We start from the raw sequence: 41,941 nt of genomic DNA, 5'->3' as shown, positions 1-41,941 counted from the left end.
ACCACGCCCGCGGGCTTGACCGTGTTCGCCGTGGGCTCCCTCGCGGGGCTGCTGCTCATCCAGAGCATGCGCCTGTGGGAGCCGGCGATGCAGACCCTCGCCCTCGTGCTCGTGGCCACGGTGGTCGCGGTCATCCTGGGCATCCCGATCGGCATCGCGGCGGCGAAGAGTTCCCGGGTCAGCGCAGCGGTGCGCCCGGTGCTGGATCTCATGCAGACGATGCCCGCGTTCGTCTACCTGATCCCGGCCGTGACGTTCTTCAGCATCGGCCTGGTGCCCGGCGTCGTCACCACGATCATCTTCGCCCTGCCGCCCGGAGTCCGGCTCACCGAACTCGGCATCCGCCAGGTGGACCGCGAGACCGTGGAGGCGGGGCAGGCCTTCGGCAGCTCGCCGTGGCAGATCCTGCGCGGTATCGAGCTGCCGCTGGCCAGGCCGACGATCATGGCCGGTGTCAACCAGGTGATCATGCTGGCGCTGTCCATGATCGTCATCGCCGGCTTCATCGGCGCCCCCGGCCTGGGCCAGATCGTCGTCACCAGCATCTCCCGCCTGAACATCGGGCTGGGCTTCGAGGCCGGCATCTCGGTCGTGATCCTGGCGATCTTCCTCGACCGGCTGACCGCCTCCTTCGGCGAGCGCCGGAACGACGACGAGCGGCGATCCTGGCTGCTCCGCCGCCGGACGGCGCCCGCGCTGGGCACGCCGGTGACCGAGCCCGCGGAGCGCGCCGACGACGCCCCCGTGCCTGCCCGCGCCGGTTCGTGAGCCGGTCTCGGAACTGAACGGAGCCGACCGGGAGCCAGCACGGCACCCGGCGGCTGTACGCGAACGGCGGTCGGCAACGACGCTGACCGCCATCGATGAGAGGAGCACTACGTGACCCTGCACCGAAAGCGCCGCGGCATGCGGGCGGCAGCAGGACTGGCCGCGGTCGCTCTGGCGGCCACCGCCTGCGGCAGCGACGATGGAGGGGACGACAGCAACGCCTCCGGCAACGGCGGCAGCAGCAGCTGCGAGACGGTCAACCTGGGGTTCATCCCCTCCTGGACCGACGGCCTGAGCATGGCCTACCTGTGGGAGAACGTCCTCGAGGACAAGGGCTACGAGGTCGACTTCCAGGAGATCGCCGACGCGGCGCCGCTGTACGCGGGCCTGGCCGGGGGCGACGTCGACGTGTACCCGTCGGCTTGGTCGGAGGTCACGCACGCCGACTACATGGACGAGTACGGCGACGACATCGAGGACCTCGGCTCCTGGTACGAGGGCGCCGTCCTGACGCTGGCCGTGCCGGAGTACGTCGACATCGACTCGATCGCCGACCTCGCCGGTCAGGCCGACCGGTTCGACGGCCGCATCGTCGGCATCGAGCCCGGCGCCGGCCTCACCCGGACGACCAAGGAGGAGGTGATGCCGACCTACGGCCTCACCGACTACACGCTGGTCGAGTCCTCCACCACCGCGATGCTCGCTGAGCTCCAGGCGGCCGTGGACGCCGAGGAGGACATCGTCGTCACGCTGTGGCGTCCGTTCTGGGCCAACAGCCAGTTCCCGGTCAAGGACCTGGAGGACCCGGAGGGTGCGCTCGGCGAGTCCGAGGGCCTGCACAACCTGGCCCGCACCGGCTTCTCCGACGACTGCTCCGAGGTCGCCGACATGATGGGTGACTTCGAGCTGTCCGACGAGCAGTACGGCGCGCTGGAGAACCTGGTCGTCAACGAGTACGGCGAGGGCCAGTACCCCGAGGCGATCGAGGCGTTCTTCGAGGAGTACCCCGACGTCGAGGAGTCCCTCAAGGGCTGATCGACCTTCCCGCGTCCGGGCGCGGCATCCTCTGCTGAGGGTGCCGCGCCCGTGGCGTCTCCGGGTCAGTCCGCGGCGAGGTGCTCGGCGAGCAGGACCGCGAGCCGGGTGCGCCGGGGCCGGACGTCGACCTCCCGCACGGCGCGGACCAGCGCCGCTCCGCTCGCGTGCACGATCGACAGGTGCTGCTGCGCTCGGGTGAGCGCGGTGTAGACCAGCGGGCGGGACAGCATGCCGCCCGCCTCGGGCGGCAGCACGACGACGACGCCCGGCCACTCCGAGCCCTGCGCGCGGTGCACGGTGATCGCCCAGCCGTGCTTGAGGTCCGACATCGCCTTGCCCGAGACGGTCACCGGGCCCGACGCGAACGTGACGTCCAGCGTCCCGTCCCCGGTCTTGGTCACCGTGCCCACCTCGCCGTTGGCGAAGCCGATCGGCTCGAGCTCCAGGTGGTTGGCCGTGGCCACCACCCGGTCACCGGCGTCGAAGCCCCACACCGCGCCGTCCCCGGGGTTGAGCACCGCCTTGAGGGCCTTGTTCAGCTCGATCGTGCCGGCCGGTCCGCGGTGGACCGGCGTGACCACCTGGACCGCGCCGGGCTCGATGCCCAGCGCCCGCGGGATCGAGTCGGTGACCAGTTGCACCACCCGGCGGGCCGCCTCGGCAGAGCCGGTGGCCGGCACGACGACGACCTCGCGGTCGGGGGAGTCGACCACCGGCAACTCGCCGCCGCGCACCCCGGTCGCCAGCCGGGCGATCGCGCCGCCCTCGGCCTGCCGGTAGAGCGTGGTGAGCTCGGTGACCGGCACGACGCCGGAGTCGATCAGGTCGCCCAGCACGTGGCCCGGGCCGATCGAGGGCAGCTGTGCCGGGTCGCCGACCAGCAGCAGGTGGGTGCCGTCCGAGCACGCCTCGAGCAGGGCGGCGGTGAGCTCGACGTCGAGCATCGAGGCCTCGTCGACGACGACGACGTCGGCGTCCAGCGGCCACTCCTCGTTGCGGGCGAACCCCCCGGTCATGCCCTGCGCGCCGAGCAGCCGGTGCACCGTGACCGCCGGGTGGTCGGTGAGCTCCTCCAGCCGCTTGGCCGCGCGGCCGGTGGGGGCGGCCAGCGCCACTTCGGTGCCCTTGGCCCGCAGCAGCTTCACCACGGCGGCGACGGTGCGGCTCTTCCCGGTGCCGGGGCCTCCGGTCAGCAGGCTCACGCCGGCGCCGAGGACCTGGGCCACCGCTTGCTTCTGGGCGTCGTCGAGCCCCTTGGCGACGGTCCGCACGGAGGCGGGGTCGGCGATCCGCTCCGCGGTGGCCGTCAGCCGCGCGACGTTCTCGGCCACCGCCTCCTCGGCCATGCCGTAGCGGGCGAGCGACAGCGACCTCAGGGCCGGGTCGGGCTCCTGGTCGGGGTCCTCCGGCTCCGGGGGTTCGTGCTCCAGCACGTCACCGGACTCGACGGCGGCGACGATCGCGGCCGCAGGATCGGTGATGCCCTCCGCCTGGAGGGCGGAGACCACGAGGTCCGCCGGCAGGACCGTGTGGCCGTCCCGGGTGGCGGTGCGCAGGGTGAGCCCGACGATGGCGCGGCCCCGGCGGCCGTCCTGCCGGTCGGCGCCCTTCAGGACGGCGATGGCCAGCCGGTCGGCCTCCGCGAGCGCGACGCCCGGCAGCGCGAGCAGCGCCCACGGGTCGTCCCGCAGCCGGCGCGCGGCGTCGGGGCCCAGCGCGTCGGCCACCCCGGCGGCGAGCTTCGCCGGCAGCCCGGCGGTCACGAGCATCTCGACGACCTCGTACGTGGGCTGGGCGGCCAGGAAGCTGGAGAACAGCCGCTCGGCGCGCTGCCGTCCGACCCTCGGCAGCTTCAGCAGCCGGTCCGCGGTGACGTCGTCGGGGGTGGCGATGCCGACGGTGGGCAGCTCGGCCGCAGTGCGCCGTCCCAACCCCGGCCACAGGTTCGCCGCGCAGAAGGCGGCGAAGACCTGGTCACCCGACGCTGACCGGACCGCCGCCGTCACCGGTCCGCCCGACGCTCGGGGTAGCCCGACGGCGGGGCGGAGACGTCCTCCAGCGCCGTCCGGATCGCCGCGGGCAGCCGCACGCCGTCGGCGTCCAGCGAGGCCTGCAGCTGCTGGGCGGTCCGCGCGCCCACCACGGGGGCGACGACGCCGGGGCGGTCCCGCACCCAGGCCAGCGCCACGCCGAGCGGGCTGGTGCCCAGCCCCTCGGCGGCGGTGATGACCGCCTCGACGATCCGGTCGGACTTCGGGGAGCGCAGCCCGTCGATGAACGCCTGCCACTGCGGGGAGGCGCCCCGGGACTCCGACGGCGTGCTGTGCCGGTACTTGCCGGTGAGGATCCCGCGGCCGAGCGGCGACCAGGCCAGCACCCCGACCCCGAGCGCCTCGGCGGCGGGCACGACCTCCCGCTCGACGCCGCGCTGCAGCAGCGAGTACTCGACCTGGGTGCTGACGATCGGCGTGCGCCCCGGCCAGGCGCGCTGCCAGGTGGCGGCCTGGGCGGTCTGCCAGCCGGAGAAGTTGCTGATCCCGATGTATCGGGCCCGGCCGGAGGAGACGGCGAGGTCGCAGGCGGCGAGCGTCTCCTCGATCGGGGTCGCGTCGTCCCAGGCGTGCACCTGCCACAGGTCGACGTGGTCGAGCCCCAGCCGCTGCAGCGAGGCGTCCAGCGCGGTGAGCAGGTGCCCGCGCGAGGCGCCGCGGCCCATCGGACCCGTGCCGGTGCGGCCGGCCGCCTTGGTGGCGACGAGCACGTCGTCGCGGGGCACGACGTCGGCGAGCAGGTGGCCCAGGACGCGCTCGCTGTCGCCGTCGCCGTACACGTCCGCGGTGTCGACCAGCGTGCCGCCGGCGTCGAGGAACGCCGTCAGCTGCATGGCAGCCTCGTCGTCGTCGGTGTCCCGGCCCCAGGTCATCGTGCCCAGCGCCAGCCGGCTCACGACCAGACCGCTGCGCCCGAGTGCCCGTTGCTCCACGACCGGCCAACCTACCGGCGGGCGGGGACCGTCAGCGGCGACCGTCCACCACCTCGGAGCGGCGCGGCGCGGGTTCCCGGGAGGCGCCCCCTAGGGTGACCGCTCGTGGCCGCCTGCCGACTCCCGACCTCCGTCTCCTGATGGGCTGGTTCGAAGCCGTCGTCCTCGGTGTCGTCCAGGGGCTGACCGAGTTCCTCCCGATCTCCTCCAGCGCCCACCTGCGGGTCGTGGGGGAGGCGTTCGGCTGGGAGGACCCGGGCGCGGCCTTCACCGCCATCACCCAGATCGGGACCGAGGTCGCCGTCCTCCTGTACTTCCGGCACGACATCTGGCGGATCATCACCGCCTGGTTCGCCTCGCTCGGGAGGCGCCGCACGGGCGACCCCGACGCCCGCATGGGCTGGCTGATCATCGTCGGCAGCATCCCGATCGGGGTCCTCGGCTTGCTCTTCGAGGACGACATCGAGACGACGTTCCGCGACCTGCGCATCGTGGCGACGACGCTGATCGTCTTCGCGCTGATCCTCTTCGCGGCCGACCGGCTGGGGAGCAAGCGGCGCGAGCTCGACCAGCTGACCGTCCCCCACGGCATCGGGTACGGCTTCGCGCAGGCGCTGGCGCTCATCCCGGGCGTCTCCCGGTCGGGCGGGACGATCACCGCGGGCCTGTTCCTCGGCTACTCGCGTGCGGCGGCTGCCCGGTACTCGTTCCTGCTGGCGATCCCGGCGGTGCTGATCTCCGGCTTCTACCAGGCGTACGACGAGCTCAGCGGTGGCGACGGGGTCGGGGTCGGCGTCTCCTGGGGGCCGACGATCCTCGCGACGGTGCTGGCCTTCGGCGTGGGGCTGACGGTCATCGCCTGGCTGCTGCGCTACCTCGACCGCGGGTCGTTCACGCCGTTCGTCGTCTACCGGATCGCCCTCGGTGTGCTGATCCTGGTGCTCGTCTTCTCCGGCGTCCTCGACCCGAACGGGGCCGCATAGTCTCTGCCGTCGTGACCACGGTGATCCTGCTCCGGCACGGGCGGACGACGGCCAACGCGGGCGGGATCCTGGCCGGCTGGACCCCTGGTGTCCGGCTCGACGACGTCGGCGAACGGCAGGTCGCCGCGGTGGGGGAGCGGCTGGCGAAGGTGCCGCTGGCAGCCGTGGTCAGCAGCCCGCTGGAGCGCTGCGTGCAGACCGCGACCGCCGTGCTCGACGGGCGGGACCTGGACCTGCGCACCGACGACCGGCTCGGCGAGGCGCGGTACGGCGACTGGACCGGTCGCACGCTCAAGGAGCTGGTCAAGGAACCGCTGTGGAAGGTGGTGCAGCAGCACCCGTCCGCGGCGGTCTTCCCCGGCCCCGAGGGGGAGGGGCTGGCGCAGACGCAGGCACGCGCGGTGGCCGCCGTCCGCGCCTGGAACGCCGAGCTCGGGCCCGACGCCGTCTGGCTGGCCTGCAGCCACGGCGACGTGATCAAGGCGATCGTCGCCGACGCGCTGGGGCTGCACCTCGACCAGTTCCAGCGGATCGTCGTCGACCCGGCGTCGATCTCGGTGGTCACGTACACCGACACCCGTCCCTTCGTCGTCCGGGTCAACGACACCGGCGGCGACGTCTCCGCCCTGATCCCCCCGCCGCGGCGACGCCGGAAGCGGAAGGCGTCGTCGGACGCCGTGGTCGGCGGCGGAACCGGCGGCCCCGCGTAACCTGGGCCGCGTGCCCCGACAGGTCCATCTCTTCGACCGCCCGAGCCGGTTCGTCGCCGGGACAGTGGGCCAGCCGGGCGACCGCACCTTCTACCTGCAGGCGTCCGACGACGCCGGCCGCACCGTCAGCGTGGCGTTGGAGAAGACCCAGGTGCAGGTGCTCGCCGACCGCATGGCCGACCTGCTCGACGAGATCGCCGACCGCGCCGACGCGGTGATCCCGCCCGACGCCGCCGTCGACGACCTCGAACCGCTCACCCCGCCCGTGGACGAGGAGTTCCGGGTGGCCGCGATGGGCCTGGCCTGGGACGGCGCGGCCCAGGCCGTCGTCGTCGAGGCGGTCGCGGCCGGGGAGGAGCCGATCGAGGAGGACGCGATCCTCTCCGACAGCGAGGAGGGCCCCGACGCGCTGCGGGTGACGATCACCCCCATGGCGGCGCGGGCGTTCATCGCCCGTGCCCGCCGGGTCATCGCGGCCGGCCGCCCGTCCTGCCCGCTGTGCTCCATGCCCCTCGACGTCACCGGCCACGTGTGCCCGCGGCAGAACGGCTACCGCCGCTGACCGGCGGCGTGCGATGAGCGAACAGCCCGCCGAGCCCGTCCTCCGGGCCCCCGCCGACGACGCCGAGGCGCTGCACCTGCTGCGCACCGGCGAGATCGACCTCGAGGGCCGGATGCTCGACGCCTCCAACGTGACGCTGGTCGGGGCCATCCGGTCCGGGGACCTGGGCGCCGAGTGCGTCTACAAGCCGGTCGCGGGGGAGCGGCCGCTGTGGGACTTCCCCGACGGCACGCTCGCCGGCCGGGAGATCTCCGCGTTCCTCGTCTCGGAGGCCAGCGGCTGGCGGGTCGTCCCACCGACGGTGCTGCGCGACGGTCCGTTCGGCCCGGGCATGGTCCAGCTCTGGATCGACGGGAACGACGACGTCGACCTGGCCGCATTCGTACGCCGCGACGACCCCGCGCTGCGCCGGATGGCCGTGTTCGACGCGGTCGTGAACAACGCCGACCGCAAGGGCGGCCACATCATCCCCGTGCCGGACGGTCACGTGTACGGCGTCGACCACGGCGTCTGCTTCTCGGTCGAGCCCAAGCTGCGGACGCTGCTGTGGCGCTGGGCGGGGAAGTCACTGCCCGCCGAGGCCGTCGGGATGCTGGAGCGGCTGGCCGACGAGCTGCGCGGGGACCTCGGCGAGCAGCTGCAGGAGCACCTCACCCGCGGCGAGGTGCGGCGCACCCAGGAGCGGGTCGCCGACCTGCTGCGCACCGGCCGGCACCCCGAGCCCGGCGGCGAGTGGCCCGCGCTGCCCTGGCCCCCCTTCTGAGAAAGGACCCCCTGCCCCCACCGCTCGCCCGCTCGCGGCGGGCCCCTGCAGGGGGCCGAGATCGGCGCCATGCAAGATCGGCGGCATGGGTGATCTGGGCGAGGCCACGCGGGTGGAGCAGGTCGACGAGGGGCGCTTCACCGCGACGCCGTCGCCGGAGTGGGACATCTGGGGGCCGATGGGCGGCTACATCGCGTCCTTCGCCCTGCGCGCCGTGGGCGCCACCGCCGGGCACCTCGAGCCCGCCGCGTTCTCCTGCCACTACCTCGGGGTGGCCCGGCCCGAGCCGATCGACATCGAGGTGCAGCACGCCAAGCCGGGCCGCACGGCCAGCTCCTCGACGGTCGCGATCACGCAGGGCGGCAGGCCGATCCTCAACGCGATGGTGTGGGCGGTCGGCGGCAACGAGGGCCTGGAGCACGACGAGTCGGTGCCGCCGGACGTGCCGGGCCCGGACGAGCTGAAGTCGATGGACGAGCTCGCGCCGCCCGGCTCCGCGCCGCCGGTGAGATTCTGGAGCAACCTCGAGAGCAAGCCGGTCGTCTTCGAGGGCTTCGGCCCGCCGGACGGGCCGCGGTCCGCCGTCTGGCAGCAGTGGCTGCGGTTCCGCACGACACCGACGTTCGCGGACCCGTGGGTCGACGCCTGCCGTTCGGTGGTGCTGATCGACCTGCCGAGCTGGCCGTCGGCGGTCCGCCCGCACCAGTGGCAGCGCCCCCCGTTCACCGCGCCCACCCTCGATCTGAACGTCGCCTTCCACCGGCCCGCCGTCGACGAGCCGTGGCTGCTGTGCGACGGCGCCTCGCCGGTGTCCACCCGCGGGATGTTCGGCTGGCGCGCGAACGTGTGGTCGCCGAGCGGGAAGCTGCACGCCTCCGGCGGCGGCCAGTGCCTCTACCGACGCCGTCCGTCCTGAACAGAGGTTGACGGCAGGCGCCGTGGCAGGAGTGTCAGAGGGGCGCTCCACACTCCGGCGCATGCCGCATCGCAGCCGCCTGTCCATCCTCTTGCTCGACCTGCCGCCGGAGCACCACGCGGCTGGGACCGCCTTCTGGGCCGGGGCGACCGGCCGATCGGCGGAACCGGATCCGACCGACGAACAGTGGGCGTCGCTCGGCTCGTTCGCGGACGGCTGGCACGTCGAGCTCCAGCGGACCGGGGAGGGGACGGCCCCCCGCTGGCACGTCGACATCGAGACCGACGACATCCCCGCGGAGGTGGCTCGCCTCGAAGCGCTCGGCGCGGCCCGGCACCGGGACATGGGCAGGTTCTGGCAGATGCTCGATCCCGCAGGCCTGGTCTTCTGTGTCGTCGGCGTCCAGACCGGCGAGGAGTTCGAGCGCCACGCGGTGACCTGGCCATGAGTCCGAAGAAGCGAAGGACGCGCCGGCCGACACCACGGCGTCAGCACTCCTGCAGCCGACGGGAACCTCTATCCATCGTCTCCACGCGCGTCGTCGATCGATCGGAACCGCTGCGGCTCGTCGTGCACCAACGCGATGGCAGCTGGCAGTTCCTCGACGGCTTGCCGGTGGACGTGGACCACCTGATCACTACTCACGCACACCACCTGTTCGACGGCTGGCCGGACGACCTCGCGGCCCTGGCGCACCTGCCGGTCGGCCACCTCGCCGAGCGCTACGGGCCTGGATTTCCCTGGCGGATCAGCCGGGACGTCGAAGCGTGACGTCGGTTTGCGGACCGGCGGATCCCCACCACGGTGTGCTCGTGCTGGCCGGGGCTGCGTCAGAGCCACGATCTAGGCTCGGCTCGTGCTCTCCTGGCCCGCTCCGCTCCTGCCGACCCTGCCCGGGACCGGCCCCGCGCTCAAGGTGCACGACACCGCCCGGGGCGAGGTCGTGGCCACCGCGCCGGACCGGACGGCGCGCATGTACGTCTGCGGCATCACGCCCTACGACGCCACCCACCTCGGCCACGCCGCCACCTACCTGGCCTTCGACCTGATCAACCGGGTCTGGCGGGACGCCGGCCACGCCGTGCACTACGTGCAGAACGTCACCGACATCGACGATCCGCTGCTGGAGCGCGCCGAGCGCGACGGCGAGGACTGGATCGTCCTGGCCATGCGGGAGACGGCGCTGTTCCGCGAGGACATGACCGCGCTGCGGGTGCTGCCGCCCGAGGACTACATCGGCGCCGTCGAGGCGATCCCGCGGATCGTCGGCTACGTCGAGACCCTGCTCGACGAGGGCCTGGCCTACGTGCTGGACGACGGCACCGGCGACATCTACCACGACATCTCGCAGGCCCCCGGCTTCGGCGACCGGTCGCGGTACGACGAAGCCACGATGCTGGGCTTCTTCGGCGAGCGCGGCGGCGACCCGGAGCGGGCCGGCAAGCGGCAGCCGCTGGACCCGATGCTGTGGCGCGGCGCCCGGCCCGGCGAGCCGTCCTGGCCCGGGCCGAGGGGCACCGACGGCCGGCCGGGCTGGCACATCGAGTGCGCCGCGATCGCGCTGGACACCCTCGGCATGGGCTTCGACGTCCAGGGCGGCGGCAGCGACCTGATCTTCCCGCACCACGAGTACTCCGCCGTGCACGCCGAGGCGCTCACCGCGACCAAGCCGTTCGCCCGGGCCTACGTGCACGCGGCGATGATCGGCCTGGACGGCGAGAAGATGAGCAAGAGCCGCGGCAACCTCGTCTTCGTCTCGAAGCTGCGCGGCGAGGGCGTCGACCCGATGGCGATCCGGCTGGCGCTGCTGTCGGGGCACTACCGCACCGACCGTGTCTGGACGCCGGCCCTGCTGCGCGAGGCCGAGGAGCGGCTGGCCACCTGGCGGCGGGCGGTGACCCAGGACAGCGGAGCGCCGGCCGGGCCGGTGCTGCACGGCCTGCGCGAGCGGCTCGGCGACGATTTGGACAGCCCCGGCGCCATCGCCGTCGTCGACGCGTGGGCCGCGGCCACGCTCTCCGGAGCGGGGGAGCAGGAGGAGCACGCCCCGACGATGGTGTGCGACGCCGTGGACGCACTGCTCGGCGTCGCCCTGGCGGACTGCTGATGACTGCCGCCTTCCGGTTCACCGACCGGGCCGCGCGCGAACGGGACGAGGAGGCCCTCGCCCCGGCCGCCAGCCGGTCCGCCGCGAGCCGGGGGCGCGCCCGCCCGGAGCCCGAGGACCCGCTGCGGACGGCGTTCGAGCGCGACCGCGACCGCATCCTCCACGCGAAGGCCTTCCGCCGGCTGAAGCACAAGACGCAGGTCTTCCTGCACCCCGACGGCGACCACTTCGTCACCCGGCTCACCCACACGCTGCAGGTCACCCAGGTCGCGCGGTCGCTGGCCCGGGCGCTGGGGCTCAACGAGACCCTCGCCGAGGCGATCGCCCTGGCCCACGACGTCGGCCACTCACCGTTCGGCCACATCGGTGAGGAGGCGTTCGACCCGTACGTGCCCGAGGGCTGGCACCACGCGGCCCAGGGCGTCCGCATCGTGGAGGTGCTGGAGGACCTCAACCTCACCTGGGAGGTCCGCGACGGCGTCCGGGCGCACAGCTGGAAGATCGACCCGCCGCCGGCGACGCGCGAGGGCGAGTGCGTGCGCTACGCCGACCGCATCGGCTACCTCTCCCACGACGCGCTGGACGCCGTGCGCGCCGGCGTCCTGCGGCCCACCGACCTGCCGGCCCGCGCCCGCGCCGTCTTCGGCGAGCCGGGCAGCCAGATGGTCGGCGCGATGATCGACGCCGTCGTCGAGGGCTCGCTGGCCGGCGACGGGGCGGTGGTGATGGCCCCCGAACCGCTCGCGGCCATGCACGAGCTGCGCGACTTCATGTTCGAGCGGGTCTACAACTCCGAGACGGCGGCCGGGCAGAAGCAGGTCGCCATCGACGTCATCCGGCGGCTGGTCGACCACCACCTGGCCCACCCCGAGCAGATCCCCACCACCTACCGGGACCCCGACGCCGACGTCCTCACCCAGGTCGTGGACCACGTGTCCGGCATGACCGACAGGTTCGCCCTCACCCTGCACGACCGGCTCTTCGACGCCGACGCGGCCGCACGGATGGTTCCGCTGCTGCGTTGATCCGCCGTGCGGAGTGGAGGCCCGGAGGACCGCAGATCACCCAGGCTCAGCCGGTGCCGCCGCGGCGCTTGAGGTAGCGCTCGAACTCGCGGGCGATCTGGTCGCCGCTGGCCTGGGAGAGGTCGACCTCGGTCTGCCGCTCCTCGAGGGAGCGGACGTACTCGACGACCTCCTCGTCCTCGCTGGCCATCTCGTCGACGGTCGCGACCCAGTCCTCGGCCTGCTGCGGCAGCGCGCCCAGCGGCACGGGCAGCTCCAGGACCTCCTCGACCCGCTGGAGCAGCGCGACGGTGGCCCGCGGCGAGGGCGGCTGCGACACGTAGTGCGGCACCGCGGCCCAGAAGCTGATCGCCGGCAGCCCGGCCTGCACGCAGGCGTCCTGGAAGACGCCGAGGATGCCCGTGGGCCCCTCGTACCGCGAGGTCTCCAGGCCGTAGGCCGTCGCCGACTCCTCGTCATAGGCCGATCCGGTGACCGGCGTGGGCCGGGTGTGCGGGGTGTCGGCGAGCAGGGCGCCGAGGGAGACCACCGTCTGCGCGTCCAGCTCGTGCAGCAGCCCGATGAGCTCCTCGCAGAAGGAGCGCCAGCGCATGTTCGGCTCGATGCCGCGGATGAGGACGATGTCGCGCTCGCTGCCCGGCGGGCGGGCCACCGACACGCGCGTGGTGGGCCACTCCACCCGGCGGCTCACCCCGTCGATCAGCGAGACAGTCGGCCGGTTGACCTGGAAGTCGTAGTAGTCCTCGGGATCCAGCGCGGCCAGCGGCTTGGCGTCCCAGATCAGCTCGAGGTGCTCGACCGCACCGGTGGCGGCGTCCCCGGCGTCGTTCCAGCCCTCGAAGGCCGCCACCACCACCGGGTCGGTGAGATCCGGCAGGTCATCGGAGGTGGACTTCGGGTCGATCACCCCTCCGAGCCTACGTCGCCGGACCACTGGGGCGGGCGCGACTGCTGCGGCGGGTGAACCGCATCACCCGGTCGGATTCCGGCCGTGGAAGTGAGACGATGACGGGCGACATCGGGACCGCCCAAGCCTGGGCCCACCCGCCGGCGTGCCGGAGCCCGCACCGCAGACGAGCCCGCACACCACTGCCGAGCACCACTGGGGAAACACCTGTGTCCGAGTCACCCACCGTCCGCCCCGACGCCACGGCCGAGCTGACCGCGCTGATCGAGCAGCGCATCTTGGTCCTCGACGGCGCCATGGGCACCGCCATCCAGCGCGACCGCCCCGACGAGGCCGGCTACCGCGGCGAGCGCTTCGCCGACTGGCCCAGCGACGTCCAGGGCAACAACGACCTGCTCAGCATCACGCAGCCCGGCATCATCTCCGCCATCCACCGCGAGTACCTCGAGGCGGGCGCGGACCTCATCGAGACGAACACCTTCAACGCCAACCGGATCTCGCTGTCCGACTACGGCATGGAGGAGCTCGCCTACGAGCTCAACGTCGCCTCCGCCCGGCTGGCCCGGGAGGCCGCCGACGCCCAGACCGCGCAGACGCCGGACCGGCCCCGCTACGTGGCCGGAGCACTCGGCCCCACCACCCGGACGGCGTCCATCTCGCCGGACGTCAACGACCCGGGCGCGCGCAACGTGAGCTGGGACCAGCTGGTCGAGGCCTACCTGGAGCAGGCCAACGGGCTGGTCGACGGCGGCGCCGACGTGCTGCTCGTCGAGACGATCTTCGACACGCTCAACGCCAAGGCGGCGATCTTCGCCGTGGAGACGCTGTTCGAGGAGCGCGGGCGCCGCTGGCCGGTGATGATCTCCGGCACGATCACCGACGCCTCCGGGCGCACGCTGTCCGGTCAGGTGACCGAGGCGTTCTGGCACTCCGTGCGCCACGTGCAGCCGCTGCTCGTGGGGCTGAACTGCGCCCTGGGTGCGAAGGAGATGCGCCCCTACATCGCCGAGCTGGCGCGCATCGCCGACACATTCGTGTCGGCCTATCCGAACGCGGGGCTGCCCAACGCGTTCGGGGAGTACGACGAGTCGCCCGACGAGACCGCGGCGATCGTGGGGGAGTTCGCCCAGGCCGGGTTCGTCAACCTCGTCGGCGGGTGCTGCGGCACCACGCCGGCGCACATCGCCGCCATCGCCCGGGCGGTCGAGGGCGCGACCCCGCGCACCCCGGTGGAGGTCCGGCCCGCGCTGCGCCTGTCCGGGCTCGAGGCCGTCGTCGTCGACGAGGACTCGCTGTTCGTCAACGTCGGCGAGCGGACCAACATCACCGGCTCGGCCCGCTTCCGCAACCTCATCAAGGCCAACGACTACCCGGCCGCGCTCGCCGTCGCCCGCCAGCAGGTCGAGGCCGGCGCCCAGGTCATCGACATCAACATGGACGAGGGGATGATCGACGGCGTCCAGGCGATGGACCGCTTCACCAAGCTGATCGCCGCCGAGCCCGACATCTGCCGCGTGCCGACGATGATCGACTCCTCGAAGTGGGAGGTCATCGAGGCCGGCCTGAAGAACGTCCAGGGCAAGTCGATCGTCAACTCGATCTCCCTCAAGGAGGGCGAGGAGAAGTTCGTCCGCGAGGCCCGCCTGTGCCGCAAGTACGGCGCCGCGGTCGTGGTGATGGCGTTCGACGAGGACGGGCAGGCGGACAACCTCGAACGGCGCAAGCAGATCTGCCGGCGCGCCTACGACGTCCTCACCGAACAGGTCGGCTTCCCGGCCGAGGACATCATCTTCGACCCGAACGTCTTCGCCGTCGCCACGGGCATCGAGGAGCACGCCAACTACGGCCTGGACTTCATCGAGGCCACCCGCTGGATCAAGCAGAACCTGCCCGGCGCGCTGGTGTCCGGCGGCGTCTCGAACGTCTCGTTCTCCTTCCGCGGGAACAACCCCGTGCGCGAGGCCATCCACGCCGTCTTCCTGTACCACGCCATCGCCGCCGGCATGGACATGGGCATCGTGAACGCCGGCGCCCTCGAGGTCTACGAGGAGGTGCCGCGCGAGCTGCGCGACCGGATCGAGGACGTGATCCTCAACCGCCGCGCCGACAGCACCGAGCGGCTGCTGGAGATCGCGGGTGACTACGCGGGCGACGGGGCGGCCAAGGAGGTCGCCACCGAGGAGTGGCGTTCGCTGCCGGTGGGGGAGCGGATCACCCACGCGCTGGTCAAGGGCATCGACGCGTTCGCCGAGAGCGACACCGAGGAGCTGCGCCAGGAGATCGCGGCGCGCGGCGGCCGGCCGATCGAGGTGATCGAGGGTCCGCTGATGGACGGCATGAACGTCGTCGGCGACCTGTTCGGGGCCGGGAAGATGTTCCTGCCGCAGGTGGTGAAGTCCGCGCGGGTGATGAAGAAGGCCGTGGCCTACCTGATCCCGTACATCGAGGCGGAGAAGCAGCCCGGCGACGCCGAGCGCAGCAACGGCAAGGTCGTGATGGCCACCGTGAAGGGCGACGTCCACGACATCGGCAAGAACATCGTCGGCGTCGTCCTGCAGTGCAACAACTACGACGTCGTCGACCTCGGCGTGATGGTGCCGGCGCAGAAGATCCTCGACACCGCCAAGGAGGAGGGCGCCGACGCGATCGGGCTGTCGGGGCTCATCACGCCGTCGCTGGACGAGATGGTGAACCTGGCCTCGGAGATGGAGCGGCAGGGCTTCGAGATCCCGCTGCTCATCGGCGGGGCGACGACGTCACGTGCGCACACCGCGGTGAAGGTGGCGCAGAAGTACCACGGCCCGGTCATCTGGGTGAAGGACGCCTCGCGCTCCGTGCCGGTGGTGGCCGCGCTGCTGTCGGACGAGCAGCGGCCCACGCTGCTCGCCGAGACCGAGGCGGAGTACGAGACGCTGCGCGAGCGGCATGCGGCGCGCCAGGACACCCGGCCGCTGCTGTCGCTGGCCGCCGCGCGGGAGTCGGCGCCGCAGCTCGACTGGACGGGGTACACGCCGCCGCGCCCGCGCATGCTGCTGCAGCAGGCCAGGGACGTCTGCGCCGGCGATGCCTGCGACCACGTGCAGCACGTCGCCACCCAGTTCGTGAAGACGTTCACCGACTATCCGCTCGACGAGCTGCGCCGGTACATCGACTGGCAGCCGTTCTTCAACGCGTGGGAGATGCGCGGGCGGTTCCCGGACATCCTCAACAACCCGTCGACCGGCGAGGCCGCGCGCCGCCTGTACGACGAGGCCCAGGCGATGCTCGACCAGATCGTCGAGGAGCGCTGGCTGCAGGCCAACGGGGTGATCGGGCTCTTCCCGGCCAACCGGGTGGACGGCGAGGACATCGAGGTCTACACCGACGAGACGCGGAGCACCGTGCTCACGACCCTGCACCAGCTGCGCCAGCAGGGCGAGGGCCGGGACGGCGCCGCGCGCAAGTCGCTGGCCGACTTCGTCGCGCCGAAGGAGACCGGGCTGGACGACTACGTCGGAGCGTTCGCCGTCACCGCGGGGCTCGGCTCGCAGGAGCGGGTCATGGCGTTCAAGAAGGCGAACGACGACTACAACGCGATCATGCTCGAGGCGCTGGCCGACCGGCTGGCGGAGGCGTTCGCCGAGCGGCTGCACGAGCGGGTGCGCAAGGAGTTCTGGGGCTACGCGCCCGACGAGCACCTCGACAACGACGAGCTGATCGGCGAGAAGTACCACGGCATCCGCCCGGCGCCCGGCTACCCGGCCTGCCCGGAGCACACCGAGAAGGCGACGATCTGGTCGTTGCTCGACGTCGAGAACACCACCGGCATCCAGTTGACCGACAGCATGGCCATGTGGCCGGGCGCAGCGGTCAGCGGGCTGTACTTCTCGCACCCGGAGTCGCGCTACTTCGTGCTCGGCCGGATCGGGCGCGACCAGGTCGAGGACTACGCCCGCCGCAAGGGCTGGACGGTCGACGAGGCCGAGAAGTGGCTCTCGCCCAACCTCGGCTACCGCACCGAGGACGAGTGAAGGACCCCGCTGCCCCCCACCCCTCGCAGGCTCGGGGCGGGTCCCTGCACCGGGGCCGTTCCAGTCGGCTGCGGAGTGTCCTCTTCGACATGGACGGGACGCTGGTCCAGACCGAGGAGTACTGGAGCGAGGCGCTGTTCGAGCTGGCCGCCGCGCTCGGTGGGCGGATGTCCGCCGAGGCGCGGGCGTCCACGGTGGGCACGAGCATGCAGCGGGCCATCGGCGTGCTGCACGCCGACCTCGGCGTGGTCCGCAGCGAGCAGCAGGCGCTGGCCGACGCTCGCTGGGTGGAGGAGCGGGTGGCCGAGCTGATGGGCGGCGGCATCCCGTGGCGGCCGGGCGCCCGCGAGCTCGTGGCGGCGGTCCGCGCGGCGGGCCTGCGCAGCGCCCTGGTGACGACGACGCCGCGCCGGCTCACCGACATCGTGCTGGCACGGATGATCGCGGACCTCGGCGACGACCCGTTCGACACCACCGTCTGCGGTGACGAGGTGCCGGCGCGCAAGCCCGACCCGGCGCCCTATCTCCAGGCGATGGCCGCGCTCGGCGTCCGGCCGGAGGACAGCGTGGTGATCGAGGACTCGCTGGTCGGCGTCACGGCCGGCCTGGCCGCGGGGGCGGCGGTGCTGGGCGTCGCCGGCCTCCAGCCGGTCCCGCCCGCGAACGGGCTCACGCATGTGGACACCCTGGCCGGGATAGGCGTGCCCGAGCTCGCCGACGTGCTGGCCGCCCGCCACGTGGAGTACTCCGCTCCCTGACGGCCGCGGCCGGACGGCCCGGTGCGCGCACACTGGCGGTCCTAGACGGCTGTTGCGACGACGGCGGCGGAGGACCGGCTCTCGCCTGCCCGTGCGCGCTGCAGGCGCTCGGTCACGACGAAGCCGGCCAGCACGAGCCGCCGCGCCATCTCGTCGATCGGCCACCGGTGCGCCGTGATCACCTTGTGGGCGAACGGCTCGACGGCGGCCCCGTCGAAGAAGCCCGCCACGAGAACGCCGCCCGGCCTCATCACCCGACGGATGGTGGCCAGTACGTCGTCCACCAGGGCGGGCTCGAGGTGGATGAGGGAGAACCAGGCCAGGATCCCGGCGATCGAGCCCGCCGGCCGGTCCAGCTCCAACATCGAGCCCACCTCGAAGCGGGCACCGGGGTGGGTGGCCCGCGCGTGCTCGATGAACTCGGGCACCGGATCGATCCCGGTGACCTCCACCCCCAGGGAGTGCAGGTACCCGGTCAGCTGGCCCGGCCCGCACCCCAGGTCGAGGACCGGCCCCGGCAGGGGCGCGAGGTGCCGCTCGATCAGCTCGCGGTCGTCCGTGTGGACGTGTTCGATCGCGCCGAAGAGCCCGATGTACTCCTCGGCGCTGAGCTGGAGCTTGTAGCACCCGTTCTCCCGGCCGTGCCGGCGTGCGGCGTCGAGGAGCAGCGCCCCCACTCCCGAACGCCGGTGCCACTCGTCGACGACGACGTTCTCGACGAGCAGGTACGGGTCACCGCCGCGGGCGACGTTGCTCAGGACGGTCAGGTCGACGGTGCCGATAAGGCGGGCGGACGTCTCGGCGACCAGCACCAGACGTCCCGGCGTCGTGAGCGTCGCGGCCCACGCCGCCCGCACCCGGCTCGTCTCCGCGAGCTCGCGCTCGGTGTAGAGCTGCCGGTACAGGCACAGCACCGCGGCGAGATCCGCGGCGACCGCCGCGCGTACCGACGGAGCCACGGCGCCGCTCAGTCGCGCTCGACGAGCGGGAGCGTCTGCCAGCCCGCCGCCGCGGCGGCCTCGGCCGGGAACGGCGGGGGAGTGCCCCCGAACTCCGGGCAGACCGCCTGGTGGTCGCACCAGCCGCACAGTCGCGTCTTGTTCGGGCGGAAGTCCCCGGTGCTGACCGCGCGCTCGATGGCCGCCCAGATGGCGAGCAGGGTGCGCTCGAAGCGGACGAGCTCCTGCTCGTCGGGGGCGTAGGTCAGCACGTCGCCGTCGCCCAGGTAGATCAGCTTGAGCTGCGCGGCGACGACGCCGCGGGTGCGCCAGAGCACGAGCGCGTAGAACTTCATCTGGAACAGCGCCTTGGCCTCGAACGCCTCGCGGGGCATCGAGCCGGTCTTGTAGTCGACGACGCGGATGGCGCCCGTGGGCGCGACGTCGACCCGGTCGACGAACCCGCGCAGCAGCAACCCGTCGGGCAGCGTCACCTCGACCAGCTGCTCGCGACCCTCGGGCTCGATCCGGGTCGGGTCCTCCAGCGTGAAGTACTTCTCGACCAGCTTCCCTGCCGAGGCCAGCCACGCCTCCAGCGACTCGGGGGCGTTGGCGTCGGACTCGGCGCCGTCCTCCTGGGCCACCTCGAACAGCTCGGCGATGCCCGGCTCGTCGCGCAGCTCGGCCCAGGCCGGCTCGATGAGCTCCTGGGCGGCGGCGACCGTGCGGCCGGCCGCCGGGAGGTCGTACAGCTTCTCGAGCACCGAGTGCACGAGGGTGCCCCGCACGGCGGCCAGGCTCTTGCGCTCGGGCAGCCGGTCGATCGTGCGGAACCGGTAGAGCAGCGGGCAGGTCTTGAAATCGGCCGCGCGGCTAGGGGAGAGCGAGGGCCGCCGCGGTGCCTGGGCGGCCTCGGCCGCGGCGTCCGCCACCGGCTCGGAGGCCTGCGCGGGCGTCGGGTTCGTCTCGACCGTCACCGTCATGGGTCCGAGGCTAGGTCGGGGCACCGACACTTCCGAGTGCCCGCGCCGCACTGGGGACACGGGTCACACCGGCACCGTCCGTAGTCTCGTCGCCCGTGGAGACCCAGCCCGAGACCGAACGCAACGCGCCCGCCGAGCCGAGCGCCGAGCCGGCGCATGCGGAGGGTGCCTTCGTCGCCGGTGACCGGGTGCAGCTGACCGATCCCAAGGGCCGGATGCACACCGTCGTCCTGGAGCCGGGCAAGCAGTTCCACACCCACCGCGGCGCGATCGAGCACGACCACCTCATCGGCGCCCCGGAGGGATCGGTCGTCCACTCGACGGCGAACACCGGCTACCTGGCGTTCCGCCCGCTGCTGGCCGACTTCGTGCTCTCCATGCCGCGCGGCGCGCAGGTCATCTACCCCAAGGACGCGGCGCAGATCGTCGGCTTCGGCGACGTCGGTCCGGGGATGCGGGTGCTGGAGGCCGGTGCCGGCTCCGGCGCGCTCAGCTGCTCGCTGCTCCGGGCGGTCGGCTCGACGGGGTCGCTGACCAGCTACGAGCGCAGGGAGGACTTCGCCGACGTCGCCCGGGGCAACGTGGCCGCCTTCTTCGGCGAGGTGCCGGACAACTGGAGCCTGCGCCTGGGCGACCTGGCCGACCACCCCGCCGAGGAGGTCGTCGACCGCGTCGTCCTCGACATGCTCGAGCCCTGGGCGGTGCTGCCCACGGTGGCCGCGGCCCTGCGGCCCGGTGGAGTGCTGGTGGGCTACGTGGCGACGACGACGCAGCTGTCCACCTACGTCGAGGCGCTGCGGGCCCAGGGCCTGTGGACGGAGCCGCACGCCTGGGAGACGCTGCTGCGGCCGTGGCACGCGGTGGGCCTGGCCGTCCGCCCGGAGCACCGCATGGTGGCGCACACCGCATTCCTCGTGACCGCGCGCCGGCTCGCCGAGGGCGCGGTCGCACCGATGCGCCAGAGGCGGGCGCAGAAGCACTGAAGAAGGAGCCCCGTCCTCCCCACCCTTCGCAGGCTCAGGGCGGGGCCCTGGTCGGGGGCCGATCCAGCACGTCGCCACGCCGGACGAGGCCGGAGCGCGGCGTCGGTCCGCGTGTATAGATTTGGCTCCTGGCTCCCCGATGTGCGGAGGTGCGCGATGGGCCCCGGCCCGATCGAGAGTTCCGACGAGACGACGGCACGGCGTGAACGCGACGTCGCCGCCCTCCTGACCCAGATCTCCTACCTCGAGGAAGAAATCAGCCTGCTGCGCCGCAAGGTGGCCGACAGCCCGCGCCAGTCGCGGGCCCTGGAGGACCGCATCGCCGAGGCGGAGGGCCGGGTCGCGTTCCTCTCCGAGCGCAACGACAAGCTGTCCTCGACGCTGCGGGACGCACGCGAGCAGCTGGTCACGCTCAAGGAGGAGGTCGACCGGCTGGGGCAGCCTCCGTCCGGCTACGGCATCTTCCTGGAGCGGCACGAGGACGGGTCGGTGGACGTCTTCACCGGCGGCCGCAAGCTGCGGGTGACCCTCTCCCCGAACGTCGAGGGAGACGACCTGCGCCCCGGCCAGGAGGTCATGCTCAACGAGGCCATGAACGTCGTCGAGGCGCGCGGCTTCGAGCGGGCCGGCGACGTCGTCATGCTCAAGGAGCTGCTCGAGCCGATCGACGGCGTCACCTCGCGCGCCCTGGTCATCGGGCACACCGACGAGGAGCGCGTGGTCTACCTCGCCGACTCGCTGTCCGACCAGCCGCTGCGCGCGGGTGATTCCCTGCTGCTCGAGTCGCGGTCGGGCTACGTCTACGAGCGGATCCCGAAGAGCGAGGTCGAGGAGCTCGTCCTCGAAGAGGTCCCGGACATCGACTACTCGGACATCGGCGGTCTGGCGCGCCAGATCGAGCAGATCCGGGACGCCGTCGAGCTGCCGTTCCTGCACGCGGACCTGTTCCGCGAGTACCAGCTCCGCCCGCCGAAGGGGATCCTGCTGTACGGCCCGCCCGGCTGCGGCAAGACGCTGATCGCCAAGGCGGTCGCCAACTCCCTGGCCAAGAAGGTGTCGGCGCTCAAGGGGGAGGGGCAGGGCAAGTCCTACTTCCTCAACATCAAGGGCCCCGAGCTGCTCAACAAGTACGTCGGCGAGACCGAGCGGCACATCCGGCTGGTGTTCCAGCGGGCGCGGGAGAAGGCCAGCGAGGGCACGCCGGTCATCGTCTTCTTCGACGAGATGGACTCGATCTTCCGCACCCGCGGCTCCGGAGTCTCGTCCGACGTCGAGTCGACGATCGTGCCGCAGCTGCTCAGCGAGATCGACGGCGTCGAGGGCCTGGAGAACGTCATCGTCATCGGCGCCTCCAACCGCGAGGACATGATCGACCCGGCGATCCTCCGGCCGGGCCGGCTCGACGTGAAGATCAAGATCGAGCGGCCGGACGCCGAGGCGGCGCGCGACATCTTCAGCAAGTACCTGACACCCGACCTGCCGCTGCACCCCGACGACCTGGCCGAGCACGGAGGCAGCCGCGAGGCGACGATCGCCGGGATGATCCAGCGCACCGTCGAGCGGATGTACACCGAGGTCGAGGAGAACCGGTTCCTCGAGGTCACCTACGCCAACGGTGACAAGGAGGTCCTCTACTTCAAGGACTTCAACTCCGGCGCCATGCTGCAGAACATCGTCGACCGCGCCAAGAAGATGGCGATCAAGGAGAGCCTGGAGACGGGCAACGGCGGCCTGCGGGTCGGCCACCTGATGCAGGCGTGCGTGGACGAGTTCAAGGAGAACGAGGACCTGCCCAACACGACCAACCCCGACGACTGGGCGCGGATCTCGGGCAAGAAGGGCGAGCGGATCGTCTACATCCGCACGCTGATCAGCGGCAAGGGCAACGAGTCCGGCCGCGCGATCGACACGGCCACGAACACCGGCCAGTACCTCTAGCCACCCGCCTTCGGCGACGATCAGGTTCCCTGATCGTCGCGCTACCTCCCTCACCGTCGGCGGTGAGGGAGGTAGCAGCACGGCGAGGGAGGACGGCGTCAGCGGCGTCCCGGCCGTCCTCCCGCGAGCCGCCTAGGGTTGGGTCATGAGCGTCCGGCGGATCATGGGCACCGAGGTCGAGTACGGCATCTCGGTGCCGGGGCAGCCGACGGCCAATCCCACGACGCTGTCCAGCCAGATCGTCAACGCGTGGGCCGTGGCGGATGCGCCGACACGTCGGCGTCCGCGGTGGGACTTCGAGGAGGAGTCGCCGCTGCGGGACGCGCGCGGGTTCGACCTCACCCCGGCGCAGGCGCTGGACCACAACGACCTCGACGAGGACACCGGGATGGCCAACGTCATCCTGACCAACGGCGCCCGGCTGTACGTCGACCATGCGCACCCCGAGTACTCCACGCCCGAGGTGACCAACCCGCGCGACGTCGTCCTCTGGGACAAGGCGGGGGAGCGGGTGGTGGCCGAGGCCACCCGGCGGGCCGCGCAGATCCCCGGCACCCCGCCGATCCAGCTGTACAAGAACAACACCGACGGCAAGGGCGCCTCGTACGGCGCCCACGAGAACTACCTGATGGACCGCAGGACGCCGTTCATCGACATCATCCGCGGGCTGATCCCGTTCTTCGTCACCCGCCAGGTGTTCGCCGGCGCGGGCCGGGTGGGGATCGGTACGGAGAGCCGCACGGCCGGCTTCCAGATCTCCCAGCGCGCCGACTTCTTCGAGGTCGAGGTCGGATTGGAGACGACGCTCAAGCGGCCGATCATCAACACCCGCGACGAGCCCCACGCCGACCCCGACAAGTACCGGCGGCTGCACGTCATCATCGGCGACGCCAACATGGCTGAGCTCGCGACCTACCTCAAGGTCGGGACGACGTCGATCGTGCTCGCCATGATCGAGGCGCGCGCCCTGTCCCACGACCTCGCGCTGGACGAGCCGGTCGAGGCGCTGCAGGCGATCAGCCACGACCCCTCGCTGACCCAGACGGTGCGCCTGCGGGACGGACGCCGGATGACCGGGCTCGAGATCCAGGAGGGCTACCTGGAGCAGGCGCAGAAGTTCGTAGCGCAGCAGGGCGACGGCGACGAGCAGACCGACGACGTGCTGCGCCGCTGGGCGGAGGTGCTCGAGGACCTCGCCGTCGACCCCATGCGCTGCGCCGACCGCCTGGACTGGCCGGCCAAGCTGCGGCTGCTCGAGGGGTACCGCACGCGAGACGGCGCGGACTGGGGCGACTCGCGGCTGAAGTTGGTCGACCTGCAGTACTCGGACGTGCGGCCGGACAAGGGTCTGTACAACCGGCTGGTCGCCCGGGGCTCGATGCAGCGGCTGCTCACCGAGGACGAGGTGGAGCGGGCGACGGTGCACGCGCCCGAGGACACCCGGGCGTTCTTCCGCGGGGAGTGCCTGCGGCGGTACCCGGCGCAGGTCGCGGCGGCGTCCTGGGACTCGGTGGTGTTCGACCTGGGCCGGGAGAACCTCGTGCGCATCCCGACGATGGAGCCGCTGCGCGGGACCCGCGAGCACGTCGGTGACCTGTTCGACGCCTCGCCCACGGCGCAGAAGCTGGTCGACACCATCACCGGATCGTGACCGTGCGCCCGTTCGCGGACCGCCAACTGTCAGTCCTGACGGGTAGCTTGCGGGCAGTAGCAGTCACCTGAAGGACCGGAGGGCAGCATGGCCACCAGGGACACCGGCGGGCAGCAGAAGGCGACGCGCTCGCGCGAGGAGACCGACGAGGTCGAGGCCTCGGTCGACACCGAGGTCGCCGAACGCCACAAGGAAGTGACCGAGGACTTCGACGCAATCCTCGACGAGATCGACGAGGTCCTAGAGGAGAACAGCGAAGATTTTGTGCGTCAATTCGTACAGAAGGGCGGAGAGTGACCGCCTGACCGCTTTGCGTGATGACGAAGCGCTGCCCAGACTGTGGGAGGCACCTTCCGCACTCCGACTTCGGGCGTAACAAGACGCTGCCGGACGGCCTCTCGTTCTACTGCCTCGCCTGTAACCGTGCTCGGAACAACGACTGGTACCGCCGCCAGCGCCGCTCGTTGGGCAAGGAGGTCCGGGACCTGTCGTGGGTGCCTCAGGGTTTCCGATGGTGCCCGACGCGTCAGCAGGCGGTGGCTCATGCGGACTACATCAGGAACGCCGCCCTGCCGTCCGGCTTCGGAACGCGCTGCAAGGCGTGCCACAACCGTCTCAGCAAGGATGCCTACTGGCTTCGTCGCTACGGCTTGACCAAGGCAGACGTCGAGCAATTGCGTGCCGATCAGGGCAACGTTTGCGGGATCTGCGGCACACCCGACCCGGAGCACCTCGATCACGATCATTCGACCGGTCGGACGCGGCTCTTGCTATGCCAGCGATGCAACCACGGTCTCGGGCTGTTCCGCGACGAGCCGTACCTGCTTCGCGTCGCCGCCCTCTACATCGAAGGCCACCGACAGGAGCACGCGAACGATGTCGTGAGGCAGGCGGCCATCGAGGCTGAGGCGGCCAGCCGGCCGGGGGAGCCGCCGGTAGGGTCGCAGCGACGTCCAGGAGCGCGCGGCACCAGCACGCGAAGCACCGGGCGGAACAGCGGGTCACGCCGGCGCGAGCAGGCGGGAGAGGTGGATGGGTGAACGAGTCTGGCCGGAGCGGGTTCCCGCCCGCCTACCTGGACCGGGTGGGCTCCTCGTTCACCGATTTCCTGTCCTCCACGGCGCCTGATCTCCTGCCCGGCCGCCGCCCGATCCCGACCATGCCCGTGGGAGAGCTCGCCCCGCACGGCACGACGATCGTCGCGGTCACCTACGACGGCGGCGTCCTCATGGGCGGCGACCGCCGCGCCACCATGGGCAACCTCATCTCCAGCCGCGACATCGAGAAGGTCTACCCGGCCGACTCCTACAGCGTCATCGGCATCGCGGGTGCGGCCGGCATCGCCATCGAGATGGTCAAGCTCTACCAGGTCGAACTCGAGCACTACGAGAAGATCGAGGGCCTCACGATGTCCCTCGACGGCAAGGCCAACCGCCTGGCCCAGATGATCCGCGGCAACCTCGGCGCGGCCCTCCAGGGCCTCGCCGTCGTCCCGCTGTTCGCCGGCTTCGACCTCGACGCCGCCGAGGGCGCGAGCCCCGGCCGCATCTTCAGCTACGACGTCACCGGCGGGAACTACGAAGAGCGCGGCTACGCCGCCGTGGGCTCGGGCTCTCTGTTCGCCAAGAGCTCGCTGAAGAAGACATGGCGCAGCGCGCTGGACGCCGAGGCCGCGACGCGCACCGTGGTCGAGGCGCTCTACGACGCCGCCGACGACGACTCCGCGACCGGCGGTCCCGACCCGGTGCGCCGGCTCTACCCGATCGTCTACCGGGTCGACGCCGAGGGCGCCGTCCGGCTCACCGACGCCGAGGTGGCCGCGATCAGCGACACCATCGTCACCGAGCGGGCCGAGGCCGACCGCCGCAACGTCGACCGGGAGGCCTGAGCGCCATGACCCTGCCGTACTACGCCTCCGCCGAGCAGGTCATGCGCGACCGCTCGGAGTACGCCCGCAAGGGCATCTCCCGCGGCCGCAGCGTCGCCGTCCTCACCTACGCCGACGGCGTCCTCTTCATCGCCGAGAACCCGAGCTCGACCCTGCACAAGGTCGGCGAGATCTACGACCGGATCGGCTTCGCCGCCGTCGGGCGCTACAGCGAGTTCGAGAGCCTCCGGGTGGCCGGCGTGCGGCTGGCCGACGTCCGCGGCTACTCCTACAACCGCCGCGACGTCACCGGCCGGGTCATCGCCAACGCCTACGCGCAGACCCTCGGCGCCATCTTCACCGAGCAGATGAAGCCCTACGAGGTGGAGCTCTGCATCGCCGAGGTCGGCGACCGCCCCGAGACCGACCAGCTCTACCGGCTCACCTTCGACGGTTCGGTCGTCGACGAACCCGACTTCGTGGTCATGGGCGGGCAGGCCGACGCGGTCACCTCCCACCTGCGCGAGCACTTCCTGCCGGGCATGGGCCTGGCTGACGCCCTGCTGGTCGGGGTCCGGGCACTGTCCGCGGTCAGCCCGGCCACCGCCGGCGCCGGCAACGGCGGGCCCACGCAGCTCACCGCCGCCCAGCTGGAGGTCGCCGTCCTCGACCGGCGCCGCCCGAAGCGGGCCTTCCGCCGCATCACCGGCGCCGCGCTCCGGTCGCTGCTGGGCGACGAGCAGGCCCCCGACGCGGCGGAGGACCAGACGCCACCCACGGCGGCCCACGCCCCGTCCGTTCCCGAACCCGGCACCCCGGCCGGGTTGGGGGACCCGGCCAACCCGGACACCGCCGGCGGGGCGGAGTACGACACCGAGCACGCCGAGGACGGCGGCGAGGGCTGACGGCTCTCCACGTGCGCGTGGAACCGTCGCCGGTTGCTCCCGGCGCCTAGGCTCGGATCGTGGACCGACGGATCTTCGGCATCGAGACCGAGTACGGCGTCACGTGCACCTTCAAGGGGCAGCGGCGCCTGTCGCCGGACGAGGTCGCCCGCTACCTGTTCCGCCGCGTCGTGTCGTGGGGCCGCAGCTCCAACGTCTTCCTGCGCAACGGCTCGCGCCTGTACCTCGACGTCGGCAGCCACCCCGAGTACGCCACCGCCGAGTGCGACGACCTCACCGAGCTCGTCGTCCACGACAAGGCCGGCGAGCGCATCCTCGAGGGCCTGCTCGTGGACGCCGAGCAGCGCCTGGCCGAGGAGGGCGTCGTCGGCGACATCTACCTGTTCAAGAACAACACCGACTCCGCCGGCAACAGCTACGGCTGCCACGAGAACTACCTGGTCGGCCGGCACGGCGAGTTCAGCCGGCTCGCCGACGTGCTGATCCCGTTCCTCGTGAGCCGCCAGATCGTCGTGGGCGCCGGCAAGGTCCTGCAGACCCCGCGCGGCGCCATCTACTGCGTCAGCCAGCGCGCCGAGCACATCTGGGAAGGCGTCTCCTCGGCCACCACGCGGAGCCGGCCGATCATCAACACCCGCGACGAGCCGCACGCCGACGCCGAGCGCTACCGCCGTCTGCACGTCATCGTCGGCGACTCCAACATGAGCGAGACGACGACGCTGCTCAAGGTCACGATGACCGACCTCGTGCTGCAGATGATCGAAGCCGGCGTCCCCATCCGCGACATGACGCTGGAGAACCCGATCCGGGCGATCCGCGAGATCAGCCACGACATGACCGGACGGCGAAAGGTCCGCCTCGCCGGCGGCAAGGAGATGTCGGCGCTGGAGATCCAGTCCGAGTACCACGACCGCGCCCTGGAGTTCGCCGACCGCGAGGGCGTCTCCCCGGTGCACCGGCAGATGCTGGAGCTGTGGGGCCGGGTGCTCAAGGCCGTGGACAGCGAGGACCTCAGCCTCATCGACCGCGAGATCGACTGGGCGATCAAGTTCAGCCTGCTCCAGCGGTACCAGGCCAAGCGCGACCTGCCGCTGTCCTCCCCGCGGATCGCCCAGATGGACCTCGCCTACCACGACATCAGCCGCACCCGTGGCCTGTACTACCTGCTCGAACGCGCCGGTCAGGTCGAGCGCGTGGCGCACGAGCCGCGGATCTTCGAGGCGAAGAACGTGCCGCCACAGACGACCCGCGCCCGGTTGCGTGGCGAGTTCATCCGCAAGGCCCAGGAGAAGCGGCGCGACTTCACCGTCGACTGGGTGCACCTCAAGCTCAACGACCAGGCCCAGCGCACGGTGCTGTGCAAGGACCCGTTCAAGGCCGTCGACGACAGGGTCGACAAGCTCATCGCCAGCATGTGACAGAGGAAATGCGCTTGCCGCCCACGGCAGGGTGACCGTGTGACCCGCACCGTCCTCGTCACCGGAGTCAGCCGCCGTTCCGGCATCGGCTTCGCCGTCGCGACCCGGCTGGCCGCACGCGGCGACCGCGTCGCCGTCGGCTCCTGGTCCCCGCACGACGCCGAGCAGTCCTGGGGCGCCGACGACGCCGACGCCGTGCTGGACGAGCTCGGCCGGCCGCCGTCCTTCGAGGTCGACCTCGCCGACCCGGACGCACCCCGCGCGCTGATCGACAGCGCCCGCGACGCCCTCGGCCCGCTCACCACCCTCGTGGTCAACCACGCGCGCAGCTCCGCGGCGGGGCTGGCCGAGGTCACCGCCGCCGAGCTGGACCGCTCGTTCGCCGTCAACGCCCGGGCGGCGGTCCTGCTCACCCAGGCCTTCGCGGCGCAGTACGAGCCGGCAGCCGGTCCGGGCGCGGTCGTGCTGTTCACCTCCGGCCAGCACCGCGGCCCCATGCCGGGGGAGGTCGCCTACGCGCTGAGCAAGGGGGCGGTGCAGCAGATCACCGCGACCCTGGCCGACGAGCTGGCCGATCGCGACATCACGGTCAACTGCCTGAACCCCGGGCCCACCGACACCGGCTGGGCGACCCCTGAGCTGACGGAGCGGCTGACGCATGCCCTTCCTCGAGGACGCTGGGGCACCCCGGACGAGGCGGCCGCCGTCGTCGCCTGGCTCACCGGCCCCGACGCCCGATCGGTCACCGGCCAGACCATCGACGCCGAGGGCGGCTTCCGCCGATGACCCCGGGCGATCCGAGAGGCCCCGTCGAGCCGCACCCCACGCCGTTCCCCGAGCTCGACGCGCTCGTGGTCGAACTGGTCGAGCGCGCCCGCGACATCCTGGGCGACACCTTCGTCGGGGCCTACCTGCAGGGGTCGGCCGCCCTGGGCGATCTCGACCTGGACAGCGACTGCGACTTCCTCGTCCCCGTCCGCGGGCCGATCACGGCCGACCAGGAGGCCGCGCTGCGCCTGCTGCACGACGAGCTCCCGACCCGCTCCGGCCACTGGGCCACCGAGGTCGAGGGCTCCTATCCGGACGTGGACGAGCTGCGCAGCCTCACGAGCATCGGCCGGCCCTGGCTCTACGTCGACCGCGGGCACCGGGAGATGCAGTGGTCGACGCACTGCAACACCGAGGTCGTCCGCTGGATCCTCCGCGAGCGGGGCATCACGCTGGTCGGGCCCGAGGCCCGCAGCCTCGTCGACGAGGTGCCGGGCGACGTCCTGCGCGCTCGCATGCGCGCGGAGATCCCGCGGTTCCTCGACGAGCTCCGGACCTGGACGTCGTTCGACATCGCCTGGGCGCAGCGGTACGCCGTCGCCACCTACTGCCGGATGCTGCAGACCTTGGCCACCGGCGAGGTGACCTCCAAGCGCGCGGCGCTGCTGTGGGGGCGGGAGTCGCTGGACCCGCAGTGGGAGCCGCTGCTCACCCAGGTGCTCGAGGACCGGCCGCTGCAGTGGGACGCGCCACCCCGCCCGGGCAGCGTCGCCCGCACCCTGGAGTTCGCCCGCTACGCCGAGGGCCTGGCCGCCGAGCCGGTTCCGCGCCGGGAGGGGTGAGCACGGCTCACTCGGCTGCCTGCTCCTCGGCCACCGGCACCGCCAGCGCCGCGTAGCGGCCGGCCGCGGCGGCGGCCAGGAAGTAGGCGCGCTCCTCCTCGTAGCCCCGGCCCATCGTCCGCAGCGGGACGGGGGAGAGGCCCAGCGCGGCGTCCAGCCCGTCGGTGTCCACCCACACCACCGGGTTGCGCTCCGGCTGGCCGGCGAGGTCCTCGTCCACCTGCGCGCCGAGCTCCGAGCCCAGGCCGCGCGGGGCCACCAGCGTCACGCCGCCCAGCGCGACCCGGCCGAACGCCGTCAGCGAGTGGTGGGACACCCCCCGGTGACGCGGCCGCGGATCGGCGTCCGAGATGCGCAGCGCACCCACGGGCACCCCGCCCAGCACGCTCACCGCATTGCAGGCCTCTCCGGCGGCGACGCCGGAGAAACCCCACGGCGTACCGGTGCCCAGGTTCCCGGGGCCCTGCGTGACGATCGCGAGATCGGCGCCCAGCACGTGCCTGGCGGCCAGCAGCCCGGTGTGCACGGTGACCGCCTCGAGGTCCCCGCCGAAGGCCTGGCCCACCGTGATCACGCCGGCCAGGGACCGCTTCAGCGTGTCGATCGTGCGGGAGAACCCGGCGGCCAGCGCGCCGCCGTCGGTCATGAGGTAGGCGACCTTCAGATCGGGGTCGGTGGCCAGCGCCCCGATGAGGACGGCGGGCAGCGCGGAGTGCAGGTCGGCCACGACCACCGGCATGCCCTCCAGCGAGTCGGCCTCCGCGAGGGTGGCGTGGTGCTCGGTGTCCTGCTCGTCCACGCCCTGCACGCTGACCTGCAGCGGCGTGTAGCGGGCCTTGACCAGGTGCCCCGGGCCGGCCGGGTCGTCGGGCAACCGGTCGGGGACGGCGACCACGAGCGCGTAGCCGCCGGTGCCGAGGTTCTGCGCCCAGGCCGTGGTGTTGAGCAGCACGGTGTCGCCCACCTGCGGGACCCCGACCAGGGAGGGGTAGGCCAGCGACCGCACGTCGCCGTCGTCGGGCACCGCCACCGTGAGCTCCAGCGCGTCGCGCCAGGCGCGACCCACCGCCGTCACCTCCCCGCGCCGCCAGCGGATCCGGGACGGGGGCGCAGAGCTCATACGCGCAGGCTAGCCAGCGTCCCGGGCGGGGGCCGGTCGGCCGCGCACCGATAGCCTGGACCGCATGGCGGCCAAGCGGGCGGAGCGACTGGTGAACCTGGTCATCGCGCTGCTGAGCACCCGGCAGTACGTGACCGCCGCCCGGATCCGCTCGACGGTTCCCGGCTACGAGGCCGACGACGGGACCGACCGCGCCGACGAGGCCTTCAAGCGGATGTTCGAGCGCGACAAGGCCGAGCTCCGCGAGATGGGCGTGCCGCTGGAGACCGGCCGCACCAGCGTGTTCGACACCGAGGACGGCTACCGCATCGCGCGGGCCGACTACGAGCTGCCCGAGATCCAGCTCAGCGGGGAGGAGGCGGCCGCCGTCGGCCTCGCCCTGCGGCTGTGGGAGTCCGCGCAGCTCGCCGGCCCCGCGCACAGCGCCCTGGTGAAGCTCAAGGCCGCCGGCGTCGCCGTCGACTCCTCGCGCGGCATCCCGCTGCAGCCCCGCCTCGACGCCGGGGAGCCGGCCTTCGACCCCTGCTACGCCGCGGCCCGCGACCGCCGGGTGGTCGAGTTCGACTACCAGCGCCCCGACGAGGACGCGCCCACCCGCCGGCACGTCCAGGCCTGGGGCGTCGTGGCCTGGCACGGCCGCTGGTACCTCGGCGGCCTGGACCTCGACCGGCAGCAGCCCCGCGTCTTCCGGCTGTCCCGGGTGGTGGGCACGCCCGAGGTCACCGGCCCGGCCGGGGCGTTCGAACCACCGGCCGACCTCGATCTGGCCGCGATGGTGGCCGGTCAGTTCGGGCGCCAGGAGCACGTCGTCGTCGTCCGTGCCCGCCCCGGCACCGCCATCGGGCTGCGCCGCTGGGCCACCTCCCTCGGGCCGACGGAGGACGGGCAGGAGGACCGGCTGGAGCTGCGCACGACCGAGCCCTGGGCGCTGGCCGACCGGCTGGCCAGCCACGGGGCCGACGTCGTGGTCGAGGCGCCGGCAGAGGTCCGCGACGCCGTCGTAGACCGGCTGACCCGGCTGGCCGCGATGGGGGAGAGCGCGTGACGTCCGCCGGCACCACCGACCGGATGACCCGCCTGCTGGCGCTCGTCCCGTACCTGACCGCCCGCCCCGAGGGCGTCGAGATGGCCGAGGCGGCCCGCGACTTCGGCGTGCCGGAACGCCAGCTGCGCAAGGACCTCGAGCTGCTGTGGGTGTGCGGGCTGCCCGGGCACGGGCCCGGCGACCTCATCGACCTCTCCTTCGAGGGGGACCGCGTCCGGGTCACCTTCACCGCCGGCATGGTGCGGCCGCTGCGGCTCACCACCGACGAGGCGGTCGCCCTGGTCGTCGCGCTGAAGACCCTGCTGGAGCTGCCCGGCCTGGTGGAGCGCGAGGCGGTCAGCACCGCGCTGGCCAAGGTGTCGGCCGCCGCCGGGCACGCCGCCGAGGTGACGCCGGTGGCGGTCAGCGTCGACGCCCACGAGGAGACGCTGGCGATCGTGCGCGACGCCCTGCAGCGCGGGCGGGCGCTGCACCTGCACTACTACGTGCCCACGCGGGACGAGCGGACCGAGCGCACCGTCGACCCCATGCAGCTGCTCCTGGTCGACGGCCGCTGGTACCTGGAGGCGTGGTGCCGCCGGGTCGAGGGCGTCCGGCTGTTCCGCCTCGACCGCGTCGACGACGTCGCGGTGCTCGACGAGGCCGCCGCCCCGCCGCCGCAGGCGCACAGCCGCGACGTCGAGAACGGGATCTACCAGCCCGAGCCGGGCTCGCCCGCCGTCCGGCTGCGGCTGGACCGCAGCGCACGCTGGGTGGCCGACTACTACCCGGTGGACTCGGCCACGCCGGTCGACGACCCGCCCGGCGGCCTGGCGGTGACCCTGCGCACGGCCGACCTCGCCTGGGCGCGCCGGCTGGTGGCCTCGCTCGGCGGCAGCGCCACCGTCGACGAGCCGGCCGAGCTGGCGGCGCAGATCGCCTCGGACGCGCGGGCCGCGCTCGCCCGCTACGGCATCGACACCGGGCCCGGCGCCGAGGGCAGCGGCTAGGGTCGGGCCGTGCTCGTGCTGGTGGTGTCGCTCGTCGTCGTGGTGCTCGCCCTCGTCGTGCTGGGCGTGCTGGCCTACGGCGTCCTCGGTGCCCGGGCGCGGCTCGCCCGCGAGGTGGCCGCCTTCGACCGCGACGTCCGCCCGGTGCTCGAGGAGTTCCAGCGCACCGCCGCCCGCGCGCAGGACAGGACCGCCTCCGACGGCTGAGGTCCCGGCCGAGCGCGCCCGCGGGCGTAGCATCACCGGAGAATCGACTTCTGGAGGACCAGTGAATCTCGGCGCGATGGAGATCGGCCTGATCATCCTGGCCGTCCTGCTGCTGTTCGGCTACAAGAAGCTGCCTGAGGCATCCCGCTCGCTCGGGCGCTCGCTGCGCATCTTCAAGGGCGAGATGAAGGGCATGAAGGACGACGGCGCTCCGGAGGGGGTGCGGACCAAGGACCCGGCGCAGGCTACCCCGGTCCGCGGTGAGATCGTCGCCCCCGAGACGCCCGCCGCGAACGGCGAGGCCGCCCGGCTGGCGGAGGAGGCACGGCTCGCCGAGCTCCGCGCCACGGAGCTGCGGGCGCGCGCCGAGCAGGCCCGCGCGGCCGACGGCCCCCGCTGACCCCAGCACAGGACCGGACGACGGTGAGCGAGGCGGCGCCGCGGCGCAGGCGCCGCAGACCGCGCGATCCCGAGGCGACCATGAGCCTGGTCGCGCACCTCACCGAGCTGCGCAACCGGGTCGCGAAGTCGCTGCTGGCGATCCTGCTCGCCACCGCCTTCGCCTTCTGGTGGTACGAGCACGGCCTCGGTGACTTCATCCGGGCCCCGTACTGCGGCCTGGATCCAGACCTGCGCTTCGGTGACGGCGGCGACGACTGCGGGCTGCTGATCACCGACGTGTTCGGTGGGGTGTTCATCCGCCTCAAGGTCAGCTTCCTGGCCGGCGTGGTCCTCGCCGCGCCGGTGTGGCTGTACCAGCTCTGGGCGTTCATCACCCCAGGCCTGCGGCGCAACGAGAAGCGCTACGGGATCGGCTTCGTCGCCGTCTCCACCGTGCTGTTCGCCGCTGGTGCGGTGCTGGCCTACGTGGCGCTGGACAACGGCCTGGAGCTGCTGCTGTCGCTGGCCGGCGAGGGCACGATCGTCGCGCTCACCGCGCCGGACTACATCGGCTTCGTGCTCTCGCTGCTGGTCGCCTTCGGGGTCAGCTTCGAGGTCCCGCTGATGGCGGTGGCGCTCAACCTGGCCGGCGTCCTCAGCTACGACGTCCTCAAGCACAGCCGCCGCTGGATCTTCTTCCTGACCATCGTGTTCGCCGCGTTCGTCACCCCGACGCAGGACCCGTTCACCATGCTGTTCATGGCCGGGCCGATGATCCTGCTGTTCGAGGTGGCCATCCAGATCGCCCGCTTCGTCGACCGGCGCCGCGCCCGCCGGGCCGGTGTGGAGCACTTCCACGACCTGGACGACGACGAGGCCTCGCCGCTGGACGCCCGCCCGTCCCGGCTCGACGAGCCGCAGGGGTCCTCCACTGCGTCCACCCGCGGCTGACCGGCGCCCGCCGATGGACGTCGCCGTGCTGGTCAGCCCTGCCGCGGGCCGTGGCCGGGCCCGCGGCCTCACCGAGGCAGTGCTGGCGGAGCTGACCGCCGCCGGCCTGCGCCCGCGGGTGCTGGACGCCGCGACGGGCGCCGAGGCCGAGCAGCGCACGGCGGAGGCGGTCGCCGACGGGCAGCCGGCGTGGTCGCCGTCGGCGGTGACGGCACCGCGCACGTCGCCCTGCAGGCGATCGCCGGTACCGGCACGCCGCTGGGCGTGGTCCCCGCCGGCACCGGCAACGACCTGGCGCTCGCGCTGGGCATCCCGGCCGATCCGGTCGCGGCCGCCCGTGCGCTCGCCACCGATCTGCGGGAAGGGCGCAGCCGCTCGGTCGACGCCGGCCGCGTGGGAGAGCGGTGGTGGGCGACCGTGCTGTGCTGCGGCTTCGACTCCGCCGTCACCGACCGCGCCAACCGGCTGCGCTGGCCGCGCGGGCGCCGCCGGTACGACGTGGCGGTCGCGCTGGAGCTGGCCCGGCTGCGGCCCTACGAGATGACCCTGCGACTCGACGACGGCGAGGTGCGCACGGTGCCGGCCACGATGATCGCCGTCGGCAACACCTCCTGGTACGGCGGCGGCCTGCAGATCTGCCCCGGCGCCGACCCCGCCGACGGGCTGTTCGACCTCACCGTGGTCGGGCCGACCACCCGCCGGGAGCTGGTCCGGACCCGGCCGCGGCTGGCCGACGGTTCGCACGTCGACCACCCGTCGGTCTCGGTGTACCGGGCGTCACGGGTGGAGCTGAGCAGCCCCGGCGTCACCGCCTACGCCGACGGGGAACCGGTCGCCGCGCTGCCGATCGTGGCCGAGTGCGTGCCCGGCGCGCTGACCGTCGCCGGCGCCGCCCGTGTTGATCAGCCTTCCTGATCAACCGGTGTCCTCCCTCGCCGTCGACCGCGAGGGAGGACCCGGTTCGATCAGGTCAGCTGATCATCACGGCCGGAAGCGCTTAACGTGGGGGCATGTCCAGCCCCGCTGAGCGGTACGCCGCTGCCCGGCGCCGGACGGCCCACCCGGCGCTGACCGACTTCACGGCCGGACTCGGCTTCTCCCTCGACCCGTTCCAGGTCGAGGCGTGCGAGGCGCTCGACGAGGGATCCGGCGTGCTGGTCTGCGCCCCCACCGGCGCCGGCAAGACCGTCGTGGGGGAGTTCGCCGTGCACAAGGCGCTCGCCGAGGGGCGCAAGGCCTTCTACACCACGCCGATCAAGGCGCTGTCGAACCAGAAGTACAACGACCTCGTCGAGCGCTACGGCGAGCAGCGGGTCGGCCTGCTCACCGGGGACAACGCGGTCAACGGCGACGCGCCCGTGGTGGTCATGACCACCGAGGTGCTGCGCAACATGCTCTACGCGGAGTCCCCGGCGCTGGCCGGCCTCGGCTACGTGGTCATGGACGAGGTGCACTATCTGGCCGACAGATTCCGCGGCGCCGTCTGGGAGGAGGTGATCATCCACCTCCCGCCGTCGGTCACCCTCGTCTCGCTGTCGGCGACGGTGAGCAACGCCGAGGAGTTCGCCGACTGGCTGGTCACCGTGCGCGGGGACACGAAGGTCGTCGTGAGCGAGGTGCGGCCCATCCCGCTGTGGCAGCACATGCTCGTGGGCAACCGGGTCTTCGACTTGTTCTCGCTCCGTCCCGCCGCGCACTCCGACGCGCAGGGCGACGCGCCCCGCACGCTCACCACCCGGGAGCGCGGCGCCTCGGTGGTCGACCCCGAGCTGGTCCGCTACGTCCGCGAGTACGAGCGGCGGATCGAGGGCTGGGGCGGCGACCGCCGGCGCGACTCCCACCGCCCGCGCTGGCGGCCCCCGGCGCGCCCCGACGTCGTCGAGCGGCTGGACCGGGCCGGGCTGCTGCCGGCGATCACCTTCGTCTTCAGCCGCAACGGCTGCGACGCCGCCGTCCACCAGTGCCTGGCCAGCGGGCTGCGGCTCACCACCGAGGAGGAGCGCGCGGAGATCGCCGAGATCGTCGACCGGCGGACCGGCTCGCTGCCGGAGGAGGACCTGCACGTCCTCGGCTTCTGGGAGTGGCGCGAGGGGCTGCTCGCCGGCATCGCCGCGCACCACGCCGGGCTGGTACCCGCGTTCAAGGAGACCGTCGAGGAGTGCTTCGTCCGCGGCCTGGTCAAGGCCGTGTTCGCCACCGAGACGCTGGCGCTGGGCATCAACATGCCGGCGCGGACCGTCGTCCTGGAGCGGCTGGTCAAGTGGAACGGCGAGGCACACGTCGACGTCACCGCCGGGGAGTACACCCAGCTCACCGGCCGAGCCGGGCGGCGCGGGATCGACGTCGAGGGGCACGCCGTCGTCGTCTGGGCGCCCGGCATGGATCCGAGCGTGGTCGCGGGGCTCGCGAGCACCCGGACCTATCCGCTGCGGTCGAGCTTCCGGCCGAGCTACAACATGGCGGTCAACCTGGTGAGCTCGTTCGGCCGGGCACGCGCCGGCGAGCTGCTCGCGTCCTCCTTCGCGCAGTTCCAGGCCGACCGCTCGGTCGTCGGACTCGCCCGGGCGGCGGCCCGGCACGAGCGGGAGGCCGAGCGGGCCGCCGCCGAGATGCACTCCGGCCACGACCGGAAGCAGGGCGACGTGGGGGAGTACGCCCGGATCCGGCGGGAGATCTCCGACCGCGAGAAGGAGCTCTCCCGCGACTCGCAGGCCAAGCGCCGGATGGAGGCGGCCGAGGCGCTGGCCGCGCTGCGCCCCGGAGACGTCATCCGGGTGCCGTCCGGACGGCGGCAGGGCCTCGCGGTGGTGCTGGACCCAGGCATCACCGACCTCGCCGACCCCCGGCCGCTGGTGCTCACCGAGGACAAATGGGCCGGCCGCCTGGCCTCGGTCGACTTCCCGACGCCGGTCACCTCGCTGGCCCGGGTGCGCGTGCCGAAGAACTTCAACCACCGCAGCCCGCACGCCCGCCGCGACCTCGCCTCCACCCTGCGCAACGCCCGCGTGGAGCACGACCTGGGCGCCCGCATGGTCCGCAAGAGCCGCTCGGCGGCCGCGGACGACCCGGTCCTGGCCGACCTGCGGGCCGCGCTCCGCCGCCATCCGGTGCACGCGCTGCCCGACCGCGAGGAGCGGGTGCGGGTGGCCGAGCGCTGGCTGCGCTCGGTGCGGGAGGCCGAGTCGCTGCACCGCACGATGGCCGAGCGCACCGGCTCGCTGACCCGGCAGTTCGACGCCATCTGCGACGTGCTCGAGGAGCTGGGCTACCTGGTGCCGGCGGCCACGCCGTTGGTCGCCGCCGACACCGCGGTCATGGGCGCCGCCGACGACCTGCCGCTGGTCACCGACGACGGCCGGCGGCTGGCGCGCATCTGGTCGGAGGCCGACCTGCTGGTCGCCGAGTGCCTGCGGGCTGGCGCGTGGAAGGACCTGGGCCCCGCCGAGCTCGCCGCCGCCGCCTCGACGCTGGTCTACGAGTCGCGGCGCGACCTGCCCTCGCTGCCCGCCATCCCCTCCGGCACGGTGGCCGCCGCGGTGGGGGAGATGCGCCGGATCCGCGAGCGGCTGGGCGACGTCGAGGCCGACCACGGGGTACGGGTCACCCGCGACCTCGACCTCGGCTTCGCGTGGGCCGCCTACCGCTGGGCCGACGGGCAGAGCCTCGACCGCGTCCTCGCCGGCGCCGAGCAGGCCGGAACCGAGCTCTCCGGCGGCGACTTCGTGCGCTGGATGCGCCAGCTCATCGACCTGCTGGACCAGCTGGCCAAGGTGGCCGACGACCCGGTCGCGTCGAGGGCGCGGGCCGCGGTGGCCCGGGTCCGGCGCGGGGTCGTGGCCGTCGCGGTGGGAGGCTGAGATGACAGGTACGCCGGTGGACGGGGAGGGTCCGGCGATGGGCGAACCCGAGCAGCCGGTCGTCGCGGCGGTCCCGCCGAGGAAGCGGCGCCATCTCCGCCCGCTGTACGGCTGGCTGGTGGTCGCCGCCGTCGTCGCCGCGCTGGCGGTGGCCCGGTGGGCCGGCCTGGGTCCGACGTTCCTGGACACCGCCCGCGTGGAGAGCGACATCGCCGAGCAGTTCGAGGCGCGCTACGACGTCGGGGTCGAGGTCGACTGCCCGCGGCGCATGGGCGTCGCCGAGGGCCGGGAGCACGAGTGCGAGGCGGTCACCGCCGACGACGAGGAGCTCACGATCGTCCTCACGATCACCGACGAGGACGAGGTCGTCTACACGTGGGAGATCGAGTGACCCGCGGCTGAGGAGGGCCGCGGCGATCCTCAGCCGAGGACGTCGGGCGCCCAGCCCAGCGCGGCGCCGAGCCGGCCCAGGGACGACTGCAGCCCGTGCCGCTCCGCCAGCTCGGCCAGGGCGGCGACGTCGGCCGGCGAGCGGGGGAGGGTGCCCTCCACCGCGGGCAGGTCGATGTCCGTGGCGACGGCGACGACGACCGGCGCGCGGTCGAGGTAGTCCGACGCCGCATTCAGATTCTTCAGCACCGCCGCGGTCAGCGGCGGCTTCGGGACGACGGTCCGCGCGACCGCCGCCCGGATCCCCGCCAGGTCACCGAACTCGGTGATCAACGCGGCCGCCGTCTTCGCGCCCACGCCGGCCACCCCGGGCAGCCCGTCGCTGGGGTCGCCTCGCAGCACCGCGAAGTCGGCGTACGCCCGGCCCGGGATGCCGTACTTCGCGGTGACCGCGGCCTCGTCCACGAGCTCGAGATCGGCGATGCCGCGGGCGGTGTACAGGACGCGGATGCTCCGTTCGTCGTCCACCAGCTGGAACAGGTCGCGGTCGCCGGTGACGACGTCGACGGGCCGGCGGGCGCGGGTGGCGAGGGTCCCGATCACGTCGTCGGCCTCGTAGCCGGGTGCCCCGACCCGTGCGATGCCGGCCGCGGCCAGCACGTCGACGAGCACGGGGACCTGCGGGCCGAGCTCGTCGGGGGTCTCCTCGCCGCCGTCCGGGGCCAGCCGGTGCTCCTTGTAGGAGGGCAGCGCCTCGACCCGGAACGCCGGCCGCCAGTCGTCGTCCCAGCAGGCCACGAGCCGGTCCGGGCCGTGGGTCGTGACCAGCCGGGCGGTCATGTCGAGGAAGCCGCGCACGGCGTTGATCGGCCGGCCGTCGGGGCTCGTGACGCTGGTGGGCACGCCGTAGAAGGCGCGGAAGTACAGCGACGCGGCGTCCAGCAGCATGGTGGTCACGGGCCCGGACGCTAGCGGTCGGACGACGCGCGCGGGCAGGGGCGGCGGCGCTGGCTAGTCTGCCGGCGTGGGAACTCCGCCGGCAGCAGGCCCGCTCGTGACCGTGGACAGGGTGCACGCCGCCCGGTCGCTCGCCGCGGAGGCGGGCGCCGATCTGCTGGTGCTCACGCCGGGATCGGACCTGCGCTACCTCACCGGCTACCACGCCCACGCCATGGAACGGCTGACGGCGCTGGCCGTCCCGCGACGCGGCGAGGCGTTCCTCGTCGTGCCGCGGCTGGAGGCGCCCATGGTCGAGGTCAGCCCGGCCGGGGCGCTCGGCCTCGACGTCCTGGCCTGGGACGAGACCGAGGACCCCTTCGCCCTGCTGGCGGACGCGGCCGTCGCGCGGCTCGGCGCGACCCCGGCCCGGGTCGCAGTGGGCGCGCGCACGTGGGCCGAGCACGCGCTGGGCGTCCAGCGGGCGCTGCCGGGCGCGGCCCTGGAGCTCGCGGCACCGGTGCTCGACCGGCTGCGGATGGTCAAGACGCCGGCCGAGATGGAGGAGCTGGCGCTGGCCGGCGCGGCGATCGACCGGGTGCACGCCCGGATGGCGGAGTTCCTCACCGTGGGCCGGACCGAGGCTGCGGTGGGCGCCGACATCGCCGCCGCCATCCTCGAGGAGGGCCACGTCGGCGTGGACTTCACGATCGTCGGCTCCGGCCCGAACGGCGCCAGCCCGCACCACGAGCTCTCCGACCGGACCGTGCAGGCCGGCGACGTCGTCGTCGTCGACATCGGCGGGGAGACCGCGACCGGCTACCGGTCGGACTGCACCCGCACCTACGTCGTCGGCGGCAGCGCGCCGTCCGACGTCGCCGAGTGGTACGGCGTCCTGCACGCCGCCCAGCAGGCCGCGGTCGCGATCGTCCGCCCCGGGGTGACCGCCGAGCAGGTGGACGCGACCGCGCGCCAGATCATCGCCGACGCGGGGTGGGGCGAGCACTTCATCCACCGCACCGGGCACGGCATCGGGCTGGACTCCCACGAGGCGCCCTACATCGTCGAGGGCAACGACCTGGCGCTCGAGCCCGGAATGGCGTTCTCGGTCGAGCCGGGCATCTACCTGGCCGGCCGCTGCGGCGCCCGCATCGAGGACATCGTCGTCTGCACCGACGACGGCGTCCGCTCGCTGAACGTCGGTCCCCGTGAGCTCGTCGAGCTCCCGGGCTGAGCCGGGCGGTGGGGCCACGTCGCCCGCTCCGGACGTGGACCGCGCGCTGCTGGCCGCCCTCGCGCGGGACGGGCGGGCCAGCTACACGGAGCTGGCCGAGAGGGTGGGCCTGTCGGTGTCGGCGGTGCACCAGCGGGTGCGGCGGCTCGAGCAGCGCGGGTTCATCACCGGCTACCGGGCGGAGCTGGACCCCAAGCTCCTCGGCCTGCCGCTGACCGCCTTCGTCTCGATCTCACCGATCGGGGTCCAGACCGAGGACGCGCCAGCCCTGCTCGCCCACCTGTCGGCCATCGAGGAGTGCCACTCGGTTGCGGGGCAGGAGAGCTACATCCTCAAGGTCCGCGTCGCCTCGCCGGACGCGCTCGAGGCGCTGCTCCGCGAGATCCGGAGCACGGCGAACGTCTCGACACGGACGACGGTGGTCCTGTCCACCTGCTACGAGGACCGCCCGCCGCTCTGACCGACTGGACAACCGCTCGAACGCGTGTTCGAATCAGGTCATGCGGTGGGACGCGCAGCGACTCGATCTCGACGAGCCCGGAGCGCTGCCCGGGATGCCCAGCATCCGTGGGCTGCTGCGCAGCGTGCAGGTACCGGAGTTCCCGGGGCTGACCTTCCACGAGGTCCGGGCGCGGTCCGCGCTCAACCGCGTGCCGGGCGAGTCCGCGATGCCGTTCCCGTGGACGATCAATCCTTACAGGGGCTGTAGTCATTCGTGCGTCTACTGCCTCTGGAGCGACACGTCGATCTTGTTGGCCGACGGACGCCAGAAGCGGATCGCCGATCTCCGAGTCGGGGATCGCATCATCGGCACGGAGCGACGCGGCACCTACAGGCACTACGTCGAGACAGAGGTGCTGGCTCACTGGTCGACGGTCAAGCCCGCGTATCGCGTGATCCTCGCTGACGGCACCGAACTCGTAGCCAGCGGCGACCACCGCTTTCTCACCGGGCGAGGCTGGAAGCACGTGACCGGCTCGATGGGCGGGGGCCGTGCCCCGTGGGGTG

The 41,941-nt window shown here is 72.9% G+C and carries 40 protein-coding genes and 1 pseudogene; 34 read left to right on the top strand and 7 right to left on the bottom strand.

Features of this window, described 5'->3' with window-relative positions; genetic code table 11:
* A partial coding sequence (locus tag A6V29_RS04175; RefSeq protein WP_137159127.1) for an ABC transporter permease occupies positions 1-768 on the top strand: 768 nt, incomplete at its 5' end.
* A 111-nt stretch (positions 769-879) separates the two neighbouring features.
* Positions 880-1,803, top strand: a complete 924-nt coding sequence (locus A6V29_RS04170; RefSeq protein WP_249933006.1) for a glycine betaine ABC transporter substrate-binding protein — start codon at positions 880-882, stop codon at positions 1,801-1,803.
* A 65-nt stretch (positions 1,804-1,868) separates the two neighbouring features.
* Here the strand turns inward: A6V29_RS04170 and A6V29_RS04165 are convergent, their stop codons facing one another.
* The gene (locus tag A6V29_RS04165; protein WP_137159126.1) at positions 1,869-3,812 is read right to left on the bottom strand and encodes an AAA family ATPase; all 1,944 of its coding nucleotides are present in this window, start codon (positions 3,810-3,812) and stop codon (positions 1,869-1,871) included.
* On the bottom strand, positions 3,809-4,789 hold the full coding sequence (locus A6V29_RS04160; protein WP_137159125.1) for an aldo/keto reductase: 981 nt from the start codon (positions 4,787-4,789) through the stop codon (positions 3,809-3,811). The genes A6V29_RS04165 and A6V29_RS04160 overlap by 4 nt, the downstream gene beginning before the upstream one ends.
* A 140-nt stretch (positions 4,790-4,929) precedes the next feature.
* Here A6V29_RS04160 and A6V29_RS04155 point away from each other — a divergent pair, with 140 nt between their 5' ends.
* The 9 genes from A6V29_RS04155 (at position 4,930) to A6V29_RS04115 (ending at position 11,855) form a co-directional block, all read left to right on the top strand.
* Entirely contained in the window at positions 4,930-5,772 is an 843-nt protein-coding gene (locus tag A6V29_RS04155; RefSeq protein WP_137159124.1) for an undecaprenyl-diphosphate phosphatase, read from the top strand.
* Between the two features lie 11 nt (positions 5,773-5,783).
* Positions 5,784-6,482: a histidine phosphatase family protein gene (locus tag A6V29_RS04150; protein ID WP_137159123.1), complete on the top strand. Its 699-nt coding sequence runs from the start codon at positions 5,784-5,786 to the stop codon at positions 6,480-6,482.
* A gap of 10 nt (positions 6,483-6,492) precedes the next feature.
* A complete protein-coding gene (locus A6V29_RS04145) occupies positions 6,493-7,044 on the top strand; it encodes a DUF3090 family protein (protein WP_137159122.1) in 552 nt (183 codons plus the stop codon).
* 13 nt (positions 7,045-7,057) lie between these two features.
* Positions 7,058-7,807 carry an SCO1664 family protein gene (locus A6V29_RS04140; RefSeq protein WP_137159121.1) on the top strand — a complete coding sequence of 250 codons (750 nt, stop codon included), beginning with the start codon at positions 7,058-7,060 and terminating at the stop codon, positions 7,805-7,807.
* Positions 7,808-7,892: 85 nt separating this feature from the next.
* Positions 7,893-8,723: an acyl-CoA thioesterase gene (locus A6V29_RS04135; RefSeq protein ID WP_137159120.1), complete on the top strand. Its 831-nt coding sequence runs from the start codon at positions 7,893-7,895 to the stop codon at positions 8,721-8,723.
* A gap of 61 nt (positions 8,724-8,784) precedes the next feature.
* Entirely contained in the window at positions 8,785-9,171 is a 387-nt protein-coding gene (locus A6V29_RS04130; protein ID WP_137159119.1) for a VOC family protein, read from the top strand.
* A gap of 122 nt (positions 9,172-9,293) precedes the next feature.
* Entirely contained in the window at positions 9,294-9,494 is a 201-nt protein-coding gene (locus A6V29_RS04125; protein ID WP_137159118.1) for a hypothetical protein, read from the top strand.
* 85 nt (positions 9,495-9,579) lie between these two features.
* On the top strand, positions 9,580-10,830 hold the full coding sequence (mshC, locus tag A6V29_RS04120; protein ID WP_137159117.1) for a cysteine--1-D-myo-inosityl 2-amino-2-deoxy-alpha-D-glucopyranoside ligase: 1,251 nt from the start codon (positions 9,580-9,582) through the stop codon (positions 10,828-10,830).
* The gene (locus A6V29_RS04115; protein ID WP_137159116.1) at positions 10,830-11,855 is read left to right on the top strand and encodes an HD domain-containing protein; all 1,026 of its coding nucleotides are present in this window, start codon (positions 10,830-10,832) and stop codon (positions 11,853-11,855) included. Before mshC ends, A6V29_RS04115 begins: the two co-directional genes overlap by 1 nt.
* A 46-nt stretch (positions 11,856-11,901) precedes the next feature.
* Here A6V29_RS04115 and A6V29_RS04110 read toward each other — a convergent pair whose 3' ends face one another.
* Positions 11,902-12,762 carry a PAC2 family protein gene (locus A6V29_RS04110; RefSeq protein ID WP_137159115.1) on the bottom strand — a complete coding sequence of 287 codons (861 nt, stop codon included), beginning with the start codon at positions 12,760-12,762 and terminating at the stop codon, positions 11,902-11,904.
* Positions 12,763-12,971: 209 nt separating this feature from the next.
* Between A6V29_RS04110 and metH the strand changes: the two genes are divergently transcribed.
* Together metH and A6V29_RS04100 are read left to right on the top strand one after the other, a co-directional pair.
* Complete coding sequence (metH, locus tag A6V29_RS04105) at positions 12,972-16,772, top strand: methionine synthase (protein ID WP_249933004.1); 3,801 nt, start codon at positions 12,972-12,974, stop codon at positions 16,770-16,772.
* 44 nt (positions 16,773-16,816) lie between these two features.
* Complete coding sequence (locus tag A6V29_RS04100; RefSeq protein ID WP_349642935.1) at positions 16,817-17,530, top strand: HAD family hydrolase; 714 nt, start codon at positions 16,817-16,819, stop codon at positions 17,528-17,530.
* A gap of 41 nt (positions 17,531-17,571) precedes the next feature.
* Here the strand turns inward: A6V29_RS04100 and A6V29_RS20585 are convergent, their stop codons facing one another.
* Both A6V29_RS20585 and A6V29_RS04090 read right to left on the bottom strand, forming a co-directional pair.
* Positions 17,572-18,489, bottom strand: a complete 918-nt coding sequence (locus tag A6V29_RS20585; protein WP_249933003.1) for a bifunctional GNAT family N-acetyltransferase/class I SAM-dependent methyltransferase — start codon at positions 18,487-18,489, stop codon at positions 17,572-17,574.
* 8 nt (positions 18,490-18,497) lie between these two features.
* Positions 18,498-19,451 carry a RecB family exonuclease gene (locus tag A6V29_RS04090; protein WP_137159111.1) on the bottom strand — a complete coding sequence of 318 codons (954 nt, stop codon included), beginning with the start codon at positions 19,449-19,451 and terminating at the stop codon, positions 18,498-18,500.
* Positions 19,452-19,546: 95 nt separating this feature from the next.
* Between A6V29_RS04090 and A6V29_RS04085 the strand changes: the two genes are divergently transcribed.
* From A6V29_RS04085 to A6V29_RS04040, 10 genes are all read left to right on the top strand, one after another.
* Positions 19,547-20,434: a tRNA (adenine-N1)-methyltransferase gene (locus A6V29_RS04085; protein ID WP_283956336.1), complete on the top strand. Its 888-nt coding sequence runs from the start codon at positions 19,547-19,549 to the stop codon at positions 20,432-20,434.
* Positions 20,435-20,590: 156 nt separating this feature from the next.
* On the top strand, positions 20,591-22,372 hold the full coding sequence (gene arc, locus A6V29_RS04080; protein WP_137159109.1) for a proteasome ATPase: 1,782 nt from the start codon (positions 20,591-20,593) through the stop codon (positions 22,370-22,372).
* A gap of 145 nt (positions 22,373-22,517) precedes the next feature.
* Positions 22,518-24,023, top strand: coding sequence for a depupylase/deamidase Dop (gene dop, locus A6V29_RS04075; protein ID WP_137159108.1), 1,506 nt, complete (start codon positions 22,518-22,520; stop codon positions 24,021-24,023).
* Between the two features lie 87 nt (positions 24,024-24,110).
* Entirely contained in the window at positions 24,111-24,320 is a 210-nt protein-coding gene (locus A6V29_RS04070) for a ubiquitin-like protein Pup (protein WP_137159107.1), read from the top strand.
* Positions 24,321-24,340: 20 nt separating this feature from the next.
* Positions 24,341-25,063: an endonuclease domain-containing protein gene (locus tag A6V29_RS04065; protein ID WP_137159106.1), complete on the top strand. Its 723-nt coding sequence runs from the start codon at positions 24,341-24,343 to the stop codon at positions 25,061-25,063.
* Positions 25,060-25,911 (top strand): proteasome subunit beta, encoded by an 852-nt coding sequence (gene prcB, locus A6V29_RS04060; protein ID WP_137159105.1) that lies wholly within the window; start codon positions 25,060-25,062, stop codon positions 25,909-25,911. The genes A6V29_RS04065 and prcB overlap by 4 nt, the downstream gene beginning before the upstream one ends.
* A gap of 5 nt (positions 25,912-25,916) precedes the next feature.
* The gene (prcA, locus tag A6V29_RS04055) at positions 25,917-26,795 is read left to right on the top strand and encodes a proteasome subunit alpha (protein ID WP_137159104.1); all 879 of its coding nucleotides are present in this window, start codon (positions 25,917-25,919) and stop codon (positions 26,793-26,795) included.
* 59 nt (positions 26,796-26,854) lie between these two features.
* Positions 26,855-28,213, top strand: coding sequence for a Pup--protein ligase (gene pafA, locus A6V29_RS04050; RefSeq protein WP_137159103.1), 1,359 nt, complete (start codon positions 26,855-26,857; stop codon positions 28,211-28,213).
* Between the two features lie 39 nt (positions 28,214-28,252).
* A complete protein-coding gene (locus tag A6V29_RS04045; RefSeq protein WP_137159102.1) occupies positions 28,253-28,999 on the top strand; it encodes an SDR family oxidoreductase in 747 nt (248 codons plus the stop codon).
* Positions 28,996-29,823 (top strand): aminoglycoside adenylyltransferase domain-containing protein, encoded by an 828-nt coding sequence (locus A6V29_RS04040; RefSeq protein ID WP_137159101.1) that lies wholly within the window; start codon positions 28,996-28,998, stop codon positions 29,821-29,823. The genes A6V29_RS04045 and A6V29_RS04040 overlap by 4 nt, the downstream gene beginning before the upstream one ends.
* 7 nt (positions 29,824-29,830) lie before the next feature.
* Here the strand turns inward: A6V29_RS04040 and A6V29_RS04035 are convergent, their stop codons facing one another.
* Complete coding sequence (locus A6V29_RS04035; RefSeq protein WP_137159100.1) at positions 29,831-30,943, bottom strand: DUF3866 family protein; 1,113 nt, start codon at positions 30,941-30,943, stop codon at positions 29,831-29,833.
* A 64-nt stretch (positions 30,944-31,007) separates the two neighbouring features.
* Between A6V29_RS04035 and A6V29_RS04030 the strand changes: the two genes are divergently transcribed.
* The 8 genes from A6V29_RS04030 to A6V29_RS03995 all read left to right on the top strand — a co-directional run bounded on the left by A6V29_RS04030 (position 31,008) and on the right by A6V29_RS03995 (position 38,764).
* Positions 31,008-31,988, top strand: a complete 981-nt coding sequence (locus A6V29_RS04030; RefSeq protein WP_137159099.1) for a helix-turn-helix transcriptional regulator — start codon at positions 31,008-31,010, stop codon at positions 31,986-31,988.
* Positions 31,985-32,977 (top strand): helix-turn-helix transcriptional regulator, encoded by a 993-nt coding sequence (locus A6V29_RS04025; protein WP_170977678.1) that lies wholly within the window; start codon positions 31,985-31,987, stop codon positions 32,975-32,977. The genes A6V29_RS04030 and A6V29_RS04025 overlap by 4 nt, the downstream gene beginning before the upstream one ends.
* 9 nt (positions 32,978-32,986) lie before the next feature.
* Positions 32,987-33,184, top strand: a complete 198-nt coding sequence (locus tag A6V29_RS04020) for a hypothetical protein (protein ID WP_137159098.1) — start codon at positions 32,987-32,989, stop codon at positions 33,182-33,184.
* 61 nt (positions 33,185-33,245) lie between these two features.
* Positions 33,246-33,584, top strand: coding sequence for a Sec-independent protein translocase subunit TatA (locus tag A6V29_RS04015; RefSeq protein WP_137159097.1), 339 nt, complete (start codon positions 33,246-33,248; stop codon positions 33,582-33,584).
* An 80-nt stretch (positions 33,585-33,664) separates the two neighbouring features.
* On the top strand, positions 33,665-34,516 hold the full coding sequence (tatC, locus tag A6V29_RS04010; protein ID WP_137159096.1) for a twin-arginine translocase subunit TatC: 852 nt from the start codon (positions 33,665-33,667) through the stop codon (positions 34,514-34,516).
* A gap of 189 nt (positions 34,517-34,705) precedes the next feature.
* Positions 34,706-35,431 (top strand): diacylglycerol/lipid kinase family protein, encoded by a 726-nt coding sequence (locus A6V29_RS04005; RefSeq protein ID WP_249933002.1) that lies wholly within the window; start codon positions 34,706-34,708, stop codon positions 35,429-35,431.
* Between the two features lie 95 nt (positions 35,432-35,526).
* A complete protein-coding gene (locus tag A6V29_RS04000; RefSeq protein WP_137159095.1) occupies positions 35,527-38,373 on the top strand; it encodes a DEAD/DEAH box helicase in 2,847 nt (948 codons plus the stop codon).
* A 37-nt stretch (positions 38,374-38,410) separates the two neighbouring features.
* On the top strand, positions 38,411-38,764 hold the full coding sequence (locus A6V29_RS03995; RefSeq protein ID WP_170977677.1) for a DUF4333 domain-containing protein: 354 nt from the start codon (positions 38,411-38,413) through the stop codon (positions 38,762-38,764).
* 29 nt (positions 38,765-38,793) lie between these two features.
* Here A6V29_RS03995 and A6V29_RS03990 read toward each other — a convergent pair whose 3' ends face one another.
* Positions 38,794-39,711: a 5'-3' exonuclease gene (locus tag A6V29_RS03990; protein WP_137159129.1), complete on the bottom strand. Its 918-nt coding sequence runs from the start codon at positions 39,709-39,711 to the stop codon at positions 38,794-38,796.
* A gap of 76 nt (positions 39,712-39,787) precedes the next feature.
* On the opposite strand from A6V29_RS03990, the gene A6V29_RS03985 reads away from it, so the two are divergent.
* The 3 genes and pseudogenes from A6V29_RS03985 to A6V29_RS03975 form a co-directional block, all read left to right on the top strand.
* On the top strand, positions 39,788-40,933 hold the full coding sequence (locus tag A6V29_RS03985) for a M24 family metallopeptidase (RefSeq protein WP_249933001.1): 1,146 nt from the start codon (positions 39,788-39,790) through the stop codon (positions 40,931-40,933).
* Between the two features lie 34 nt (positions 40,934-40,967).
* Entirely contained in the window at positions 40,968-41,393 is a 426-nt protein-coding gene (locus A6V29_RS03980) for an Lrp/AsnC family transcriptional regulator (protein WP_283956335.1), read from the top strand.
* 40 nt (positions 41,394-41,433) lie between these two features.
* Positions 41,434-41,941: pseudogene (locus A6V29_RS03975) on the top strand (intein-containing Rv2578c family radical SAM protein); the annotation flags it as partial.

Source organism: Blastococcus sp. CCUG 61487 (assembly GCF_005222955.1).
Lineage (GTDB): Bacteria > Actinomycetota > Actinomycetes > Mycobacteriales > Geodermatophilaceae > Blastococcus.
The sequence above is the reverse complement of the archived record's forward strand: the minus strand, read 5'-3'. Positions and strand labels throughout refer to the sequence as shown.

Bases quoted from the DNA above. Each gene is read 5' to 3' on its own strand.
- A6V29_RS03995 (WP_170977677.1), top strand. From the start codon at position 38,411: ATGGGCGAACCCGAGCAGCCGGTCGTCGCGGCGGTCCCGCCGAGGAAG.
- A6V29_RS04000 (WP_137159095.1), top strand. From the start codon at position 35,527: ATGTCCAGCCCCGCTGAGCGGTACGCCGCTGCCCGGCGCCGGACGGCC.
- arc (WP_137159109.1), top strand. From the start codon at position 20,591: ATGGGCCCCGGCCCGATCGAGAGTTCCGACGAGACGACGGCACGGCGT.
- A6V29_RS04115 (WP_137159116.1), top strand. From the start codon at position 10,830: ATGACTGCCGCCTTCCGGTTCACCGACCGGGCCGCGCGCGAACGGGAC.
- A6V29_RS04155 (WP_137159124.1), top strand. From the start codon at position 4,930: ATGGGCTGGTTCGAAGCCGTCGTCCTCGGTGTCGTCCAGGGGCTGACC.
- A6V29_RS04140 (WP_137159121.1), top strand. From the start codon at position 7,058: ATGAGCGAACAGCCCGCCGAGCCCGTCCTCCGGGCCCCCGCCGACGAC.
- A6V29_RS04030 (WP_137159099.1), top strand. From the start codon at position 31,008: ATGGCGGCCAAGCGGGCGGAGCGACTGGTGAACCTGGTCATCGCGCTG.
- A6V29_RS03990 (WP_137159129.1), bottom strand. From the start codon at position 39,711: ATGCTGCTGGACGCCGCGTCGCTGTACTTCCGCGCCTTCTACGGCGTG.
- A6V29_RS04035 (WP_137159100.1), bottom strand. From the start codon at position 30,943: ATGAGCTCTGCGCCCCCGTCCCGGATCCGCTGGCGGCGCGGGGAGGTG.
- A6V29_RS04090 (WP_137159111.1), bottom strand. From the start codon at position 19,451: ATGACGGTGACGGTCGAGACGAACCCGACGCCCGCGCAGGCCTCCGAG.
- tatC (WP_137159096.1), top strand. From the start codon at position 33,665: ATGAGCCTGGTCGCGCACCTCACCGAGCTGCGCAACCGGGTCGCGAAG.
- A6V29_RS04070 (WP_137159107.1), top strand. From the start codon at position 24,111: ATGGCCACCAGGGACACCGGCGGGCAGCAGAAGGCGACGCGCTCGCGC.
- A6V29_RS04130 (WP_137159119.1), top strand. From the start codon at position 8,785: ATGCCGCATCGCAGCCGCCTGTCCATCCTCTTGCTCGACCTGCCGCCG.
- dop (WP_137159108.1), top strand. From the start codon at position 22,518: ATGAGCGTCCGGCGGATCATGGGCACCGAGGTCGAGTACGGCATCTCG.
- prcA (WP_137159104.1), top strand. From the start codon at position 25,917: ATGACCCTGCCGTACTACGCCTCCGCCGAGCAGGTCATGCGCGACCGC.
- A6V29_RS04040 (WP_137159101.1), top strand. From the start codon at position 28,996: ATGACCCCGGGCGATCCGAGAGGCCCCGTCGAGCCGCACCCCACGCCG.
- A6V29_RS04065 (WP_137159106.1), top strand. From the start codon at position 24,341: ATGACGAAGCGCTGCCCAGACTGTGGGAGGCACCTTCCGCACTCCGAC.
- A6V29_RS04135 (WP_137159120.1), top strand. From the start codon at position 7,893: ATGGGTGATCTGGGCGAGGCCACGCGGGTGGAGCAGGTCGACGAGGGG.